Genomic DNA, 57,671 nt, shown 5'->3' with positions numbered 1-57,671 from the left:
GAAGAGCGCTTAAAAATGTTCCATCCAGTTCACACATATATAAGTAAATTCGTAACAAACTTTGAAGCCCGTGAACTCCATAAAGACATTTTCGTTAACGGTGAAAGAACATATGAACTACCAAGTATATTAGATATTCAACAATATAATGAACAGAGTCTCGCTCTATTTTGGGAAGAATACATGCGAACTTTAAATCCCGAAGAGTATCCTGTCGATTTAAGCCAAGAATGTTGGGATCATAAAATGAATTACATTCAAACTGTTCGAGAACAAGTTGAAAAAAACATACAAAAGTAAACAGAGAAGTTTCTCCTTCTCTGTTTTTTCAATACTATATGGATATTTGTAAAAAATATATTAAAATAATACGACGAATGTTTTTTATTTGTAAATTTTAATATCATATTATTCAAAAGTAAAATAATATTTGATATTATTTTATTAAATCAATTTCAACAAAATAACCAATAAAAAAGAGGACGCAGGTTGCGTCCTCTTTTTTATAAATCTTTCACTCGTAATACACGCATTGCATTTAACACTGCAAGTAGTGTCACACCAACATCTGAGAAAACAGCTTCCCACATTGTTGCAATACCAAAGGCACCAAGTAATAGAACGATCCCTTTTACACCTAAAGCAAAGATGATATTTTGCCACACTATACTTCTTGTGCGTTTTGCAATTTTTACAGCTGTCGCAATTTTTGAAGGCTCATCAGTCATAATAACGATGTCTGCCGCTTCAATTGCTGCATCTGATCCTAAACCACCCATCGCAATACCAACGTCTGCACGGGCTAATACTGGTGTATCGTTAATACCGTCACCAACGAAGGCAATTTTTTCTTTTCCATGCTTCGCTGCATCAATTTTTTCAATCTCTTCTACTTTTTGTTGCGGTAGTAATTCCGCATGAACTTCATCTAAGCCTAATTCTTTACCGACAGCTTCACCAACTGTTTTTGCATCACCAGTTAACATTACTGTCTTTTTAATACCTAGTTCTTTTAACTTTTGAATCGCTTGTTTCGAATCCTCTTTTACCTCATCAGAAATAACAATATAACCTGCATATTTTCCATCTATAGCAACGTGAACTAATGTACCTACTGTTTCTGGTTGTTTAAATTCAATATTTTCTTTTCTCATTAATTTTGCATTACCTGCAAAAATTTCTTTTCCTTGTACTTTTACGACTGTACCGTGACCAGAAATTTCGTTATAATCATCGATTATTTTTTCATCAATTGATTTTCCATATGCCTTTCGAATAGATTGGGCAATTGGATGGTTAGAATACACTTCAGCAAATGCCGCATACTCTAATAACTCTTCGCTTGTAGTACCTTCGCTCGGTTCCATTTTTGTAACTTTGAAAACACCTTTTGTTAATGTTCCTGTTTTGTCAAAAACAATATATTTTACATCATTTAAAGCTTCTAAATAGTTACTACCTTTTACTAACACACCACTTTTAGATGCACCACCGATACCTCCAAAGAATCCAAGAGGAATGGATACAACTAACGCACATGGACAAGAGATTACTAAGAACACTAAAGCTCTATAAATCCACTCAGAGAATGTAGCCCCTTCTAAAATAAGCGGTGGAATAAACGCCATGATCGCCGCTGTAATAACTACAACTGGAGTGTAGTAACGCGCAAACTTCGTAATAAAGTTTTCTGTTGGTGCTTTTTTACTGCTTGCATTTTGAACTAAATCTAAAATTTTCGATACAGTTGATTCACCAAACTCTTTTGTAACTTCAATTGTTAATACACCGTTTTGGTTCACAAAGCCACTTAATACATCATTTCCAACTTCAACTTCACGTGGTACAGATTCACCAGTTAATGCTGAAGTATCTACCATTGATGTTCCTTCAATTACTTTTCCGTCTAATGGTACTTTCTCACCTGGCTTAACGATAATATAATCGCCAATTTGTACATCTTCTGGTGATACTTGTTTCGTTTCATTTCCAACCTTTACATTCGCATAATCAGGACGAATATCCATTAATGAAGTAATTGATTTTCGAGAGCGGTTTACCGCAATGCTTTGGAATAGTTCTCCTACTTGATAAAATAGCATTACTGCTACAGCTTCTGAATATTGCTGAATTGCAAAAGCTCCTACAGTTGCAATTGCCATTAAGAAGTTTTCATCAAATACTTGGCCACGAGTTATGTTTTTTACCGCTCTCCAAACGATATCTCCACCTATTAATAAATAAGCAAGGACGAATAACGGAATTGTTACCATTTGTGGTAAGCCCGCTAATGCAGCAATTGCCGTCAAAATTCCGCCAACCACTAATCTCCCTACCATCTTTTTCACATTTGCTTCACCATGATCGTGACTATGTCCGTGGTCATGACCGTTCTTCTCTTCACGAACAACTTTCACATCTGGCTCTAACTTTTGAACGACATTTGTTATATTTGCTACAGTCGCTTCTAGTTCTCTTTTATTCGCAACTTCTACTCGTAGTTTCTTCGATACGAAATCAACAGTTGCTTCTGAGACAGCTGGCATTTCCTTAACTTTATTTTCAATTTTCATTGCACAGTTCGCGCAATCTAAACCTTCTAATATAAATACTTCTTTAGCAATTTTATTTTTTTGTTCTTCTTGCACTTTAATATGCGGTTCTAATTTTGTAACGAGTTGTTTTGCTTCCGTAACAACTTCGTTTTCTTTATTTTGTGCTGTTTCTAAGATCATTGTCTTTGTTGCGAAGTTTACAGAGCAAGAATTTACTCCTTCTATATTCCCAACACCTTTTTCAATTTTCATTGCACAGTTCGCACAATCTAAACCTTCTAACATCAATTTCTTTTTCACTAATGCTTCAGCCATCGTTCTCCCTCCTCGCGTTCTTTTTATTCTTCTTCGTTTACGTGCTCAAACGCTTGCTCGAAGATATGAATTACGTGCTGATCAGCTAACGAATAATAAACAACCTTTCCTTCTTTACGATTCTTTACAAGTTTCGCTTGCTTTAACACACGAAGCTGATGCGAAATAGATGATTGTGTCATTCCTAATAAATAAGCTAAATCACAAACGCACATCTCAGCTTCAAATAGCGCATGTAATATTCTCGTACGTGTACGGTCACCTAATACTTTAAATAGTTCTGCTACTTTACTTAAACTTTCATCAGTTGGAATTGTTTGTTTTACTTGCTCAACAACTTCTTCATGAATTATCGTTTGAGAACATGTCTCTTGTGGTGTTTCTACTTTATTTCCAGCCATTATAGCTCACCTCTTTAATTGAACATATGAACAATCATTCATATATTTTATACTCTTATTATATGAGCACCTGCTCATATGTGTCAATGAAATCTGAATTTTTTTATGAACATTTTAATAAGGCATATACATATTTTCCGCATCCTCTATATTCTCATACAAAAAAGGATGCACAAGTCGCACACCCCTTTTTTTCATATTCCGACATAAAAATTCAACAAAGTAATATATGTTCCCTTTATTTCAACAAAAGAAAAAGCCTTGCGCGCTCCCTAGACGCACAAGGCTTACTGTGTTATATCCCTTTAATTAGCTTGATCTAAATTATCCTGCGAACTGCTATCGTCTTTTAAATGACTATGTTTTTTCGAATAAACAAAGTATACAACTACTCCAATTGCTAACCAAATACCAAAGTATATCCATGTTGTTAACGGTAAATTTACCATTAAGAATAGACAACATGCAATTGAAATAATCGGTAAGATCGGTACAAGTGGTACCATAAATCCACGTTGTAATTTCGGATGCGTTTTACGAAGAATGATAACAGTTACACCAACCATGGCGAATGTTAATAACGCTCCAATATTCGCTAAATTCGACAATTCTTTTAAATCGATAAATCCAGCAATTAAAGCACTACCAATTCCTGTTAACCAAACTGAAAATGTTGGCGCTTCAGTCTTCTTGTTAATTTTCGCAAAAGATTTTGGTAATAAACCATCACGGCTCATTGCGAAGAATACACGTGTTGTCGCATAAATGTAAGCGAAAATTACAGCCATAATACCAATTACAGCTCCAATTGCAATTACACCAGCCACTTTATCTTGTCCTACAACTTCTAACACATACGCCATAGCTTCAGGTACATCTAATTCCTTATAAGAAACCATACCTGTCATAACGAGACAAACTACAACATAAATAATTGTACAAATAACTAACGAAGCAATAATACCAATTGGTAGATCACGTTGCGGATTTTTTACTTCTTCAGCAGAAGTTGCTAATGCATCAAATCCTAAGAAAGCAAAGAATACTGCTGCTCCCCCTGCGAACACTCCACTTAAACCGTAAGGTGCAAATGGTATCCAGTTTTCTGGTTTCACGTAGAATACACCAACTGCAATGAATAAAACAACAATACCAATTTTAATTAATACCATTATGTTATTCACACGCTTACTTTCTTTCGTACCTCGTGATAATAACCAAGTTATCACTAACGTAACAATAACTGCTGGTAAGTTTACCATACCACCTTGCGCTGGAATCGTTAGCAACGCTTTCGGAATTTCAAGTCCCAGCCCACTCACTAAATTATTGAAATAACCCGTCCATCCGCCAGCTACTGCGGCAGTCGTTACGACATATACGGATAACAATGTCCATCCCATTAAATGAGCAACAAACTCACCAATTGTTGCATACGAATATGTGTACACACTACCTGAAACAGGAAGTGTAGATGCAACTTCTGCATAACATAATGCTGCAAATCCACAAACAATTGCTGCAATCATAAATGAAAAAATAACTGCTGGACCAGCATCTCTTGCTGCTACTAATCCAGTTAATACTAGAACTCCTGTACCAATTATCGCACCAATCCCTAGCATTGTTAGGTCAAATGCCCCTAGCGTTTTCGTCAAAGTTTTACTTTTACTTTCCCCTAACAATTGCGTAACGGATTTCTTTTTAAATAGGTTGGCCACGATGTATGCCCCCTTTTGCCAAGAAGAGCTAAGAGATCTTCACTCTTAGCTCTTATCATGTTGTTTTATATATTGTTCGATTTTGTTTTGTATAATGCTTCTATTAGCAAGATACTGTCTTTGCTTCTAATAATTCTTTAGCACCTTTGTACTCTACACCGTGAGCTTCTGCAACTGCTTCGAATGTTACATAGCCATCTAATGTGTTAATACCTTTTAGTAATGCAGAGTTACCTAGGCAAGCTTCTTTGTAGCCTTTGTTAGCAATTTGTACTGCATATGGTACTGTTACGTTTGTTAATGCAAGAGTTGATGTACGTGGAACCGCACCTGGCATGTTTGCAACTGCATAATGAACAACGCCGTGTTTTTCGTAAGTTGGGTTATCATGAGTTGTAATACGGTCAGTTGTTTCGAAAATACCACCTTGGTCAATCGCGATATCTACAACAACAGAACCTGGTTCCATTGATTTAATCATTTCTTCTGTTACAAGTTTTGGAGCTTTTGCACCTGGGATTAATACTGCACCGATTACAAGATCAGACTCTTTAACAGCTTCTGCAATATTGTAAGGATTAGACATTAAAGTTTTTACTTGGTTTCCGAAAATGTCATCTAATTGACGAAGACGTTCTGCGCTTAAGTCGATGATTGTTACATCCGCACCTAGTCCAACTGCAATTTTAGCAGCATTTGTACCAGCTTGTCCACCACCGATGATTGTTACTTTACCACGTTTAACCCCTGGAACACCTGCAAGTAAGATACCTTTACCGCCTTTGTTTTTCTCAAGGAATTGTGCACCAATTTGTGCAGCCATACGACCAGCTACTTCACTCATAGGTGCAAGTAATGGTAATGAACGGTTTTCTAATTGTACTGTTTCATATGCGATAGAAACAACTTTTTTCTCGATTAAAGCTTTTGTTAATTCTGGCTCTGGAGCTAAGTGTAAGTATGTGAACAAGATTAAGCCTTCACTGAAGTGTTTGTATTCGCTTTCAATTGGTTCCTTAACTTTCATAACCATTTCCATGTTCCAAGCTTCTTCAGCTGTATCAACAATTTTTGCTCCCGCTTCAACATACTGAGCGTCTGTGAAACCAGATCCTAAACCTGCACCCTTTTGAATGAATACTTCGTGATTGTTACGAATTAAATGTACAACACCTGCTGGTGTCATTGCCACACGGTTTTCGTTGTTTTTAATTTCTGCTGGTACCCCAATACGCATAATGAAATGCCCCCTTATAATTAACAGAAAAAAGAGATTCTTTTTTCTTTTTGTAATAATTAATAACTTATGTCCTTATTCTAGCATAACTTAAAAGTTATGAAAACGCTAACATACCATTTTCCTAAAGTTTTTATATTTAGAATAGTGTAAATATATAAAACATTGATTCTATTAGGGGTTTTGTGTCATTCCATTATCTTTCACTCTATTTTTATTATACTATTTCAAAATAAACAGCAATCATTTATTATTTGACAATAATTTAACAATGTAAGAAACCTAAGCGATAACGTATACATATACAGTTATTACTTTACTCAATACTTTAGAGATATATTCTTTTCACAAAAAAACAGCTGCTAGCATTTAGCTAGCAGCTGGGTAACTTATAAATAACTTAGAAAATAAATCATCTGTCGTTTCAGTAATTTTATCAAACAGATCACTTTCTTCCGCTTCTTGCTCTTTTAACATCTTAATTGTTTCACGTGCATCTTCAGGATAATCGGTTATGATACCATCTACGTTTAACTTATAATATGCCTTTAAATTTTCCATATCATTTACTGTCCATACGTAAATTGGTTTGTTTAACTTCCTTGCTTCTTTTACTAATTTCTTATTTAACATATATTCTTCTGCTACGTAAAAGTCAGCCTTCACATTCTTTAAGTTAGCTCTACTTGCATACAATATATACCCTACTTTTATATCTGGATTTGCACGTTTAAACTCTTTAATAAGTGGATAGTGTAACGTTTGAATTACACATTGCTTCTCAAATTCATTATCTTTAATCGTTTTTAAGACTTTGTTTACAAAATCTTTTTCGCCCCCATGAAGCTTCACTTCTATATTAAGTTTGATTTTGCCATTTGCTAGCTTAATGATTTCATCAAGTGTACTTATTTGTCCTGAAAGTCCATCTTGACTAAGGGTAAGCTGCCTTAACTCAGCCATCGTTAAATCTGACACATGCACATTGGCATTGGCAAGACGCTTCAGCTTCAAATCATGTATAACCGCTAGTTCACCGTCTTTCGTTTGTAATACATCTATTTCAGCGTAGTCTGCTTTTGCATCAATAGCACCTTGCACAGCTTCTTTCGTATTTTCTACGCCTTTTGATATATACCCGCGGTGCGCCATAATAATTGGTTCTTTATACGAATTTGAAATAAACGTTACAATGAAGGCAACAACCATTCCAGCAGTAATAATCCCCACAATATATACGCCAATAAATTTCCAACGATGTTTTTGGAAGAAACATTTATCTGCTTTCGTTTTCGAATAATCTAATCCTTCTTCTAATAAAACATCTTCAACCGGTACCTTTTGTAAGTATAATCGCGTAATCGCCATAATATAAAATGGCGTCACGATAAAACTAAATAAATACAATGTACTCGTTAAAAATACAGAAATCGTTGATTCTGCTAATAATGCAAATGTTCCTTTCGGATTTGTAAATTCATAAACACCCCATAGGCACAATAAATATATTCCCAAAAATACGACATATACAATTCCAATTGAAATAAAAAATCCTACTAAAAAGAGCAGTACTTTAAAAAAGCTTTCCTTTACTAAAGTTGCACTTTTACGTGCTGCCACGCGAAATGATTTTTGCTCTAAAACAACAATAGGTAGAACGAAAATCCATCGAAGATTTATATACGCGACTACAGCAAAGAACGTGTAATAACCAACTTGTCCCATCGTTGTCTTAAACAGTTCTCCTGTAATGAAGTTAGGAATTTGAATTTGCGGGATTAATGCCGTTTCATATCCCATATTTAAAAGAGGCAACAATACGACAGCATATAAAATAAATCCTGGTAAGCAATATGTGAAAAGAGTAGGTAAATACGTTACCGTTTTATATAAAATCGGACGTAATTTCACCTTCTGTCTTTTATGAGCGAAATACGAAATAATAATAAGCACCGCAAATTCTGTAAAGATAAGAAACAGTGCTAACAATGACAAAATTACGATTGCTAAGATGCCATAAGGCGTCTTTAAAAACGCTAATAATTCATCATTTGTCGCATTTGCATAACCACCAAAATACAATAATTTATTAAAAATGATTCCAAATAGTGGAACAAACACAATCGCTGCTAATAATTTATAAGCAAGTTGAAAAGTTAATACATTCCAAAAAGCAAATTTAACTGTTTGAAAGGAATGTCTCATTACTCCTGGTATAGATAGTTTTTTACGGTGTTGCATATACTCCTCCAAATTCTAAAACGGTATTTGAGATGGATTCCATATTTCCAGTTCTAATCCATCTTTTTAATAATAATATATTCCGCTTAACATGAACACTCTTATACATATAATGAAAAAAGTGATGGCTACTTCCCATCACTTTTTCATTTATTCTATTTTTTCTCTAGCCCTTGTCCAAATGCTTTCAAGAAGCTAAAACCGAATGTAATAGCTCTATTGATATCTGGATCTTTTAATACTTTAAAGAAATCCATCACTTTTGTTTTTTTACCACAATTTAATTCATCTGTTGCAAATTGCAATCCTGTAACTAAACTTGACGTAATTTGCTTCGTTATTTCTGGGTCAACTGAAGATAACGCTTCTCCTGCCCCCATCATATTATTTAACGCATTTTTAACGGGTTCACGATTTAATTGCTCCACAGCGATTTTTGAAACATCTTCCTTCGCAGCAAGTAAACTAATTGCCGCATCTAATATACCAGCCTTCTGCAACTGTGCTAAAAGCTGCATCGTTTCTTCTACTGCTTCACGATTATTAGATAGCTCATTTAGAAGTTCATCTGCTACTTGCTGTTTCTGTTCTTCCTCTGTTACAACTTTCTTTTTAATTACAGTAATTTCTTTCGCCACTATCTCCGCCCCCTAGTCCACAAGTGATACGTATTGTTTTCTTTGCCATTTTTGCTCGATTTCAACACCGTTTTGCGGATTACGCTTTTTATCTCTCGGGTTTGAAGATGGTAACGGACGATTCCCTTTTTCACGTAGTACACGCATCTTTACCATCGTTTGTTTGTACGCTGGTGTACATGTATAAAGATCTGTCGCCGTTCCAGTTAAAATATTGATTGCCTCTTCATTTACCGTTGCATGCATCGGTAAATATAGCTCTTTCCCCGTTACACGATCTGTAACAAGTGCCTGTACTTTAATTTTCCCAAATGGTGATGCTAATTCTACAAGACCACCATCTTTCACATTGCGCTCTAGGGCAAGTTCAGGCGAGATTTCAACGAACACTTCAGATACTTTAGATAAAATACCAGCCGATTTATTCGTCATATTCCCTTCATGGAAATGTTCTAACATACGACCATTATTTAAAAGTAAATCATACTCATCTGGTGCTACAACTGGTGGTACCCATTCATCTAATGATAGACGAGCTAGTTTATCCGGGAAGTTAAATCCGTCCACATATAATAGCGGTGTATCACTGCCATCATGGCTACCCCAACATAAACTATTCCATCCTTCTAAACGATCGTATGTTGCCTGAGAATATAAAGGTGCAAGCGATGCGATTTCATCCATGATTTCACTTGGACTTTCATAATTCCAGTCCCCGCCAAGTGCACGAGCTACTTTTTGTAAAATCCACCAGTCTGGCTTTGAATCACCAAGCGGCTTCAATACTTCATATAATCTTTGAATACGGCGCTCTGTATTCGTAAATGTTCCCTCTTTTTCTAAGCTTGGTGCTGCCGGTAAAATAACATCAGCAAAACGAGCTGTTTTCGATAAGAACATATCTTGAACAACAAGGAAATCTAAATTCGCTAAAATATGTTGTACATGGTTGGCATTCGAATCTACTAAAGCCATTTCTTCACCCATAACATACATACCACGCAGTTTCCCTTCATCTGCCGCCAGTAACATTGCAATATTATTTAAGCCTGGTGCTTTCGGAATTGTAGTACCGTATGCTTTTTCAAATTTCGCACGGAGCGCATCATCTGAAACTGCTTGGTAACCTGGAAGCCAGTTTGGTAATGTTGCCATATCACAAGCGCCTTGTACGTTATTATGTCCGCGTAATGGATATGCTCCTGCACCAGGACGACGATAGTTACCCGTAACAAGCAATAGATTTGAAATTGCTGCTGAAGTTGTACTTCCTCCAGTATTTTGAGTTACACCCATTCCCCAAAGTACACAAGTACCATCTGCTTCATATACCATACGAGCCATTTCTTTCAGATTTTCTTTCGAAATCCCCGTAATTTCTTCTGTATAATCAAGCGTATACTTTTCTACCATTTTGCTATATTCATCAAAATTCTTCACATTTTCAGCTATGAACTTTTTATCGTGCCAATCTTGATCAATAATATATTTCGTAATACCAGCGAGCCATACGTAATCAGTTCCTTGGCGCGGATGAATGAATAAATCCGCACGCTCTGCCATTTCATGTTTACGAAGGTCTGCCACAATTAATTTTTGGTCATGTAATTTATGAGCACGTTTTACACGCGTTGCAAGTACAGGATGTCCTTCTGTTGGATTTGCTCCAACGATAATGACAAGGCCTGCTTCCGCAATATCTTTCACTGTTCCAGCGTCCCCGCCCATACCGACAGTTTTAAATAAACCGTCTGTTGCTGGAGATTGACAATAACGGGAACAGTTGTCTACATTATTCGTTCCATATATTTGACGGGCTAGTTTTTGCATAAGATAATTTTCTTCATTCGTTACTTTCGAAGAAGAAATAAACCCAAATGCATCACTTCCATATTCTGATTTAATATGCTGCATATTGGATGCAACAACTTCCAGAGCCTCTTCCCATGAAGCTTCAACAAACATATCTCCTTGGCGAATTAATGGCTTTGTAATACGATCTTCACTGTTTACAAAATCCCATCCAAATTTGCCTTTTACACATGTGGAAATACCGTTAACCGGCGCATCTGAAACAGGCTGCACTTTCAAAATGTGGCGGTCTTTCGTCCATACTTCAAATGAACAACCTACACCACAAAATGTACAAACTGTTTTTGTTTTATTCACTTTCGTCTTACGCATCGCAGCCTCTACTTCTGAAACTGCTAAAATACTACTATATCCCGGCTCTACATCCTTTACAAAATCAATCATCGGATCTAACACATCCGGTTTCAATCCTGTCATGAATCCAGCTTCACCCAGCATTGTTTTTTCCATTAACGCATTACATGGACATACTGTTACACACTGCCCACAACTTACACAAGATGAGTCATTTATACTTACACCATTGTCCCATATAACACGTGGACGGTCTAAGCTCCAATCAATTGATATAGTTTCATTCACTTGTAAGTTTTGACATACTTCTACACACTGCCCACAAGCAATACATTGATTTGGATCATATCGATAAAATGGATGTGACATATCCACTTCACACGCACTTACTTTTGGCTCATACGGATATTTCTGTTCCTCAATTCCCATCATATGTACTGTATTATGGACTTTACAGTTACCATTATTGTTATCACAAACGGTACAATACAATAGATGATTCTCTAATATTCGATCCATTGCCTCAGTCTGTGCCTCTTTTGCACGCTGGGACTGTCTTTCGATATGCATACCGTTCTCTAATTTCGTTGAACAAGCACGCAATAACTTTCCATTTACTTCTACAATACACGTATCACAAGTTTGAATTGGATCTACTTCTGGTACATGACAAATTTGAGGATGTTCCAAATTACTCTCGTTAAATAATTGTAGTATCGTCTTTTCACCTGATGCAGAAAATTCTTTACCATCGACGGTTACACGGACTGTCTGTTCTGCCATAGTTTCCCCTCTCCTTACAACCAACTGTACAACACAATTATGAATCCGTTTTCAAAATCGCATTACTGTACATATTTTTGAAACGCTCTACCCAAATACTTTCTTATGAAGTCGATTCTAGATGTTATAAGGTATAACTACGAAAGCTTGAAAATATCACTATTCTACAGTTCTATTATATCGTACATATACAATAATAACCAAAATAATCTGTGATCTTCTTGTTAATAGGTGTTTTTATTTTTTCCATTGTTTTATGATAAATGTGGGAGAGAAATACATATAAAAGGGGAATTAAATATGGGGCCTACGCAAGAGACTTATACAATTGTACGTTATCAATCTGGTACATTTTCAAAACAACTTGATGAGATTGTCACAGAATCTCCTATTACTATTAAATTGAATGGTGAAGAATATGTAACAGTCGTATGCACACCAAATTATATTGAAGATATGGTAATTGGTTTTTTAATTTCTGAGGGGATTATTTCTTCCTATAAAGATGTTGAAGAACTATGGGTTCAAAAAGATAACGGAATTGTCCATGTAAAATCATCAAAAGTGAATCCGCTCTATCAAACTTTATATAATAAACGATACATCACTTCTTGCTGCGGAAAAGGTAGACAAGGTTTTATTTTCGTAAACGACGCAGCAAAAGCAAAAGACTTACATGATATACATGTAAAAATTACTCCTGAAGAATGCTTTCATTTAATGAATACCTTGCAACAATCTTCTACTACATTTCGCCAAACTGGCGGTGTTCACAATACCGCGCTATGTGATCGAAACAATATCCTCCTATCAAGAATGGATATTGGAAGACATAATGCATTAGATAAAATATATGGTCATTGTTTGCGTAACGATATATCCATTAAAGGAAAAATCATCGCATTTAGCGGACGTATTTCATCCGAAATTTTACTCAAAGTTTCAAAAATCGGATGTGAAATTGTTCTATCTAAATCCGCTCCAACAAAACTGGCATTGCAACTTGCCCATGATTTAGGCATTACAGTCGTAGGGTTTATTAGAAATGAATCTTGTAATATTTACACACATCCAAAACGAATTGATGGCTATCAATCCAATGTTTAAAAAATAAATCCTCAATCGAGGATTTATTTTAGTTATAAAAATGTAACATATTAAACACTTGAATAGTTAACAAAGTTAATATATAATTTCATTACATAATTAAAACAAAACATTGTAGCATATATCTTTTCATTCTTTTACAAATTAAAAGAGAATACTAACAAAACATATACTCAATCTTATAAAAGTAATGGATTTATTTGAAATCCACCAGGGAGGTTACAACTATGGAAATTCGCTTATTAACAACAGAGGACGCAGAAATATATTTAAAAGTTTGTATGGAAGGTTTAACGAAAAATCCGGAAGCTTTTAGCTCTTCTTATGAAGATGTTTTGAAACATGAGGATCCTGTAGCTGCTATGGCTAAACGATTAAGCAATCCGGATAAGTATACTCTAGGTGTCTTCAAAGATAATGATTTAATTGGTATCGCTACTTTAGAAACAAAACCATTTATTAAACAAGAACATAAAGCAAAAATTGGCTCCGTTTTTGTTTCTCCAAAAGCACGTGGTCTCGGAGCAGGACGAGCTCTCATTAAAGCCATTATTGAAAACGCCGATAAATTACATGTAGAACAACTTATGCTCGATGTTGTAGTTGGTAACGCTGGTGCCAAAAAATTATATGAATCATTAGGTTTCCAAACTTACGGCGTACAAGAACGTTCATTAAAACATAACGGTCAATATTGGGACGAGGAACATATGGTTCTGTTCTTAAATGATTAATACTTCAATATAAAGTGAAACTTTACTCAGTGGGGGATTTTTCCATCCCCCACTGAGTATTAGCTGAACCAATCGGGCTTTTACGGGGTAGTTTTCCAAAAACATCTTTCTTAATAAGAAAGATGTTTTTTTGCATTACAACAATGTAATCTTCATGTCACCTTTATCGATCGTACCAATCCTTACCATTCATTATACTAAAAATATAAAGTGAAACTTTAATTAGTAAAGCACCAATCACAAAATGAACGTATAGCATTCAATTGATATGTAGAGGAGAATGTGACATGAAACAAAACAAACGAGCTGTTCTTTTAATATTTACTACAGCAATTGTAACTTCTGGTTTAGCAATTTTACCTTGGTTTATCATATAGGAATACTCCCCTAATAATGAAAAAAGCTGATTGCTTCTTAAGAAGCAATCAGCTTTTTTATTTTATAAAATCCCTAAAATTTTATTTACGCAACTTATAATAATAACCATAGATACGGCAACACACATGACAACCGTATTACGATCTTGCTTTTCTTTTTTTGAAATTTCTTCTTTTGGATTCATGTGTATGATCTCCTTTTAAAAAAAGTGTGAGATAGGAAATTTTTCTTATCCGATGCGAGGTGAATACGAAAACCCTCTCTATCTCACATACACAATAGAATGGAATTGTCATTTTATAAATAAAATGACATGACGTTATGTCGCAACATAGGGTATTTTGTGTCGCTACGTTTTCTATTATAAAAAATAGTTGTGCAAAACTAGTGCATTTTTTATGTCAATTACTCTGAGCGAAAAAATCAGCCCTCCATTCAATCACATAAAAAGAGTTTTTATCCTTTTCGGCAAGAAGACTCCATCTGATTTGTGTTACGGGTGAAACCCAACAATTCAGGTGGAGATGAATTGCCGTCAGTCAATAAGGCTGAACTTTTTTGTTTCTTTTTGTCTTACGATACAATCTACTCTTAGATAAGGAGGGTATAGATCGTAAAACAACGAAATTGAATAATGATAATCATTCGGTTACTTGAGCCAAAAGGAATTACGATGAAGACTATATTCACATTTTGTTCCGTTTCATTTCAAATATTATCTTAGGGAAGAAATAATTTTAATGAACTCTCTGAGAAAGGTGGTGAAAACAATGGTGAAAAAGAAAGCAGTGAAAGTATTACGCAAACAAAAGAAAAGAGAAAACATGCAACGATTCACGCAGAAACAAAATATCGGACGAGCTAGTCTGACTGCAAAAGAATTCCGCTTACTGCAACGCATGTCACATAGTTCAAAAGCATTGCGAAATGTTGGATTGTACACGATGAAACAAAGTTATTTGAACCATAATAAAATGGCTACTGTAAAAGAAGTAGATACCGCCATGCAAGCCGATATGAACTACTGGGGCGTGCAATCAAACTCTGTGCAGGCTATTCGTAGAGCCTTATATGCAGAAGTGAAGAGCTTTTTTAAGGCATTGGAAACGTGGAAGAAAAATCCTGAAGCATTCACAGGGCGTCCTAATTTTCCGAATTATTCTCATTCAACTGACAAACGAATCATTGAAATCTATCAAGTGCCAAAAGTGGATGATAACGGGTATTGGCTGATTCCGATGAGTGTTGCATTCAGAAAAAAATTCGGTTCCATTAAAATACGTATGCCGAAAAACTTAAGACATAAAAAAATCTCCTACATTGAGCTTGTACCGAAGCAAAAAGGTCGGTTCTTTGAGGTGCATTACACATATGAGATGCACGTTTCTCAAATGAAGAAAACATCCACGACTACGAATAACGCTTTGAGTTGCGATTTAGGTGTAGACAGATTAGTAAGTTGTGTAACCAATACAGGTGATACATTTTTAATTGATGGTAAAAAACTAAAAGCCACTAACCAATACTTCAATAAAATGATACGTAGTCTGCAACAGAAAAATGTTGAAAACGGAATTTCAAAACGAGTTGTAACGAACAAAATGGCTGCACTTTGGCATAAACGGGAAAGGCAAATAAATGGTTACATTTCACAAACTGTAGGCTTGTTGTTTAAAAAAGTGAAAGAATGTAGTGTAGATACGGTTGTAGTAGGTTATAACGCTGGTTGGAAACAAAAATCAGATATGGGAAAAAAGAATAATCAACAATTTGTTCAAATCCCGTTTCATAAACTGATTGCGGCAATTGAGAATAAATGTATAAAAGAAGGCATCCGGTTTTTCAAACAAGAAGAAAGCTATACTTCAAAAGCTAGTTTTCTTGATAAAGATCCGGTTCCAGTTTGGACTAAGGATGATAGGACACACTATCACTTTAGTGGCAAACGAATGACTCGTGGTCTGTACCAAAGTAAAGCAGGAACATGTATCCACGCTGATATTAATGGTGCGCTGAATACATTGCATAAATCAAAAGTGGTAGAATTGAAAGAGAATCTTAAAGTGAAAACGCCGATTCTATTAGAAGTGCAAAAACGTAAGGCTGTTGCTTCGCGCATAGCTTAGTGGGTGCGTCAACCATCCATATGTACTCGACTTGTCGGGGCTTGTAGCACACGCCAGATTCATCTGAGTGGTGGCTTCTTCCACAAGGGAGAATTGCTCTTTTTCGAAAGGGTGGTGCAAGTGGGAAAACAATCATTCGTTGCCAGTACCAACCAAAAACATACTTGGGGTGTTACCATAAGGTGGCATGAATGCTAGAGCGTCAAACTGTCTAGCGATGGACGAAAAGACCTAGCGTTCAAACTCAAGCCCCCACTGAAACGATTCATTTCAGTGGGGGTAGTTGACTATTTTCATGTAAACTATACAAGTAGAATGAACAGTTTGGGGTGCACAAGATTATGGTAAAAATTTTATTAGTAGACGATGAAGAACGTATGTTACGATTATTAGATCTGTTCTTAAGCCCTCGCGGCTATTTTTGTATGAAAGCTACCTCTGGCCTTGAAGCACTAAAATTAATCGAACAAAAAGAATTCGATATTATTTTATTAGATGTTATGATGCCAAGTATGGATGGATGGGATACTTGCTATCAAATTCGTCAAATTTCCAACGTTCCTATCATTATGTTAACAGCTCGCAACCAAAACTACGATATGGTGAAAGGCCTCACGATGGGCGCAGATGATTATATTACAAAACCATTTGATGAGCATGTATTAGTCGCACGAATCGAGGCTATATTACGCCGTACAAAGAAAGATGGCTTTGTTAGTTTCAATGGTATTGAGTGGGATAAAACGAAACATACTGTCACAGTTTATGATGAAAAAATCTCATTAACTCCTATCGAATTTTCGTTACTCGGATTATTTTTGCAAAATACAAACCGTGCTTATAGCCGAGATGATTTAATCGAAAAAATTTGGGGCTATGAAACAGATATCGAATATAGAACAATTGATTCACACATTCGTAATATCCGTGATAAACTACGCAAAAAAGGATTTCCAATTGAAGATTACCTAGAAACGGTCTATAAAGTCGGATATAAATGGAAAAGTGAATAATTACTTCGGTCAGTGGGAAATCGTATACTACTGACTCTTTATTATGAATAAGGTATGGTGAAAAAATGAGTAAACTTTCCCTTAAAATTGGGACATACTTTTTAATATTAGCTTTATGTATTGAAACAATTGCTTTCGTATCTTTTTATAAAAGCCTTTCAAAAATGCGTATTGTAGAGGAAACAGATGCTCTTTTAGAGAAAGGTAATCGCTATAGTAAAAAAATTAAAAGCCGCGAGAGACGGGATGAATATTATAAAGAAATGAAACACGCTGAACATAATAAAAATCCTAAACGTCCTGTGTATCCTGAGTTCGATATTACGAATGAGGCTGCACACTTAGTTGAATCGGAATCAATTTCTAACTCCGATATAGCTATCATTATTACTGACCATAACGGCAAAATTATTTCCACCTCAGAACCCGTAACAAAAGATATGCAAAAACAACTTACTTGTAAAACAGAAACTGTCCCAGACGGCGGATTGGTCGTTGAAAGAAACTGGAAAAAATCAAAGTTCATCACAACAGTAAGCCCACTTAACACAACAAAGTTTCAAGGAAAGCTATATATGCTATTAAAAACATCTTTCCTAGAAAATATGTTACTTAAACTCATGAACCAATTTCTTATCATTAGCGTTTTAACAATTATTTTAACAACAATTTCTGTCTTTGTTTTTTCACGCGTTATTACAGAACCACTTGTAAAAATGAAGAGAGCGACAGAAAAAATGTCAAAATTAAATAAACCAATTCAATTAGGTATTAAACGGAATGATGAACTCGGAAGTTTAGCAAAAACAATTGAAGATTTATCGAGTGAACTTACGTATATGAAAAAAGAGCGCAATGAATTTCTCGCTAGTGTCGCTCATGAACTATTAACTCCATTGACCTATATGAAGGGTTATGCAAAGGTAGCAAAGAGAGACTCTTTAACAAAAGAGGAGCGAGAAGAATACTTACAAATCATTGAGGATGAAACGGATAGTGTAACCGATCTCGTCCAAGATTTATTTATGCTTGTACAATTAGAACAACACCAATTTGTTATAAAAAAACAAAAAGTGCTTCTTCAGCCATTTTTAGAACGAATGGTTGAAAAAACAAAAACAACATTAACGAATAAGCAAATGCAACTTCATGTATATTGCAAAGATGATTTAGAAGTTTGTATAGACGAAAGACGTATGGAACAAGTTATGTTAAATTTATTACACAACGCTTATCAACATTCGCCAGAAAACACATCTATTACGATACGTGTACTCATGGAAACAGATTCTTTTACAATAAGTGTACAAGATGAAGGTGAAGGTATTCCTGAAGAAGATATCCCGCATATTTTTGACCGCTTTTATCGTGTCGATAAATCTAGAACACGAGCTACAGGCGGAAAAGGTATCGGGCTAGCTGTTGCAAAGGAAATTGTAGAATTGCATAACGGTTCTATTCTAGTAACAAGCCAATTAGGAGCGGGAACAAACTTTATAATCGAGCTACCTTTTGAATAATATGCGTGTGAAAACACCAGTAGTAGTAAACACTACTGGTGTTATTTTGTTCATAAAAACAGCTCATATAAGCTAAGCTTTTGAAATTATTCTTATTTCAATATAAAATAAAGGTACATTTGCAAAGATTTGGAGGGTGATATAATTGGATATCCATGTATTAACAAAAGACGAAGCAGAAATTTACTTAGAACTTCGCGTAGAAGGATTAAAGCAAAACCCTGAAGCATTCAGCTCTTCTTATGAAGATATTATTAATAAAGAGTGTGCGATTGAATATAAAGCACAAAAATTAGCACAAGATGAAAACTATACGCTAGGTGCATTTAAAGATGGAAAATTAATCGGGGTTGCAACACTGGAAACGAAACCATATGTAAAACAAGAACATAAAGCTAAAATCGGTTCTGTATATGTATCTCCAAAAGCACGTGGACTTGGAGCAGGAAAAGCACTTATTAAAGAATGTCTTGAGCTTGCTAAATCTTTAGAAGTAGAACAAGTTATGCTTGATGTTGTTGTTGGCAACGATGGAGCGAAAAAACTTTATGAATCATTAGGTTTTAAAACATTCGGTGTACAAGAACGTTCATTAAAATATAACGGACAATATTGGGACGAAGAGCATATGGTCTTATTCTTAGATGAAAATAAATAATAAAAAACATCCTCATGTTTGGAGGATGTTTTTTACTTTCTGGTAAACCATGCCGTGTGTAATAATTGAATCGCTTTCGCAATTTCTTCCTCTGATAATATCGCAAACCCAAGTAAAACTACACTCTCAGGCGCCGTACCGTCTTTATAGTACGTAGACACAGGATATATTTTGATACTATGTTTCGCAGCTTCTTGAATTAATTCTTCTTCCCGCATTCCGTTATGCACTTTTAATAAAATGTGTAATCCCGAATCTTCTCCTATCACTTCAACACGATTAGAGAAATACTTCTCTATTTCAAAAACAAGTCGATCTCTCTTCTTTCGGTAGACGACACGCATTTTATGAATATGTTTTTCCCAATAGCCTTCATTTAAAAATCTTCTAATCACTTCTTGGTCCATTCTTGAAACACTTTGTGTATAAAATAAATATTGCTGTTGATACTTTTTAATTAATTTCTTCGGCAACACCATATAGCTCATCCGTAGCGATGGCAATAATGCTTTAGATAGCGTCCCCATATAAATAACTTTCCCCTCTGTATCTAACCCTTGTAGCGCCGGTATAGGCTTTCCAGAATAGCGAAATTCACTATCATAATCATCTTCAATCATATACCTGCCCTCTTCTTTCTTTGCCCATTGTAAGAGCTGCATCCTTCTCGTAATAGGCATAATCATTCCATATGGAAACTGATGGGAAGGTGTAACAAATACAACATTCGCATTGCTATTTTCTAAATCTGCAATACAAATTCCATCTCTATCTAAAGATAACATTTGGACTCTTGCTTCTCCCTGTTCAAAAACAACCATCTTCCTATGATACCCTGGGTTTTCAACTGCATAATTGCTTCCCTTTAACAATTGAAACAATAGTTTCACTAATATTTGTGTTCCCGCTCCTAATACAATTTGACTAGCTGAACAACGCACACCTCTAGATTCATACAAATAATTCGTAATCTCTTCTCTTAAGCTCGCTTCCCCTTGAGGGTGTCCTAGAAAGAGAAGTTCGTTATTATGCGGCTGCCATACTTCATTTACAATTTTCCGATACATATTGAATGGAAAAGCATTTGTATCAATTCCTGTTTGTGTAAAGTCAAATTTATAACTCTTCTCCTGAAACGGTACTTCTTCTATTCTCTCTCCGCAATCCTCTACATGAACCATTTGCTCAATCTTGCATACAAAATAACCTTTTCTCGATATCGACTCAATATAACCTTCTGCAAGTAATTGTTCGTACGCTGCCTCTACTGTATTTTTACTTACTTGTAAATGTATCGCTAACTTTCGCTTAGCTGGTAATTTCGTAAAAGGTACAATCGATCCATCTTTAATTTCTTTTTTTATATACTCATACAATTGCACATATAATGCCTTTTTACTATTCACATTTAAATTAGGCGTTAATTCTAACATAATATCTGACCCCTTAATAAAACTAAAATCTGATACTTTTTACAGTACCAGAAGTTATATATAATTCCTTTTATCATGTCACACATAAAAAATCAAATACCGGAGAGGAGAAACATGATAATGAACAATGGTAGACGTATCGGACTTATTATGATTATTACAGGGGCTACATTATGGGGATTATCTGGTCCAATGATTCAGTGGCTATTTCAGCATACTAATGTATCCTCAATTGATTTTTTAACAATTCGCTTGTTGCTTGCAGGAATATTTATTTTGTCTTTCTTACTTACAAAGAAACAAAACATATTTCAAATTTGGAAACACCCTAGATATTCTATACAACTTATTATTTTCTCTATTCTCGGCATGCTCGGTGCACAATACGCCTTTATCAAAACGGTTCATATTAGTAACGCGGTCACAGCAACGCTATTTCAATTTCTAGGTCCTGTTCTTATTACCATGTATGTTGCATTTGAACAAAGAAAATTCCCTGCTTCTATGCAACTATTCGCAATTATAACTGCGCTAACAGGGACATACTTCATTATTACAAATGGCTCAATTGAAAATGTTGTTTTATCTAAAGAAGCTATTATTTTTGGACTATTAACAGCAATCGGATTTGCATTTTATACCCTCCATCCAGCTTCGCTTATTAAAGCATGCGGAACAACCATAGTAATTGGCTGGGGGATGTTAATCGGCGGCATCGCCCTGCTTATTTGTAATAGTTCGTTTGGATGGACTCAGCTTTCACAAACCTTTACACCAAAAACTTTTTCTATGCTTATTCTTATCATTATAAGCGGTACTCTTTCTTTCCTTCTTTATATCGGTAGTCTGAAATATTTAGCCGCAACAGAAACAAGCATTTTATCTAGCATTGAACCCCTTGTAGCTGCCATCGTTTCAATCACTTGGCTAAATGAATCTTTTGGAACATATCAATTATTAGGCGGCGTATGTATCGTTCTGTCCGTTATTTTTTTGACGATGCCTCAAAAAGAAACCGAACCAACCTATACAACGGAACAAATATAAGGTGAAACTTTAATCAGTGTGGGTTTGTTCATCCCCCCCACAGATTATTAACCTACACCAATCGGGCTTTTACGGGATAAAAAATGTCAAAAGAGGTCGTACAAAACTTACGACTTCTTTTTATAATTTAAAGGAATTGTCCCGCCTTCTAGCAAATACAATTACACTAACAATAAAAACTAGGAGTGTGGCACCATGAAAAAAATCGGAACTATGCTACTTCTCTCCTTCCTCATCACTGGATGCACACAAGCACAACCTGATTCAAAAGTACCTAAAACAGAAGCTGTCACAACATCATCCACTCAAGTGAACGCACCTTCCTTCTTTCACCTTAGTGTTTTAAAAGATGTAAATTGGGAAGAAGCACCCTCATTCATAGACGGAAAAATACCTTTAAAAGGCATCGAAAAAAAAATCGCAATGGCTGATAGTCCTATTATCGCAAATGAACAAAATGAAATAATGTGGTACTTTCTAGATTCTGAAATACCAACTGGAAAATTGTCTATTATTGCGCTAAAACAAGGATCTGTAACTCCAACACCAGTACTCTTTCAAAAAGAAACTTCCAAACAAACTTGGACTACTTCAAATACAATCGATTCTACTACAAGCGAACTCCCTCTCGCTATGTCACTACCTTCATCTGGATTATGGTTATTAAATATATATGTGAATGAAAAATATTATGATCAGTTTGTAATCACCGCTGAGTAAAGTGACAAAAATAAACCACTTTCTTACAACAATGTAATTTCTACGTCATGTACTTCGATAGTTGAATTATCTCTCTTCTCTTATACTTAAAGTAAGAAATGAAACGAGGAGAGATGAGAGATGAAAAAAATGATAGAAGTGATCGTAGCAGTAACTGAGGTTTTAGTAAATGGTAAACAAGTTGCAATGGAATTAAATAAATAGTGAAGAAACATAAATAATTCTACACTTCTTCATTATTTTGATTTCTTATCTCAAAAAAGCAGTGCCTTTTTAGGCACTGCTTTTAGCTATTAATAACTTGTTATTTTCGTAATTTGCGCCACGCCTGAATCAATAGCTGCTTTCGCTACTGCTTCTGCAACACTTGGAACAACTCTTTTATCTAATGGATTCGGGATTACATAATTCGCATTACGTTCTTCGTCCGTAATGATGTTAGCGATCCCATATGCTGCCGCTAATTTCATCTCTTCTGTAATATCAGTCGCGCGCACATCTAACGCACCGCGGAATATTCCGGGAAACGCCAATACATTATTTACTTGATTCGCATAATCCGAGCGCCCAGTTCCTACTACAGCTGCCCCAGCCTCTAATGCATCCTCAGGGAAGATTTCTGGAATTGGATTCGCCATTGCAAACACAATTGCTTTCTCATTCATCGTCTGTACAAGTTCTTTCGTTAATACGTTAGGAGCAGATACGCCAATAAAAATATCAGCTTGGTGAATCGCTTCTTTTAACGTTCCACGCACATGTTCACGATTTGTCTTTTTTGAAACTTCAATTTGCGCTTCGTTCATCCATGTTTCACCTTCACAAACAATACCTTCTAAGCTAACTAATGTAATGTACTTTGCACCAGCCTTTAATAATAATTTTCCAATTGCAATTCCTGCCGAACCCGCACCGTTAATAACGATTTTTACATTATCCATTTGTTTGCTAACAACTTTTAATGCATTAATAACAGCTGCTAAAACGACAATAGCTGTTCCATGTTGATCATCATGGAATATAGGAATATTCGTTTCTTCTTTTAATCGTTTTTCAATTTCAAAACAACGTGGTGCTGCAATATCTTCTAAATTAATCCCTGCAAATGTAGGCTCTAAATTTTTTACAAGGGTAACGATTTCATCTACATCCGTTGTGCCTAAACATAATGGGAAAGCATCTACATTCGCAAACTTCTTAAACAAAATACTTTTTCCTTCCATAACAGGCATAGCCGCTTTTGGTCCAATGTTTCCTAAACCAAGTACCGCTGTTCCATCTGAGACAACCGCCACCATATTACCACGTGCTGTATAGTCATACACCGTTTCTTCATCTGCCGCAATTGCTTTACAAGACTCAGCTACACCTGGTGTATACGTCAGGCTTAAATCATCCGCTGAATTTACCTCCACTTTACTTGTAATTTCAATTTTCCCTACTAACTCTTTATGCAATAACAATGATCTTTCATTAATTTGATTTGCTAACATACTTATAATCTCCCCTTAATTTGACAAGCTAGCTATATGAATATAGCTAGCTTGTTTAATCATGAAAACATCTTTAATAATATTGTCGCTGTTACAACCATTGCTGCCCCGCCTAAACGAGTAGAAATTTGCGCGAACGGCATTAATTCCATACGATTTGAAGCCGATAAAATAGCGACATCTCCAGTTCCACCTAAACCGCTATGACATCCAGTTACAATCGCTGATTCAACTGGATACATTTTCATCACTTTCCCTACAAGAAAACCTGATGCTACCATTGTAAGAACAACCGATGCACACACAACAACATATCCTACTGAAAGAACTGCTGCTACGTCTTTTAACGGAATATATAGCAATCCTAATCCAACCATTAAAGGCCAAGTTAAATTTTTTGAAATAAATTTATATAAATGGAATGCTCCTTGCTCCATTTTCGCTGGCATTAATTTAAAGTATTTCACAAGTGCTGCTGAGAAAATCATAATGATTGCCCCAGGAATACCGATGAACTTAGAAGCAAATCCTCCGAAGATGAAGAACGTGCACGCAATTAATAAACCTGCTCCCATTAATGAGAAGTCAATTGGCTTCTCTGTATTTTGTTCTTTTAATAATTCTGCTTGATTGTCCGTTTTCACTAATACACCGTTACCACTAAGCTCCGGTTTCTTCTCACCTAAACGCTTCATATACCCTGCACTTACAATTGCGAACATATTTCCAATAATAGCTGCTGGAATAAGCTGTGATACAAACGTTGCTGATGATTCATTTAAAATATCACTATAAGCTAGCGACAATGGTAAAATTCCTTCCCCGATACCACCACTCACAATTGGTACGATGATAAAGAAGAATGTCTGCTTCATTTCAAATCCAAATAGTGAACCGACCAATAATCCTACTGCTACAGAAGCTAACGTCCCTACTACTAAAGGAATAAACATACGAACGAAACCTTGTACTAACACTTTACGGTTCATTCCTAAAATACTTCCGACTACTAAACAAGAAATATATAGATATAAAAAGTTCGATTTTTTCATTAACATTGTCGCAGCTTCCATTGAAGCTGGATTCATCCAGTTAAAAAATACAAGTAATGATGGAATAAATAACGAAAGTATTGCTGGACCGCCGATATTTTTTAAAATTGGAATTCTCATCCCAATATCGCCTAAGAAAATCCCCATGATCATAATAACTGCAAATCCACCAATCATATCTGCTGGCAATTTATTATATACAGATGCCCCATAAATAATAGCAGCCAATACTACATATAACGGTAAAGGTATAACACCGATTTTTACATTCATAATTTTAGAAGCGAAAGATTCTCTTTGTACTTCATTTCCTTCAGAAAATGATACCGCTTCCACATTCTTTTGAATTCCCATATGGCACCCCCTCGTTTTCTTAATAACAATATTAAAACGCTTTCAATAGTAAAAATAGTTTTTGTAAGTTTTGTAATTGATTTTGTAATTAAAAAAAGTATAAGCGACTTATACTAAGTCGCTTATACGTAAAACTCTATTTTCTTTTGATCAACACATCTTAATTTACTTACAGGTCTTCCCACATGTTGGTACATCATTTCGTTTTCTAACACCCCAATGTCAGTCAAAAACATTACATATTTTCGAATAGAAACTCTTGAAATTCCAACTAATTGTGCCATTTCATCTGTTGTAAACACTCTTCCATTCAGCGACTCGATCTTCTGCCAAATTAATTGCAACGTTTGCTTCGTTAACCCTTTCGGAAGCTCTTTAGTGACAGTAGGCTCTCTTTTTTCTTTTTGTAAAATTAACGAATCTAATTCCGATTGACTAATTTTTTGTTGTTCTTTCATGAAAGTAAATTTTTCTCGATATATAGTTAATGCCTCTTTAAATCGTTCAAATGTAAATGGTTTAATTAAATAATCTACAACTCCATATTGTAATGCTTTTTTAATACTCCCCATATCATGTACAGCTGAAATCATCATTATATCGATTTCTTTTTCTTGGTTCCGGATATACATTAAAAGCTCAAACCCAGTCTCTTCAGGCATAAAAATATCAAGTAATACTAAATCCACTCGTGATGTCTCTAATACTTCTATCGCCGACTTTACTGAGTTAACTGCTTGAACAAGTTCAAACCCTCCTACTTGCTCTAAATAGTGCGTATTTAACATTGCTACCATCGGGTCATCTTCTACAATTAAAACTTTAATCATATTTGCCTCTCATCCCTACCTTTAGGTATTTCAATTGTTATCGTTGTTCCCTTTCCTACTAATGAATGCATATGAATTTCCCCATTTATTCGCTGTATACTTTCTTTTACAAGATACAAACCATAACCCCGGTTATCTCCCTTTGTGGAATAACCTTTCGTAAATAATTCCTCTATTTCTTTTTCTTGTATACCTTTTCCCGTATCTTGTACTGTAATAGTTAATATATCCCCATGTTGTATCTCAATTTCAACTTGCTTCTTTTCACAATTCGTCACTGCTTCTAATGCATTATCAATTAAATTTCCGACAATCGTAATAAGTTCATGAGTAATACTTTCATCATCTATTTCCGGCATATAAGAATCTTCACTTATAATTAATTTTATATTTTTCTCTCTAGCATAGCTGAGCTTACCTAGTAAAAAACCAGCAAATACTGGACTTTTTATTCTTTTCATAACTCCACCAAATTCATATTGATGCTCTGATACCATACCGCTTATATACTTCTGTAATTCTTCATACTGTTTCATATGTGTAAGCCCTAATACGACATGCATCTTATTCATAAACTCATGAGATTGTGCCCGTAATGCTTCTGCATATAGTCTAATACCAGTTAGTTCCTCTGCTAGTTTTCTAATCTCTGTTTTATCACGAAATGTTGCAATTGCACCCACTATTTCTCCTTTTACATATAAAGGAACTCGATTCGTCACAATCGTAATTCCATAAATATTTTGTTCTTCGTTTAATTGTACTTCTCCCGTTTGCAATACTTCTTTTATACGTGAATTTGGCATATACAACTCAACATCTTTACCGATAAAATTTTCTTCAAGTCCACTTTTTTTAAATAGACGTTTTGCTTCATTATTAATTAACGTTACTCTAGCCTCTTTATCTACAGCAATGATCCCCTCCTTTACAGATTGTAGCATCGTATTTCTTTCTTCAAGAATTTTTGCTATCCTGTGCGGCTCAAGACCGAATAAACTTTTCTTGATATGTCTAGCTAGCAATATTGCTCCTATAATTCCGACTAATACTCCAACTCCGACACCAATATAAATGATATGTCTACTTTCCTTAACTCTCTCTTTTACATTATCTGCTGAAATACCAACGGCCACTGCTCCAAGTTGTTCACCTGTTTCAGAAAATATTGGTACAAACACTCGCATGGAAATACCTAAAGTTCCTTCTGCTAACGATACATGTTCTTTTCCTTTCAATGCAGGCCCTTCGTCCCCACCAATGAAATGACGACCTATTTTTTGAGGATCTGGATGAGATTTTCTTATTCCATCCATGTCCATAACTACAATAAATTGAACACCTGTGTTTTTTAATATCCTATTTGTATACGTTTGGATTGCAGGAGTATCCGCTTTCCCAACCAAGCCATTGATTACAATTGAATCATTCGCCACAATGTGTGCAATTGTTTTTGCTTTCTCTGCTTGGCTATCCTCCGTCGCCCGTTCTACATTATGACTAATTAATATATCTGTCACAAGTAAAGAAAAAATTACAACTGTACAAACTAACAATGTAATCGTTTTCCACAAATTCCATAGTCTTTTTCTTTTTTTCATCCCGTTAATGACTCCCCTAATTGCTGAATAGAAAAATAAGTAAGGTGATATTATTTTCACCTTACTTATCTGCTGTTATTATACTTTAAATTTACTAGTCATCGCTTGTAGTTCTTCGGCCATCCCAGCTAAGTTTTGCGAAGCTGAACTAATTTCCTCCATTGAATTAACCTGTTCTTCTGTTGAAGCCGCAACACTTTGCATACTAGCTGTATTTTCTTCTGCAGCCGCTGCAATTTCATCAATAGCATTTGTCACTTCATTTGCATCTCCAGCAATTCTCTTCGTTGTTTCTACCATTTGATTAACTTGAGAAACAATATGTGTAGTAGAACTTAAAATTTCCGTAAAACTTACTTTCGTTTTTGTTACAACATCAAGGCCTTGTTGAACTTCTCCATTCACATTATCCATTGCCTTAACAGTATGTTCAATATCCGCCTTAATTTCTGCAATTAAATTTGCAATCTCTCCAGATGACTCTCCTGATTGCTCTGCTAATTTTCTAACCTCATCTGCTACAATAGCAAATCCTCGACCCTGTTCACCTGCTCTTGCTGCTTCAATAGCCGCATTTAAAGCTAATAAGTTCGTTTGAGTAGCTATGTTTTGAATTGCTTCAGAAATAGCTCCTACTTGCTTTGATTTCTCATCAAGAAGTTTAATAATAGCATCTGACTCGGATACCGACCTAGAAATAGACTGCATTTGTTTTGCAGTTTGTTCAACTAAATCTTCTCCCTCTTCAGCTCTTTCTCTCGCATGTAATGAGGAAATAGAAATTGACTCTGCGCTTCCGGTTACATCTTGAATTGCTGTATTTACTTGTTGTAATGTAGCCGCACCTTCTTCAACACCTTGACTTTGTGATTCAGCCCCACCTGATACTTGTTCCATTGCAATTGTAATTTGATCTGTCGCATCATTTGCTTGCTGTACGCTCGCTGTTAACTCCTCAGCCGATGCCGCGACATGTTCTGCTGAAAAGCTAATTTGGGTAATAACATCTTGTAAAGACGTAGACATTTCATTAAATGAAGTCCCTAATTTCCCTATGTCATCCTTAGAATGGATTGTAATTTTCTCTGTTAAATCTCCCTTACTAATTTTATATGCTGATTCAGCTATTTTTCGTAATGGCCCTGTAATAGACCTTGTAATGAAATAAATTAATACACTACCAAATGCAATAGCGATAGCAATAACAATTAAAGTCTTATAAAACACTGGACTGGCAGCTTGGGTAATTTCTTCATCGAACATAACTCCAACTACTTTCCAGCCGGTTTTTTCATTTGTTGCAAAGATTAAATTCTTTTTATCATCTTGTTCTGTATAAGACACATTTCCTTGTTTATCTTCATAAATTGGTTTAACCCAAGGATCAGTAACTTTCGCACCTGGTTTTCTAGATGGATGACTAACAATTTGCTTATTTTGATCTAAAATAACTGCATAACCTTTTTCACCAATGTTAATCATTTTGGAAATTTTTAAGATGTTATCTAAATTTAAGTTAATTCCTATAACACCTTTACCATCTTTTACTTCTTTCGCAATGGTCACTACCATATTTTTTGTAGATGCTGATTGATATGGTGCAGTAACAATTACTTTCCCTTTATTTTCATGTGCTTCTTTATACCAAGATCTATCTGTTGGATTATACCCATCAGCCATTTGGATAAATGGTTCTCTTATAAACTTTCCCGTCTGCGTTCCAATATAAATACCTTCTACTTCTGGATGAAGCTTTATATATTGTGCTAACTTCGTTCTCACTATCTCTTCTTGTCCATTTGGATATGTATCCTCTGTTAAGATGTCTGCAAAATACGTCGCATCAACAAATTTCTCTTCTATATTTTGAGAAATAACAGTATTTAAAACTGAAATATTCTCCTTTGCTTTATCTGTCATTTGATGTTCAAAATTTGTTTTGGCAGTTTGATATGAAACACCACCGATAATAATTCCTGGTATAGTTAAAATAATAAAAAATGAAATGATTAATTTTTTCTTGATACTCATACATTTAACCCAGTTAAATATTTTTTGCATAATAAGCCTCCTTTATGTAATGTGGATACTTGTGTCATTTTATACAATTAACATACATAAAACAATATATAATGATAACATGTAAATTTTTCGTCAATTATGCATTTTTCCATATTCACTCCTTAATAAGGATTTTAATCATAAAATAAGAGAACTTTAGCATTATATATACTAAAGTTCTCTTATTTCTCAACAGCTTCTACTCTAAAAAATTTCTCTTATAATCTTCAATCTCTATCCTTCGCCTTATAGTCATCTTACTAAAACTCTTCATCCTAATTTATTTGGAGCTCTTTACATAACTAATTGCCTGACTCCCCATTTGCACCCATGCCTGTTCAAAGCTTTCTCTCGGTACTTTTACATCTAAGCTATCCTCAAGTGGATCTCGAATATATATAGATTCCTGATCATACCCAATAAGTACAATACAATGTTCATTATACGTAATAGAAACATCTCCACTATTTGTTTCCCATGTAGTAAATTCATCTTCATCTAATGGTGCAAATGTTGCATTCGTAATCATGACTACCGGTTTCCCTGCTTTTACACTCTTATAAATCTCTTCTATATTCTTCCCAGTTAAGTCTACAGCTTTATTAGGTAAATATTTTTCTGCTAACTGAAAAAGTGGCCCATGATATACACCATATCCTGATTCAGAGAATGTATAAATATTACCTACAAATCCTTCATTTGGATTCCCGCGCACACCATCGTCTATAAAATCAACTTTTTTTATTTCATTTGCTAATGTCATCTTATCCACTGAAACACCAGCGTATTGTAACATCATTGCTAAACTTGTCACTTCACAGCCTCTATCCAATTCTGGTAACTGCTGAATTAATGGAACATTTGATAAGATGACTTTTTCATCGTTATTACTAAACTCCGTTTCTTTTCCTCTTTGTATATTTGAGAATGTAAACTTCTCTACATACTTTGGAATTCCATTTGTATATACACTCCATATTGCTGCACCTAGTAAAGCTGTACATATATACCACTTCAATTTTCTTATCACTTTCACGCCCTTATTAATTCGTTAAATAAGAATAAAATGCGTCAGCATCCGTTCTAATCATCGGTACAAAATTTAGTTCTTTTCCTTTTTCAGGCTGATCTTTTTTTATCTTTTCCGCTAACTCTTGAATATTCATATTCATTTTATCCATATTAAGCTCATCTGCCATTTGTAGCACCTTTTGTTCATTAATTTCTTTTAATATTTGATATATATCTTTACCGTACAAATCAATATGATATTTTTTTGCTTCTTCCTGTACTTTTTGTTCGTACACTTCTTGTGCTAACTCTTCAATTTCTTTTCCTTTTTGAGAAATGTCTAACTTTCCTGCTTCTTCTCTTACTTTCGTTCCGTAGATTTCTTCCGCGATGTCTTCAATTTCTTTTCCATCTGTAGAAATGCCTAATTTATCTGCTTCATCTTTAATTTTAATCGTATTAATTTGAGTAATTAAATCTACAATTGATGTATTCTCTATAGATATACCTAGCTTTAACGCTTCTTGCTTTACTTTTGTTTCATAGATTTCTTCTGACAGCATCCCAACATCTTTTCCTTCAATCGAAATACCTAACTGCTCTGCTTCCCTTCCTACTTCTGTTTCATGAATTTCTTTTTCTAATGTAATTTGTTCTTTTCCTTCCGTTTCAATACCTAGTTCCTCTGCTTTTTCTTCTGTATGCACTGCATGTATCTTACCATTGTTCAATTGTTCTTTACTGCGCTGCGTGTAATCTGTCTTTCCTTTTTGTGTTTCAGAAGGAGAGGCACCCCCTAATATGCTTAAACTCATTACTCCAATAGTGAATACCGTCATCATTTTCTTTTTCAAAATTAATTCCTCCCTCTTACACTTTCTTTTTCAGCATTCCCATAATTTTTTTAATACTATACATACATCTCATCGCTGCTTGAGATAACATTATGATTGATAAAATCCACTCACATACACCTAGTCTCTTCTTCATGTAACGAACGTTCTTTATGCCATACATAATATAAATAGTTTCTTAACTTTCCCTTAAAAAAAGACGACCTTGTAAAAACAAGATCGTCTTCTTACTTATATTTTTTGATTTTTAGGAAAAATCACTTCAAAACAAGTGCCATTTCCCCATCTGCTCTCTACTGATATTTTTCCATAATGCTTTTCTACAATCCAATTTGCGATTGAAAGACCTAATCCAGCTCCTTCTGACGTACTTCTTGCTTTATCCCCTTGATAAAAACGATCAAATAATTTCGGAATATCTTCTTCTTTCACTCCTATCCCGTCATCCTTCACCTGTATACGAATTGAACTACTCGTTTGCGTACAATCTATTTGAATATGCCCACCTTCGTTTGTATACTTCATCGCATTATCTAACAGTATGACCATCATTTGATGAATCCGCTCTCTATCCCCCATAAAAGATACACCACGTTCTACTTTTAGTATCATTTCTTTTTCCTGATAAGAAGCAATCTCTTTATATGGAGCTACTATTTCTTCTAACAATTTATCAAGTTCAAATGTTTTCTTATCCATCTCAATTTGATTAGAATCAGAACGTGCTAGCAATAATAAATTACTAACGAGTTTCGATAACCGCCTACATTCTTTTGAAATTGTAGAAATATCCATCGCTTTTTCTTCTATCGTAGCGGATGGTGATTGGAATAACACATCCGTTTTTGATTGAATAACTGCAAGTGGTGTCCTTAGTTCATGTGATGCATCAGAAACGAATTGCTGCTGTTTCTCCCATGAATTTTGAATAGGTACAAGTGCTCTGCCAGCTAGGAAAAAGCCGATACCTATCGCACAGAGGCTTCCTATGCTACAACCTATAACGAGGATTAAAAATAAAGTATTTAACATTCTTTCTTCCGCTGTTATATCTCGCACGATTTGAACTATTTCTCCATCTTTTTGAAGCGAAAATGCTCTAAAATATCGTCCTTGTACTTCAATATCTTGTAACTCCCCTAATTTTTTTGGAGAAAACTTTTCCAAATTCTCTTCAAAAATAGAACGGAATTTACGGTTATCGCCCTCTATTTTCACTATTTTCCCATTCCAAGTTATTCTAGTTACTCGCGGATCTCCAATCTGGATATTCTCTATGCGTTTTCTTGGTGGTATTTTAACATCTAATTTTTCTCTATACTGAGCCATCATTTTTATAGATTGATCCACTTCATTATAAATACGCTTATATGTGTATGAATAAATAATACTGCCTAATATACCTATTAATAGGATAAATACTAATGAATTCACTATAGTCAAACGAATGCGTGTCTTTTGAAACATACTTCCTTTTTTCATTGTTCTTTTAATATATATCCAATACCTCGAACGGTTTGAATATCTTTCTGATAACCGAATGGCTCTAATTTTTTACGTAAATGATGCACATACACTTCTACAATTGCTACTGTCGTATCTGAATCAAATCCCCAAACACGATCAAAAATTTGTTCACGCATTAAAATCTTCCCGCTATTTTGAATGAGATACTCTAGTAGCTCATATTGTTTCAATGTCAACTTAATACCTTGTCCATCTACTTGAACGTCTTTATCTTTTCCGAACAATTCAATCCCTTTATAGCGAATCGTTTGCTGCGTTGTTAAACTACCACTTCTGCGTAGTAAAGCGCGAATTCTCGCTTTTAATTCAGGGGCCTGAAATGGCTTAACGATATAGTCATCTCCACCAAAGTCCAATCCCTTCACCCGATCTTCTAAAGAATCTCTCGCTGTCAAAAACAGGACTGGTGTTTCAATCTTTTCATCACGTATTTTTTGAATCACTTCAAATCCGTCCATCCCTGGCATCATCACATCCAACAAAATTGCATCATATATATTTTGAAGCGCTAAAAACAATCCATCTTCTCCATTTATTGCCGTATCTACTTCAAATTCATCACGCAAAATTTGTACGATAGACTCTAATAACGAAGTATTATCTTCTACTACAAGTAAGCGCATGCTCTCACCTTCCATCAAATAGTTCAATTCTATTTATTATTACATTTCTTCTCTTCATAACAAAAGAATGTAGTTATATTACGTAATTTCATTTTCAACTATTTCCTTCTAAAATTTTGAAATTTTATTATAAAAACTTTGTCTTAAATTTACCTTAATAAAAAATTGAAAGAAATAAGATTCCTCTTATCTCTTTCAATTTTTTATTACATATACCTTTTTACTTGGCAACTCCAAACAATTTAGCTGACCACCATACACAGCCCCGCCATCAATTCCAATAATACGATTACTACCAAAATACACTCCGCAATCCTCACTACTATGAAGCGTTTTTGTTTCCGTATGCCCAAATACAACAACCTTTTCACCGCTATATCCATTATGAAATTCATTACGGATCCACATTAACGTATATGGTTCAGATTCAGAAACTCGTTTCATCGGCTCAACCCCAGCATGTACAAATATATACTCTTCTGTTTCAATGTAATGATCTAATTCTTGAATAAACTTTATATGTTCCTCTAATACAGAAGATTGTAAAATCGGTTTTTGGAAGTCTTTCTCATTAACCACAATATCTTCTTCTAGAAATCCATAACTATATAATGTCTTATCTCCACCATTTCTTTTTACCCAATGGTTCCATGAACGTTCCTCATTTGTCGTTAACGCCTTAATCATCATATCTTCATGATTTCCTTTTAAAATGAGAGCTCCCTCTTCTTTCAATTCTTTTACCTTTTCAATTACAGCACGCGCATTTGGACCACGATCTACATAATCTCCCAGTAAGATTAATTGATCCTGTTTCGCATCATATTGAGCTTCTTTCAACAACTGTTCGAACTTTTCTATTTCTCCATGAATATCACTAATAACAAGAATTCTTTTCATATTATCCCCCCTCTTTCTAATTATAGTTCAAAACAACGGAAAATTCCGAATCTTAACCTTGAATTAAATTTATCTCGCATTAACGGGCAGTAAGACCCCCACCTCAAAATTCAGCAGAAGCAAAGAAGTTAGGTGGGGGTAGGGCTGCCCGTAAAAGCCCGATTGGTGAGGGCTAATAATCATTGGGGGATGAAGAAAAGCCCCATTGATTAAAGTTTCACTTTATTACAAACTAAACTATTATCCTTACAACAATGTAAGTCTCTTGTCATCCAATTCGATAGTTGTAATTACTGTATCTCCTTATACTGAGAGTAAGAAATGAAACAAAAAACAAGGAGAGATGAGAGATGAAAAAAGTAATGGAAGTTGTAGTAGCGATAGTAGAGGTTTTCGTAAATGGTAAACAAGTCGCAATGGAGTTGAATAAATAATGAAAAGGACAACATTCACTCTAGACCCTTTACTCATATAAAAGAGATAAGACTTCATCATTTCTTTGATCCCTTATCTCCCTATAAAGAAAGCCGTATCCCTTTTAAGGATACGGCTTTCTCTTATTTTTGACTCGTACGAGCTGAAATGCTAATTGCTCTATCTGTTGCTTTGGCAGCTTCATCTAACGCCTCTTTACTATTCTTTCCGTCATACATTGCTTCCAATGCTTTTACAACTGCATCTCGTGATTCTGGGAATACACTAATTAAAGCACCTTGTGTTGCTGGAGATTGCTTGGTCGCTTGCAGTTGATCTACCGTTACTTTCAACTGTGGATATTTTTCATATTGCTCTTTTACTAACGGCTCATTATATGCATCTGGATTAATTGAGAAATAGCCTGTTGCCGTATGCCATTTCGCTTGTACGTCTGGCTTCGTTAAATATTTCATAAAGTCCCAAGCACCTTGTTGCGTTTCTTCTGAAACCATATTCGTCATCCATAATGATGCGCCTCCAATGACAACACCATTTTGTTTCGAATCCTCTGGATATGGAATATATGAAACACCTACATTAAACTTAGATGCATCAATTAAATCACGAACACCTGCTGAAGAATCTAAATACATAGCAACTTGTCCAGACTGGAACGCAGCACGAATATCATCCCAACTTGCTCCATACTTTCCAAGTGCGCCAGCTTTATTTAAATCATCTAACATTCCAAATACTTTCTGTCCTTCTTTACCGTTAAATACCGCCTTCTTTGCAGCATCTTTACGGCCGTTTTCGTTATTTACATATAAAGCACCTTGTGTCGCTAACAACTCTTCAAAGAACCAACCATAGTTAAGCATGGAGAATCCATATTGTTTTACATTTCCGCCTTCTTTAATCGTTAACTTTTTCGCTGCTTCTTGTAATTCCGCATATGTTTTTGGAGCTTTCTCTGGATCTAAGCCCGCCTTTGCGAAAGCATCTTTATTATAAATTAATACTGGTGTAGATGAATTAAATGGCATAGAATACATTTTTCCATCAACTGAATAATAATTTGTAATTGCTTTTTCTAATTTTGACGTATCGTACTTATCTTTTTTTATCCAGCTATCAATTGGTGTGATTTTTTTGCTATCAATCATATATTTCGTTGTAATTTCACTCGATTGAACAAGAGCTGGCGCTTCTTTCGTTGCAGACATCGTTCTAAATTTCGTTAAAGACTCTTCATATGTCCCTTGGAACTCTGCCTTTATCTCGTATTTATTTTGCGACTTATTATAGTCTGCAACAAGACCCTCTAGTACTCCTTGTGTTTTTCCACCCATCGCATGCCAGAAGCGAATTACTGTTTTATCACCATTTTTTTCAACTGGTGCTACTTTTGCCTGTGCTTCAGGTTTTCCCTCTGTTTTACTATTTGAACAAGCGACACTAGATAATGCCATTGTTGCTACCATTAATAGAGCAGCACCTTTTTTTACTAGATTCATTTAAATCTCACCTTCTCTTAATTATTTAATTGCACCTTTTGTTAATCCTTGTTGTAATTGCTTTTGCCCTAAAAATAGTAAAATCAATGTTGGAATAACGATAACCGTAACACCGGCCATTACGCTTCCCCAATCAGTTGCAACTTCTTGAGACTGAAGCTGCTTCACACCGATTTGCACTGTTCTTACTTTTTCATCAGTGGTCACTAAAAGTGGCCATAAATACATATTCCATGTTGTTAAAAAGCTATATACTCCAAGCGTAATAAAACTCGTTTTACAATACGGAATTACAACGCTGAATAAAAACCTTACATTTCCAATCCCTTCAATAAACGCAGCTTCTTTTAGTTCATTCGGAAGTGTCATAAAATGTTGACGTAACAAGAAAATACCGAAAGCTGTTGCAAAAAACGGCACTGTCATCCCGGCGAAACTATTGATCCAGCCAAAGTTTTGAATCGTTAAAAAGTTAGGCACCATCGTTGCTTCCCACGGAATCAGCATCGTTGAAATAAACAGGAAGAAAATTAAGTTTCTCCCTTTAAACTGAAGAAAAACAAAAGCATAAGCTGCTAAACTTGATACGATAAGTTGTCCAATCATAACGACTGTCGATACAATTAAACTGTTATATAAGTATGTAAAAAGTGGTACTTTTTGAAAAATATTAATGAAATTATCAAAAGTAAACTGGGTCGGAAATAACCTTCTCATTTGAATATCGTCTGGTGTCATAAAACTTATTAAAAATGCATACAGTACAGGAAAAAATACCATTACTGCACTAATAATGAGCAGCATGTATAATAGGAAATTTTGTTTCCACTGTTTAACAATCATTTATAATGCACCTTTCTCTCAGCAAACTTAAATTGAAGTAATGTAGCAACGAAAATGAAAACAAATAATACCATCGCTTGTGCACTTGCTGTTCCAAATTGATGATTCACAAACGCCTCTTTGTAAATCGAGTACACAATCAAATTCGTTGCATCATTCGGTCCACCGTGCGTTAAAATATCAATTTGTCCAAAACTTTGGAACGCACTAATTAACGTTACGGTTACAATAAAGAATAAAGTTGGCGATAGCATCGGTAATGTAACACGGCGAAGCTTATATAAATAACTAGCACCATCTATAGATGCACTCTCATATAAAGACGTATCGATATTTTGTAAACCACCTAATATAACTAAAAATGCAAACCCTGTATTCACCCAAACTGTTGTAACTGATACAGAGAATAGTGCCCAGTCCGGACTCGTTAACCATGCGATTGCAGGAAGATTCATAGCGGCTAATATATTATTAAATAATCCTACACTTGGATGAAATAAAAATAGCCAAATCACTGCACTAGCAGCTACTGATATTCCCATCGTCGAAGAAAACAGAACTCGGAATAACCCAATACCTCTTACCTTTCCATTTGCAATCAATGCAAGAAACAAAGCAAATATAATACTCGTAGGCACTGTATATAAAACAAATAGTAAAGTTGATTTTATACTTTTGTAGAAGGCTGGATCAGAGAATAAATATTGATAATTTTCTAAGCCAACGAAAAGATTAGCTTCTCCATGTATATCGGTTAAATAAAAACTATAGTAAATCGTCCTAAACAATGGATAGAACAGAAAAATCGAAAATAGCAAAATAGATGGCGCCAAAAACAATAATCCTATTCTTAAATCTTTCGTTCTCTCCCATAATTTTTTCTTTTTTGACACCTTTGTTTGAACTGGTAACTTACTTACTTCGATCATTATTTCGCCACCACTTTCAACTCTTCTTCAGCTACCACTTTTAAGCGTTCATTCGTGTTTTCGTTAAAGAAGCATAACTTTTCTTGCGAGAATAATAATTTTACTTTGTCACCTTTGTTCAAGAGTAACTGTCCGATGACTTTCGCACTCCAAATTGTTCCATTTACCGCAAAGTTTAATATAGATTCATTCCCTAATACTTCTACAGATTGCAGCGTCACTTCTTGTCCTTCCTCAGACAGTGCAATATGCTCAGGACGCATGCCTATACGAATTATTCCTTCTGGTAATTGCTTTAACTGTCCAATAGATAATGGAATTTGCAATTTCCCTATATGTAATACACCTTTTTCTTTATCCACTTCTCCATCATTTATATTCATAGAAGGAGAACCTATAAAGCTTGCAACAAATTCGTTTGCTGGTTCGTTATATATGTCAAGTGGTGTTCCAACTTGCTGTATACTTCCTTTATTTAAAACCATAATACGATCTCCCATAGTCATCGCTTCTATTTGATCGTGGGTAACGTAAATCATCGTAATTCCTAATCGCTGCTGAATTTCTCTAATTTCAATTCTCATTTGCGCACGTAATTTCGCATCTAAATTCGAAAGTGGTTCATCCATTAAACAGATTGGTGCTTGACTCACGATCGCCCTAGCAAGCGCAACACGCTGTCTTTGTCCGCCTGATAATTGGCCTGGTTTCATTTTCACATACTCTTTCAGTCCTACTATTTCAATAGCTTCCATTAATCGCTTTTGTCGCTCTTCTTTTTGTACTTTTCTTACCTTAAGTCCAAATAAAATATTTTCTTCTACAGATAAGTGTGGATATAATGCATAATTTTGAAATACCATTGATAGATTACGGTCTTTCGGCTCTAGATCATTTGCAACACGTTCATTAATAATTAAATCTCCCGAAGAAATCTCTTCTAAGCCAGCGATCATTCGTAATAATGTGCTTTTCCCGCATCCCGAAGGTCCAACTAAAACAAAAAATTCGCCCTTCTTAATATGAACCGATACGCCTTTAACCGCTGTCTCTTCTGCATTTTTATATACCTTTGAAACATTTTTCAATTCAATCACAAGGTTGCACTCCTTTTTTCTTCATGTATCCATACTTCATAATGACTTGTTGAAATCGCACTTGCTCCTGCACGAATTGCAATTTCCGCATCTTCTCGCGTTTGAATCAGCCCGCCTGCAATAATAGGAAACTCTATTTCCTCTGCTAGCTGTTTAATTATAGAAGGCATAATCCCCGGCATAATCTCTACTGCATTTGGTTTAGTCGTTTTACAATTTTCAATTGATTTAGTAAGGGATAAAGTATCTACAATAAAAATACGTTGAATTGTTTTCAATCCAATTTTATTAGCATTTCGAATTGTCGAACCCTTTGTTGAAATAATACCTTGTGCCCCGATAACATCTTCAATATACAAAAGTGCTTCCTCTGTATTCGTATTTAAGCCTTGTATAAAATCACAATGAAGAAATACATCATGTCCATGTTTCTGCAATTCATATACACGCTCTGGTAATTCCAGCATTGAACCAGTCATAAGAAAAACTGTTTTCGGCAATTTTTTGTATGCTTTGTATCCTTTCCAATCCTTTATCATCGCAATATAAGATTCTTTAAACATTCATTCCACCTAACTGTTCTATTTTTATCCAAACTAAAAACACCTACTTACATAGAACGCCTTTCTCCTTATTTGAACTCTAGAGAATAGAGCACACCTAAGAAAGTGGCACATTATATGTAAGTGGGTGTTCTCAAATGTTCTCTACCCTAGTTATTTTGTTACCTTTACTATATTACGCATTTATTAAGTCAGTTTTGATAGATTGTTAATTAGGTGTTAACCGAATGTTAATATTCACTATATCACTATTTACATTAATCTAGATATTAAAATATAAACAAATAGAACGAAACAATACTTAAAATTCAATCAATATGTAAATTCATTCCATAGTTAATTAGTTTTAGTTTTCTCGCAACTGCTTGTGAAGCATAATTATCCCAAGAAGTACTATAAAGTGGAATGCGTTTTTCTTCTTGTAATGATATCGCCCAGGCTGTAACAACATCAGTACCATATCCGTTCCCTTGAAACTCCGCTAAAGTTTCCACACTTGCCTCAGCAGCTACGGGCGTACTTCTGGCACTGCAACAAACAGAAACTACCTTTTCATTTTTTACAATTGCAAAATAAGGTTTCCTCCATTCCATCTGTTCTATTAGATTAGGAAAATTTTCTCGCAAAAGCTCTCTATTCTTCTCAGTTATTTGTATTGTTCTAGTCGGCTTATGTAAATTACTATGAAACATGAAAGCAGGACCCATCCAAATATTTTTCACTGTTCTTTCTTCATTTAATACATTAATAATCTTTGCTATCTCTATATGCTTTGAAGGTTCTTGAATTAACTTCTCAATCTTACTTACCGTTTCATCATCCACATTACAATGATATCTCGTTATACTCCCTTCACGAGTTCTGCCAAGAAAAAAACGTGGTGCTTTCGGATTTCCTTGTTCATTTACATATTTCATTTTTCCGACTTGATTATGAACAAACAAAACCTCTACCTGAATTACTATTAAATCAAGTTCTGAGAGCCTCATTTTTATCCTCCTTATTTACTCCATATACCATCCATTCATAATCTATTTTTCATGTTCAAAACAAAAATCCCATTCAAATACACATTACTGAATCCATCATACTAACTGATTTCTTCATTCTGTCTATCTAAATGGGATTATTTTTCGTTTTTTACTCTACTGGTTGTTGTGGCTGTACTACTTCATTTGCTCCAGCTACCCTCAACATATTTACAATATCTTTAAAACCTCTTTTTTCAGCGTATTGCAGTGGCGTCAGATGTTCCTTGTTAGCCATATTTACATCTGCACCGTGATCAATAAGCAATTGAATTACTTTCTTATGGTTTTCACTACCATTTCCTAATACAATTGCTTCTAATAGCGCTGTTCCACCACGTTCATTTTTATAATTCACATCAATATCTGTATGCTCTAATAATTCTTTAACAACCTCTACATGGCCACGCTCAGATGCAGAAATAAGTGCTGTTCCACCTGACTTAGTCGTTTCTTTCGTATTAACTCCTGCATTAATTAATACTTTTACAATATCCGTATATCCTTCTCTACTTGCATAAAGAAGTGGATTACTTTTTTTCTCATCTTTAATTTCAATATTAGCACCTGCACCAATTAATGCTTTAACTGTCTCTACATGATTTTGGTACGTCGCTGCAAGGACAGGCGTTTCTCCGTTGTCACCTTCTACGTTTATATTCGCTCCATCCTGAATCAACTTCATAGCTGTCTCTGTGTCTCCAAGAGTAGCTGAAAGTAACAACTGTTTGTCCATTAAATTTATACTTTTCTCTTCTTTAGATTCTTCCTGTTCTTTATGCTTCTCTTTTTTCTTTTCATTTTTCACATGAACCGGTTTCGATTCTGGTTCTTCTTGCTTATCGCAAGCCACTACCGTCATTAAAAGTCCTAATAAAATACATAATAAAATTTTTTGTTTTCTCACAACTACAGCTCCTATGAAAGATAATGTTTTCTTAACCATTCCTCCATCACATACAATAACTCTTCTTGAGTACATTTATCCATAAGCCCTTTAGATTCCTTCTTTAATCAGATTATCTTAAGCTTATACTATGTTTCTCAACCTATTGAAATGATACGCCTGATGGCCCCATCATTAACATTATGAAGCAATTAGTTTAGCACGTTTTTACCGCATTTGTATACATTTCTAAAAAGTACATAAAGTGAAACTTTAATTAGTGGGGGTTTTGTTCATCCACCACTAATTATTAGCCCACACCAATCGGGCTTTTACGGGCAGTTGATCTCCACCTAAATTCTTTGCTTTCACTAAATTTTGAGGTGGGGATCTTACTGCCCGTTAATGCGGGATAAATGATTGCTTTAGGTTACTATATTCCATTGTAACCGTTCTTCTAAAAATTTTACACCTTTTCTATATTTGCACCTGAGTAATAATAGAAAAAGACAACTATATAGTTGTCTTTTTCTATTATTAATGATGTCCACCATGATTTCCTGCTTTCGGTTTCCCCATCATCTCTTTATTCATTTCCCATTTATGCTCTGCTAGCTCTTTATACGAAAGAACTTTCCCCTTATAGTTAGATACAAAGCTCTCTGCATCTTTTTTATTTTTAAATGAAATGACATTATAAGCCATCGGTGTCGTTATTGTTTTATCATATACGTAAGTAGCGTCTTCTAACGAAATCCAATCTTTCGAATCATAATCTCGAACAAATTTCTCTTTCGTCTTTTCATCTGAGTTGATCTCCATCCATTTATACATACAACCGATATCATCAAACTTTAACGCTTTTCCATTTTCTAAAATAATTTCTGTTGCAAATTGATTATCTGTTACCCCAATTTGACAAATATCACATTTATCATGTTTCTCATCAATGGCAACAGCTGCTGTTTCCTTTTTCCCACACCCGACTACTGTAAATATGAAACATAAACATATAGCAAGTACAACATATTTTACTTTCATCAATATTCCTCCCTAGAAACCGTATACTTCACGAAAAGAATACCAAAAGGTTGTGTGAGATTTGTGAAAAAACAATGTGCTTTTTGTAATATAGGAAACAAAAAAAGATGTGTAGTTATTTCTACACATCTCTCATCACTCGCAGCCTGTAATTAACAAATCATCTTCTAACTTAACTAATAATGTATCCGCACTAATTTCCTGTCCAACTTCTACATTTACCAATCTTATATTTCCACTAATCCCGACTGCAATTTTTTTTAGCTCACCGTCATTTTTTCGGATCATCAGTAATTTTTCCCATTCATATACGTAAGAAGATTCATTAATAAAAATCTCCTCTACTTTTCCTTCATAAGAGCTATAAATCTCTTCAATTCTCGTTTTCATATAACATCTACTCCCTATTTCACACTTCACTATTTTCATCTTATTCTACCATTCTTACGAGGAGCAGCTTACTTTTTAAAAATTCAAATTAACTACCGTGAACAAAATGAACAAAATAAAAATTATGCTTCTAATGATGTTATTTTTCAAATTATTTACCATTTGAATAGATGCTTTTATTATAAATAAAAAACCTTTTTCTGAATTTTTATTCTATTTTGAAAGCGCAATCATTCTTTTGAGGGGGAAATTACATGTTAGCACTACTTGGATTTGCGATGGTATTTGTCTTTATGTTTTTAATTATGACGAAACGTATGTCAGCGCTAGTAGCATTAATATTAATTCCGAGTGTTTTTGCATTAATTGGCGGATTCTATGCCAATATGGGGCCTATGATGTTAGAGGGAATTCAAAAATTAGCACCTACTGGTATTATGCTTATGTTCGCTATTTTATATTTTGGGATTATGATTGATAGCGGTTTATTCGATCCTGTCATTAGTAAGATTTTAAAATTTGTAAAAGGAGATCCTTTAAAAATCGTTGTCGGAACGGCTATATTGACTATTATCGTTTCTCTAGATGGTGACGGTACAACAACATACATGATTACAGTTTCCGCAATGTATCCACTATATAAGCGCCTTGGAATGAACCCCCTCATATTAGCTGGAGTTGTTATGTTAGGGGCGGGGGTAACAAATCTTACACCTTGGGGTGGACCCACAGCTCGTGTTATGAGCGCACTTGGGCTTGATGCTTCCGAATTATTTACACCTCTTATTCCAGGAATGATTACTGGTGCAATTTGGGTTGTTTTCGTTGCCTACTATCTTGGAAAAAAAGAAAGAAAACGTTTAGGAATTATGGATGTACAGTATTTAAAACAAATGCAAACAATGGATGAGCAAGCTGCAACTGTCGAAGCCGCAGTACATAAACGTCCTAAACTTCTATGGATTAACTTTTTATTAACCGCTACATTACTTGTCTGTCTCATACTAGAAGTTATGCCGTTACCTGTTTTATTTACAGTCGCTTTTGCTATTGCTGTTATGATTAACTATCCAAACTTAGAACAACAGAAAGAACGTATTGCTTCTCATGCAGGGAATGTATTAGCAGTTGTTTCTCTCGTATTTGCTGCCGGTATTTTCACTGGTATTTTATCCGGAACAAAAATGGTAGATGCGATGGCTAACAGTGTAGTAACTCTTATACCAGATGTACTTGGACCACAATTGCCAATTATTACAGCTCTTCTTAGTATGCCATTCACATTTTTCATGTCTAATGATGCATTTTACTTCGGGGTATTACCTATTTTGACGAAAGCTGCTGCTACTTACGGAATTAGTGCAGCTGAAATGGGACGCGCTTCCTTACTTGGGCAACCCGTTCACTTATTAAGTCCTCTTGTCGCTTCCACTTATTTATTGGTCGGAATGGCCAAAGTTGATTTCGGTGAACATCAACGCTTCACTTTATTGTGGGCCGTTGGAACGACAATGGTTATGTTAATTACCGGAATTGTAATTGGGATTATTCCAATATAAGATGCAAAAAAACAGTAGAAGAAATAAAATCCTCTACTGTTTTTTATTATGAAGAAGCAAGAAAATAACGTCTCTCCGGTCTCCCAACACTTCCATATATTAGCTCTGCGTGGACTTTCTTCCCAGATATCAAATACTCTAAATAGCGCCTTGCCGTTGATCGGCTTACTCCAACCATTGAGCTTAACATTTCTGCTGTAATCCCTTCTTCATTAACTGTTAACATATGCTTTTTTACTTTCGCTAAAGTATAAGGATCTATCCCTTTCGGGGCATATTCTATTTGATCTCCCTTCACACCTCTTTGAGACCATAAATATTCAATTTGTTCCGTAGATAATTGATTGTTCTTCTTTAACTGTATAATCTTTTTTTGATAGCCTTCTAGACTTGCTTTAAATCGATCAAACATTAGTGGCTTTACGATATAATCTGTTACTCCGCCCCGCAGGGCGTGCCTCACTACATCTGTTTCCGATGCCGCTGTAATCATAATGATATCTGTATCGTGCAAATGATTCCTAATATATGTGACAAGTTCCGTTCCCTGCATATCAGGTAAGTACACATCTAATAACACGAGCTGTGGCTTCACAAGCTCTAGCCATTCTTTCGCTTGTTCTCCAGTCGTTGCCGTTCCAATTACTTTAAATCCCTCAATTTTTTCAGTAAAACGACGATGAATGTCAGCAATCCGAATATCATCTTCTACAATTAATACTTCAATCTCCTCACCCATTACTATTCGCCTCTCTCTTTCGGTAGTGCAATAATAAATAACGCACCACCTAAATCCCCTTTTTCAATTGCAATACTTCCATTTAAATCTTCTACTAACTCTTTCACTTTTGCTAATCCATATCCTCGCTCTCCTCCTTCTTTCGTCGAAAAGCCTTTATAGAATATGCTAGTAATTATTTCATCATGAATCCCTTGCCCTGAATCTTCCACTTCAATTAATATTTCTTCTCCAATATCAGTTACAAACATCCTTACTTTCCTATCATTCTCTTCATTTTTTTCAATTGCTTCAAATGCATTCGTAATTAAATTCCCTAAAATAGAAACGACATAATTACTCTCAATATGTGGACTTAATTTGTCTAAACCACTTTCTCTATCTAGCATAAAATCAATCTTCAACTCTCGTGCTCTATTATAAAATCCAATTAAAATTCCACCTAGCCATGGATTTTGAATCCGCTTCATAATAAATTGAACAAAATCTTGATATACCGCTGTTTCCTTATGAATAAGCTCTAAAGCATCTTCATATGATTCTAATTGGATAAGACCCGAAAGCGTATACAATAAATTATTATATTCATGCGTTTGCGCCCGCAATGCCTCTGTATATTGCTTCGTCTGGGACAATTCTGCTGTTAACTGATCCATTTCAGATTTCAAACGTAAGCTCGATACAACGCCAGTTACTTTATTCTTTACTTTAATAGGTAGACGGTTCGCAATAACAGCCTGTCCTTTTATATTTAATTGGCGGTCAAACTGTTCTTCACCAGTTTGAAGTACATCTAGTATCGTTGAATTAGGAATTACATTTAAAATAAATTCCCCAATAATATTTTGTTGTTTATTTAGCGAAAGAATATCATAAGCTGCTTGATTGACTAAACTAATCATGCCATTTTTATCGATTACAATAATCCCTTCACGTACAGATTGAATCACTGTACTATGCTCTTCATATAAAGATGAAATTTCTTCTGGCTCCATCCCGAACATCATTCTTTTTATACTTCCCGCTAAATATATAGAGCCGATTACCCCAATTAAAAGACCTATTACTGTAATCCAAAATACACGCTTTCCATACACTTCTACTGCTCCATGAATATCAGCCATTGAAAACCCAACAGACACCACACCGATAATTTCATTTTCCTGGTTACGGATTGGGACTTTCCCACGCAATGAAGGGCCTAACGATCCATTAGCTTTCGAAACATAAGATTTCCCTTCTAATAAAACGCCTTTATTATCTCCGCCAACCATTTTTTCTCCTATTTTATCTCGCTCAGGATGCGCATAACGAATCCCCTCTTTGTTTCCAACTACAATAAAGTCAGCTTCTGTATCAATTCGAATTTTTTCTGCGATTGGCTGAATAATAGAAGCTGGATTTTCTTTTTGAAAAGCTTCCTGAATTTCTGGTATCGCAGCAACTGTTTTCGCAACATGCAAGGCCCTTTTACCAATTTGCTCTTCTACTGTTTCAGATAATATGTAAAAAAATAAATAACTTGTTAGCAAAAGTACAACAAGAATAAGTGTACTAATAGTTAATGTAATTCTCGGTTGTAGTTTTAATTTTTTCAATGTCAAAACCATTCCCCTAACATAATTAAAGATAGAATTTAAAGAAAATACAGTTTTTTATTATCATAACACGCTTACTATATATTTCTTTCTTTTTTATCTTCATAAAAAAAGAAACGAAGCATAAGCACTACTTCGTTTCTTAACAGTTTATTATTATATTTTAAACTTACCAATCATCTCTTGTAATTCTTCTGCCATTTGTGATAAATGAACTGCTGCTGCATTTATTTCATCTACTGAAGCTAATTGTTCCTCAGAGGAACCAGCAATATTTTGAACGCTTGCCGCATTTTCTTCAATCGTAGCTGCAATTTCATTAATAGATGCACTTACTTGCTTTGCATCTACCGTCATTTGTTTTGCTACATCTACCATGCTATCAATTTGTACAACTGTATCATTTGTAGACTTCAATATTTCGGCAAAGCTTTGCTTCGTTTCATTTGCAACTACAAGTCCTGATTGTACTTCTGTTCCAACTTGATTCATAGAGCTTACTGTTTCTTTTATATCAAATTGAATCTCTTTCACTAGTTTTCCAATTTCCGTAGAAGACTTTCCTGATTGTTCTGCTAGCTTTCGCACTTCATCTGCTACAATTGCAAATCCTCTTCCTTGCTCTCCAGCTCTCGCAGCCTCAATTGCCGCATTTAACGCTAATAAATTTGTCTGTTCTGCAATATGTTGAATCACTTCAAGAATTGCTCCAATTTGTTTCGACTTATCGTCTAACAAACCAATGATTTTGTCTGACTGTGAAACAGAATCATGAATTAATTGCATTTGATTCACAGTTTTTTCAACTAACGTCCCACCATTTTCAGCTTTTTTCTTCGTATACATAGAGGCTGTAGATACTAATGAAGAACTATCTGCAACACGCTGAATTCCTTCTGTAACTTCTTCTAACAATGTTGCTCCTTCTTCAACTTCTTTCGTTTGTATTTCTGCACCACTCGATACTTGCTCTATCGCCTGTGTAATTTGTTCCGTTGCTTCGCTTGTCTGCTTCATACTAGCTGTTAATTCTTCTGAAGATGCTGCTACATGACTTGCTGAAATGTTTATATTGGAAATGACACTATGTAACGATGTAGCCATCTCGTTAAAGCTTTCTCCTAGCTGTCCAATTTCATCTTTAGAATGAACTGTAATTGATTCTGTTAAATCGCCTTCACTAATCTTCTTCGATGATATAACAAGTTGTTTTAACGGTTTAATAATAGACGCAATAATGAAGTAAATTACAATCCCACCGATTAGTAGCGAAATTCCAAGAACAGTTATTGTTTTATAGAAAATAGGTTCAGCCGCTTCGATAATTTCTTTGGAAGGCATAATTCCTGCTATTTTCCATCCAGTTTTCTTATTCGTTTTAAAAGTGATATTACGATCTTCACCATCTAACGAATAATGAACATCCCCAGCTTCCTGTTTATACAATTCTTTACTAAGTTTCTCTTCTAATTTCTCTCCTGGCTTCAGTGTCGGGTGCGCTACTACATTTTTATCTTGATCAAATATTGCTACATACCCTTCCTTACCGATATTAACCATCTTGGAAGTAGTAACAATATCATTAATGATTAAGTCAATCCCAAGAACGCCACTTTTATCCTCATTTTGTTTTGCTAGTGTAATAACAATATTACCTGTCGTTTTTGACTTATATGGAGCAGTTACAATTACTTCTCCGCTTTTCTTCACTGCCTCTTTATACCAATCTCTTTCTGTAGGATTATATCCATCTGGCATCTGAATAGCTGGTGATTGAATAAACTGTCCATTACTAGATCCTGTATAGATTGCTTCCATTTCTGGATGCAGTTTATTGTATTCTTCTAGTTTATTTTGTATGTTTTGAATTTGATCTGCTTGGTAACTTGATTGTGTGAATAATTTTGTAAAATAAGTTGCATCTATTTTTTTACTATCCAATTCTTTATTAATTACATTATCCAAAATTTTTATATTATCTTTCGCCGAGTTCAAAATCGTTTCATTAAAATTCGTCTTCGCCTGTTGATAAGACGTCCAACCAATTACAATACTTGGAAGAATTAAAATAATAATAAATGATACAAGTAACTTTGTTTTTAAACTACTACTCCTTAATTTCCCTTGAAACATACTTCTACCCCTCCATACCGTTTTAAATGTAATTAATTAACATTTAATCTTTCTATAAAAATAATACAATTTAAATGTATCGATGAGACTCTCTATCTTTTTCTACATCATAAAGAATTGATACATACCTTTTTCATTCTATATAAATTAAATAATTAAAACAATATATAAAAATGTATATTATTCGAAATATTATAATTCACTGAAGAACCTCTAGTATCTCACTTACTAGAGGTTCCTCCCGCTTTACTATTCTTTATCTTTTTCTACTTCTTTTTTCGCATCTTCTACTACAGATACAACAGATTTATCGTTTGATAATTGTTGTACTGCTCCTTTTCCAGCAAATCCTTCTAATAACTCTTTTAAATCAATGCCAGAAGAAGCTTTTAATGTTTCTTGCATCGTTGCCATTAAATCAGTCGCATAACCTGCAACTTTTCCGGCGCCGCTATTTTTACCACCGCCACCTGTATCGACAACTGTAATTTTATCAATGTTGCTAAGTGGGCTTGCAACTTCCTTCGCATAACTTGGAAGCATGTTAAGAACCATATCCATAATCGCAGCTTGGCCATATAACTCAAATGCCTCTGCAATTTTTTGTTTCGCTTCCGCTTCTGCTAAACCTTTTAATCTGATAACATCTGCTTCCGCTGTACCTTGTGCTTTTTGTACTTCTGCTTTTGCTTGACCTTGCGCTTTTTCGATTTCCGCCTTCGCTAAACCTTCTACACGAACTTCTTCTGCACGTGCTCTTGCTTCCGCTTCAATTTTATATTGATCTGCATCTGCTTTTTTCATTTGTTTTACTTTTTCCGCTTCTGCTGATTGTTCAACAGCATAGCGATCTGCATCTGCCTTTTTCTTTACTTCTGCATCATATTGCTTTTCACGACGCGCAATCTCTTTTTCTTCTAATTCAATTTGCTTTTCACGTTCAATGATTTTAACGCGCATTTGCTCTTCTGTAACACCTTGTTGCGCTTTTGCTTGTTGTAATTCATAGGAAAGATCTGCATCTGCGCGAGCTTGTTCTTGATCTCTCTTATAAGATTGTACTTTTAACTCTTTATGTTTTTCAGCTTCAGCGATTTGTGCATCACGTTGATACTCAGCTTCTTTTGCTTCTTTCTCAGCACGAGCTTTTTCAATTCGTGCCTCTTTTTCACGCTCTGCATTTGCAACTGTTGCATCACGCTTAACCATCGCAATTTGTGGCTGACCAAGTGCATCTAAGTAACCGTTCTTATCCATGATTTCTTTAATTGTAAAGGAAACGATGCGAAGTCCCATCTTCTTTAAATCTGTAGAAGCTACTTCATGTACCTTTTGAGCGAATTGCTCTCTATTACTATAGGCATCTTCTACTGTCATAGAAGATAAAATAGCACGTAGATGACCTTCTAAAACTTCTTTTGCTTCTATTTTCAACTCTTCTGTTTCTTTTCCTAAATATTGTTCAGCTGCTGTAGAAACTTCTTCAATGGTAGATCCTACTTTAATAATAGAAACACCATTTACTGTAATCGGTACACCTTGTTTCGTATACGTATCACGTGTTCCCACTTCTAATTTGTAGTTTAATAGACTTAAAGGCTCTGCTCTTTGCATAATCGGAACTACGAAAGTACCGCCACCACGAATAATCTTAATCTTCTTTCCATCATCAGTGGTAACTACATTTTTCCCGCCACCAAGCCAGTTTCCAGTAACAATTAATGCTTCATCTGGTCCAACTGTTCGATACTTTGTAATGAATACTAAAATGAGTAGAATTAAAATTGCGAGTAATACTCCACCGATAATTAATGGAATCGTCATGTAAATTCCCCCTTATAATTTTGGTTTCTTTAAAGAATAAGCGATGTTCTGTACAAGTAAAACACCATCTTGGACTCCCTCGATAATAACCTCTGTTCCTTGCGAAATATCTTTCTTTCCAACTGTTTTAGCTAGGATTGCATTGTTTCCAAATTGGGAGGAAATTAATACTTCACCAAACCCTTCTGTAGGAATAGTCGTAATGACCTCTCCTTTGCAACCGATGAATTCATCCATACGTTGCACCGTGTTTTGTTCTGCTTCTGCAATCGGTTTTAAAATTAGTATTTTCATGATGAATACACCGATAAAAGATATAGCAAATGCAGCCCCAAAAATAAGAATACTATTAAAGGAAAATAAATATTCTCCTATATAACTAAGTCCACATAACATGGCGAAAAAACTAAGTAATAAAGTAACAACGGATACAGATCCGCCTCCAAAACTAAATATGGATTCAAATATATCTCCAAAAAAGATATAAATTACAGTGAGTATAGTAGCAATAATAAATCCATATAAATAAATTGTTTCAAGTGGATAACCAAACAAAGCCATTTCTTATCCCCCTCTCTTAAACAATCCCTTTTTTGTTATGTGTATGCCCCACCTCTTTCAAAGATTATCGTTCTAAATTTTCAGTTATTTACCCTTTAAAGAAAAGCCTGTAAGACAGGCCTCTAAAAAAGAACAGGAGAAACCTATTGTGACAGGCTCCTCCTAGAAAATAACCGATATATTATATATCTATATAATATACTATTTTCCACAAAAAGTAAAGTTAAACATACATTGGAAAAGTACTTATTTTACTGACAATTCGTATGTTCCATCACCATTATTATATTTATATACATACAAGTAATACTTACCTGGTTTTGCATTAAATTTTGCTTCTATATGATTCCCATTAGCTTGACCGTAAGCCGCATAATTTTGCATATCTGATTCATGGTGAAGTACCCATGTCATCCCAATTCCATACTCATTTAAAACAGAAATGTCGATATCTTTCGCTGATGCTACATTAAATGTATAAACATCAGTGTGGTCCCCGCCAATAAGATTACCTTTTATCGTACTATTTAGCCCGATACGATTTGCTTCCTCTGGACGATTATTTGGTTCTGATTCTGTTAAACTTCCATCTTTAATCGTAACAGTTGTTTCGCTTCTGCTCTCTTTTCCTTTATCATCTTTTACTCTTAACGATACTTTATAAGAACCTTCTCTTTCATATACATGTACTGGATTCACTTCTGCACTTGTGCTTCCATCTCCAAATTCCCATAAATAAGAAACAATTTTTCCATCTTCATCGTTTGAGCCATCACTTTTAAATTGAATTCCCTCTTTTACAACTCCATTATAAGGCCCGTTTACATTAACCGTCGGAGCTTTATTTTCTCCATCATCTTTTGCGATTCCATGGAAGACTACATCATATTCAAATTCATTTGAGCTATTCACACGATAATTGACGAAGTATGCTGTAACAGTTTTGTAGCCACTCCATTCTTTTTGCGCCAATTGTTCTAAAGATTCATTTACTCTTTTACTCATTGCTTTCCAATCTTCTGATTCACCTTTTGTGACACTACCTGTATACGTACCTTCTAATGTAAATGTATTAAAGAATTGAGAATTATGTTTTGTCATTTTTGTATCTTTCATAGGCAACGTATCACTAATTTCTTTCTTCACCGCTGTTAACGACTTCGTTGCATGTTCAGCTAAATAATCATCAGCTACTTCTGGTACAGTGTATGTATCTTGATTATTAATTAACTGCTGCATATACTCTTGATACTCTTTATTTAACTTAGGATCTTTACTTAGATTTTCACGATATGCATCATAATTTTTCACGTCATTCGCACGAATTAAATCTTGAATTTTATCAAATGTTTCAAACTGATGCGTATATAAGTAAGACTGCAATGCGAACGAGTAATTATAGAAATCCCAAGAACCGTATTTAGCAAATAGTGTGCGCTCTGCAGTATAACGGCTTGCAGGATCAGATGATAATCCGCTAATTATACTCTTTCTTGGTACAACGTTATTCGTACGAGTAGAGCCTGCGAAAAACTCTGCATTTCCTTCTTGGAACCAAGTTAACCTTTCATTTTGATACATATCTCCTCTTCCAAATAAACCAGGAACTTCATATCTCCCTTGCAGATAATGAGTAAATTCATGACGGAATAACTCTTCTAAACTATAAATACTTTGCTCTGGTGTACGCTCATATGTAAAGAATGTTCCTGTTTCTTCGATATAAATTCCACCGTTGTTTGTTTCATACCCATACAATTGTCTATTTAACTGATATTCATCTGGACTATTATAAATTACGATTGTTAACACATCATCCGCATTTCCTGGCTCTAATGCTTTGTCATTTCCAATTACACGGTGATACTGTGCCTTTACTTCCTTCGCAGCCCAATATAATCTCTTAATTTTTTCTTCTGATACTTTATCTCCTGTTTTGAACACAATTGATCCATCATCGAATGTATACGTTTTTGGTAAGTACTGCTCTTTTCCTTCTTTACGTATTTTCTCTAAATCTACTGTATTCCCGCTATAATCTTTACCATTATAATTTGTTGTAATTTGTTCTATCGCAACAAAATATGGTTCACTTAAGTGTGGGTACATATGCATTGCTTGTGTAACAACCTCTAATCCTTTATTCGGATTGCTATGAAATTTCCCTAAACGGCTTGCAAAATAAATACCATTATTAACGAGCCATTTATTTTCTGACGTTACTTCATTTAAAAGAGCAATACGATTTATTTCATTAATAAACCCATCTACTTTTCCATACCACATCGTTTCATTCGCTTCTTTACGGGCCTCAACTAAATACGACTGTATATCATAGTCAATCCCTTGCATAATATCGTATATTGCTTGTCCCTTCATTCGATCATTTACATAAGTAGTAAAATTATCATTGTATTGCTTTAAAATATTTGATGCGTATTGAACTGTTTCAACATCACTTGATGCATTACTAATTAATTTTCCGTATGCAGATACGACTGTATCTTGTTCATCTGTACCAAGCTTAAAGTTTGGATTTTTTGCGATTGCTTTTAAAGCAGGTAAACATTTATCCTGGAAGCTTCTTTCATTTAATTCACTTAATTCGTTATTATAAAATGCCAGATAAAAAGCGGAACGCAACACTTCAGTAAACGTTTGAATTCCTTTTGAATCATCTTTCGTAAATGTACTACCTCTATGAGCTAATTCATCTATAATGACTTGCATTTTTCCTTTATCTTTATAAAAGGCCTTTGTGTCTTCATTAAACTGGAATAAATCTGTAATTTGGTGCCACTTAATACTGCCTAATGTTTCAACTAATTCTTGATTATTCATTTTGTTTAAATCAGCCATTGAATAGCTTTCTTTAACTTGCTTTACTGCCGTTTTCTTCGTAATAGATGCTGGTCGCTGTGAAAAATCGCCTACTTTTAAACGTTCTTGAAATGATAAGGTTTCATCAACTTTTGAAACATGCCCAACTTCATCTACTGGCTTTTCAATTCCAACCGGTTTCGTTTTTAGCACATTATACGGTACTTTTTCTTCCGCTACTGCATGAGTTTGAAGTGCCCCTAACGATAAAGCCATTGTACTAATGCTAAGCATCACTTTATTGATCTTTGATTTCTTGTTCATATCCTTGCCCCCTATTTTAATATTCCATTCAAGAATTTAACATAAAATCTGGATGTAACAATATAAAATGCAATATTTCATATTATTTCTTCCTATAATTTGTACATATCGTGAACACCCTTTCCTTTATCTAACCTCCGCTGATTATGAACTTATAACAATCAAAATTCCCTTTTACAAATATTAAAAAGAGAATTTTTTGACATTTCACCCTTTAATTGTTATGGTTAATATAATTGTTAACTTTATTAAATAAAGGTGGGATTCTATGATAAAAAAAGAGAACAGTGTATTTTATATCTCCATCTTGCTTACAACCTTATTTATTATATGGGGTGTCATACCAGCAAGCTGGATACAAGGCCATGATTTACAAAGTATCACATCTTCTTTAAACTCATTTATCCTCAATAAATTTGGATGGTTTTACTCTCTACTTATGACCACAATGCTTGTTTTAGCTACTTATTTAGCCTTTTCAAAATACGGTTCTATTCGTCTTGGTAAAGATGGAGAAAGACCAAAATACAGCTATTCATCTTGGTTATCCATGTTGTTTGGAGCAGGAATGGGGATTGGACTCCTCTTCTATGGAATCGCTGAACCGATTTCACATTTTACAGATCCATTAACAGGAAAAGCAGGTACAGAGGAAAGCGCCAAACTCGCTATGCAATATTCATTTTTCCACTGGGGACTCTTTCCGTGGTCACTATACGCGATGGTTGCTTTAACAATTGCATATTTCACATTCCGCAAACAAAAAGGTAGCACAATTGGGGCTACAGTTACTCCATTATTTAATCGATCGAAAAATTCTCCTATCGGAAAAACAGTCGATATTTTGGCTGTTTTAGCCACAGTATTTGGCATTGTGCCATCTGTTGGGATTGGTGCTCAACAAATTGCCGGAGGATTAAGCTATTTATTCCCTTCTATTCATAACACTTTACTTACTCAGCTCGTACTTATAGCTATCTTCGCTGTTTTATATTTAACAAGTGCGCAAACTGGCTTAGATCGTGGGATTAAATATTTGAGTAACTTGAATTTCTCTCTCGCAGGTATTTTACTCGTCTCCTTTTTAATTTTAGGACCAACTGTATTTATTATGAAATATTTCACATCTACACTCGGTTCTTATATCGGCGCTTTACCTAGTATGGGATTAAATTTAGGAGCATTTAGTGAAAAATCTTCTTCTTGGATTGAAAACTGGACTATTTTCTATTGGGGATGGTGGATCTCTTGGTCTCCATTCGTCGGTACATTCATTGCTCGTATTTCTAAAGGGCGCACAATAAAAGAATTTATTATTGGAGTTGTATTAGTCCCAACTCTTATCTGTACATTTTGGTTTGCAGTATTTGGCGGTACCGCTATCCATATGGAAATGTTCCAATCGCTTGGGATAGCTGATGAAATCGCAAAAAATGGTACAGAGATTGGATTATTTGCTGTTATTTCGCACCTACCATTCTCTACATTTTTAACGGTTATCGGGTTAATTTTAGTAGCCACATTTTTCGTTACTTCTGCCGACTCGGCAACATTTGTTGTTTCAATGCAAACGAGTAACGGAAGCTTATCACCGAAAAATAGTTTAAAACTTATATGGGGATTAACAATCGCGATCATTGCAGCACTTTTATTACAAGCTGGAGGATTAAATGCACTACAAATTGCAGCTATAATCGCAGCACTACCATTTTCTATCGTAGTCGTTCTTATGGTTGCTTCGCTATTTAAAGAGCTGCGAAAGGAAGATGTTAATTCGCAAACGAAAGAAGTTCCGCAAAAAATAAAAAAGATTATGTAACAATTGGCACCTCAAATTACTTCTGAATCCGTGATGACTGAGAGAAAAAAGAAAATTAACAAACCCCATTCGTATGAAATATAATTTTCATACGAATGGGGTTTTACTCTATCTATTACACAAAAGACAAACATTAATTATATACAATAATAAGATTAAACGTTATTTATTTCTTAAATAACCTCTTTCTAAATACGAACATACTTAGTGCGGAAAGAACAAGTGTTATTCCAGAAAGTAAAGTCGATGTGCTAGCTTCACCGCCTGTTGATGGTAAAGATTTCTTTCCTTCCTCCGTCTTATTAACATGTTGTGTATTTAAAGTATCTGCTGTTCTGCCTTCGTTTTCAACAACCTGATTATTTCCTTTTGGCTCTTTTACTTCCTCTTTCGCTTCTTCAACTTCTTTTGTTGGTTCTTTCACTTCTTCTTTTGACTCTTCCACTTCCTTTGTTGGTTCTTTCACTTCTTCTTTTGACTCTTC

Annotated in this window: 46 protein-coding genes (1 of these 46 running past the window's edge); 11 read left to right on the top strand and 35 right to left on the bottom strand. The window is 34.9% G+C overall.

The genetic code is table 11. The features are described from left to right. On the top strand, nucleotides 1-300 hold the 3' portion of the coding sequence (locus DOS87_RS03145) for a nicotinate phosphoribosyltransferase (RefSeq protein ID WP_000150190.1). It extends 1,164 nt beyond the left edge of the window; 300 of the gene's 1,464 nt are visible here — the last part of the coding sequence; its start codon lies beyond the left edge, outside the window; its stop codon occupies nucleotides 298-300. Between the two features lie 203 nt (nucleotides 301-503). On the opposite strand, the gene DOS87_RS03140 is transcribed toward DOS87_RS03145, so the two are convergent. The 7 genes from DOS87_RS03140 to fdhF all read right to left on the bottom strand — a co-directional run bounded on the left by DOS87_RS03140 (nucleotide 504) and on the right by fdhF (nucleotide 12,057). Continuing rightward, nucleotides 504-2,870: a heavy metal translocating P-type ATPase gene (locus DOS87_RS03140; RefSeq protein ID WP_000796565.1), complete on the bottom strand. Its 2,367-nt coding sequence runs from the start codon at nucleotides 2,868-2,870 to the stop codon at nucleotides 504-506. A 23-nt stretch (nucleotides 2,871-2,893) separates the two neighbouring features. After that, a complete protein-coding gene (locus DOS87_RS03135) occupies nucleotides 2,894-3,271 on the bottom strand; it encodes an ArsR/SmtB family transcription factor (RefSeq protein WP_000918378.1) in 378 nt (125 codons plus the stop codon). Between the two features lie 305 nt (nucleotides 3,272-3,576). Continuing rightward, complete coding sequence (locus DOS87_RS03130) at nucleotides 3,577-4,992, bottom strand: amino acid permease (RefSeq protein WP_001284899.1); 1,416 nt, start codon at nucleotides 4,990-4,992, stop codon at nucleotides 3,577-3,579. 103 nt (nucleotides 4,993-5,095) lie between these two features. Further along, nucleotides 5,096-6,229 (bottom strand): alanine dehydrogenase, encoded by a 1,134-nt coding sequence (gene ald, locus DOS87_RS03125; RefSeq protein ID WP_001219743.1) that lies wholly within the window; start codon nucleotides 6,227-6,229, stop codon nucleotides 5,096-5,098. 369 nt (nucleotides 6,230-6,598) lie between these two features. Continuing rightward, entirely contained in the window at nucleotides 6,599-8,470 is a 1,872-nt protein-coding gene (locus tag DOS87_RS03120; protein WP_001164710.1) for a glycerophosphodiester phosphodiesterase, read from the bottom strand. A 155-nt stretch (nucleotides 8,471-8,625) separates the two neighbouring features. After that, nucleotides 8,626-9,108 carry a helical membrane plugin domain-containing protein gene (locus DOS87_RS03115; protein ID WP_001040538.1) on the bottom strand — a complete coding sequence of 161 codons (483 nt, stop codon included), beginning with the start codon at nucleotides 9,106-9,108 and terminating at the stop codon, nucleotides 8,626-8,628. 12 nt (nucleotides 9,109-9,120) lie between these two features. Beyond that, a complete protein-coding gene (gene fdhF, locus DOS87_RS03110) occupies nucleotides 9,121-12,057 on the bottom strand; it encodes a formate dehydrogenase subunit alpha (protein WP_000840671.1) in 2,937 nt (978 codons plus the stop codon). Between the two features lie 300 nt (nucleotides 12,058-12,357). On the opposite strand from fdhF, the gene fdhD reads away from it, so the two are divergent. Next, nucleotides 12,358-13,164, top strand: coding sequence for a formate dehydrogenase accessory sulfurtransferase FdhD (gene fdhD / locus DOS87_RS03105; RefSeq protein ID WP_000529230.1), 807 nt, complete (start codon nucleotides 12,358-12,360; stop codon nucleotides 13,162-13,164). A 227-nt stretch (nucleotides 13,165-13,391) separates the two neighbouring features. After that, complete coding sequence (locus DOS87_RS03100; RefSeq protein WP_000405874.1) at nucleotides 13,392-13,898, top strand: GNAT family N-acetyltransferase; 507 nt, start codon at nucleotides 13,392-13,394, stop codon at nucleotides 13,896-13,898. Between the two features lie 439 nt (nucleotides 13,899-14,337). On the opposite strand, the gene DOS87_RS29985 is transcribed toward DOS87_RS03100, so the two are convergent. Further along, complete coding sequence (locus DOS87_RS29985; protein WP_001068392.1) at nucleotides 14,338-14,460, bottom strand: hypothetical protein; 123 nt, start codon at nucleotides 14,458-14,460, stop codon at nucleotides 14,338-14,340. A 586-nt stretch (nucleotides 14,461-15,046) separates the two neighbouring features. On the opposite strand from DOS87_RS29985, the gene DOS87_RS03095 reads away from it, so the two are divergent. The 4 genes from DOS87_RS03095 (at nucleotide 15,047) to DOS87_RS03080 (ending at nucleotide 19,593) form a co-directional block, all read left to right on the top strand. Next, entirely contained in the window at nucleotides 15,047-16,402 is a 1,356-nt protein-coding gene (locus DOS87_RS03095; protein ID WP_044783795.1) for an RNA-guided endonuclease TnpB family protein, read from the top strand. 341 nt (nucleotides 16,403-16,743) lie between these two features. Beyond that, complete coding sequence (locus DOS87_RS03090; RefSeq protein ID WP_000238957.1) at nucleotides 16,744-17,415, top strand: response regulator transcription factor; 672 nt, start codon at nucleotides 16,744-16,746, stop codon at nucleotides 17,413-17,415. Nucleotides 17,416-17,480: 65 nt separating this feature from the next. After that, nucleotides 17,481-18,935 (top strand): HAMP domain-containing sensor histidine kinase, encoded by a 1,455-nt coding sequence (locus DOS87_RS03085; protein ID WP_000041024.1) that lies wholly within the window; start codon nucleotides 17,481-17,483, stop codon nucleotides 18,933-18,935. Between the two features lie 145 nt (nucleotides 18,936-19,080). Beyond that, nucleotides 19,081-19,593: a GNAT family N-acetyltransferase gene (locus DOS87_RS03080; protein ID WP_000351212.1), complete on the top strand. Its 513-nt coding sequence runs from the start codon at nucleotides 19,081-19,083 to the stop codon at nucleotides 19,591-19,593. A 32-nt stretch (nucleotides 19,594-19,625) separates the two neighbouring features. Here the strand turns inward: DOS87_RS03080 and DOS87_RS03075 are convergent, their stop codons facing one another. After that, nucleotides 19,626-21,026, bottom strand: coding sequence for a MocR-like pyridoxine biosynthesis transcription factor PdxR (locus DOS87_RS03075; protein ID WP_000891922.1), 1,401 nt, complete (start codon nucleotides 21,024-21,026; stop codon nucleotides 19,626-19,628). Nucleotides 21,027-21,146: 120 nt separating this feature from the next. On the opposite strand from DOS87_RS03075, the gene DOS87_RS03070 reads away from it, so the two are divergent. Next, on the top strand, nucleotides 21,147-22,073 hold the full coding sequence (locus DOS87_RS03070) for a DMT family transporter (protein ID WP_001059062.1): 927 nt from the start codon (nucleotides 21,147-21,149) through the stop codon (nucleotides 22,071-22,073). A gap of 195 nt (nucleotides 22,074-22,268) precedes the next feature. Then, nucleotides 22,269-22,793: a DUF4871 domain-containing protein gene (locus tag DOS87_RS03065; protein ID WP_000719685.1), complete on the top strand. Its 525-nt coding sequence runs from the start codon at nucleotides 22,269-22,271 to the stop codon at nucleotides 22,791-22,793. A gap of 293 nt (nucleotides 22,794-23,086) precedes the next feature. Here DOS87_RS03065 and DOS87_RS03060 read toward each other — a convergent pair whose 3' ends face one another. From DOS87_RS03060 to DOS87_RS02970, 19 genes are all read right to left on the bottom strand, one after another. Further along, nucleotides 23,087-24,286 carry an NAD(P)-dependent malic enzyme gene (locus DOS87_RS03060; RefSeq protein WP_000880775.1) on the bottom strand — a complete coding sequence of 400 codons (1,200 nt, stop codon included), beginning with the start codon at nucleotides 24,284-24,286 and terminating at the stop codon, nucleotides 23,087-23,089. 59 nt (nucleotides 24,287-24,345) lie between these two features. Continuing rightward, a complete protein-coding gene (locus DOS87_RS03055) occupies nucleotides 24,346-25,692 on the bottom strand; it encodes a 2-hydroxycarboxylate transporter family protein (RefSeq protein ID WP_000512725.1) in 1,347 nt (448 codons plus the stop codon). Between the two features lie 122 nt (nucleotides 25,693-25,814). Then, on the bottom strand, nucleotides 25,815-26,522 hold the full coding sequence (locus tag DOS87_RS03050; protein WP_000598691.1) for a response regulator: 708 nt from the start codon (nucleotides 26,520-26,522) through the stop codon (nucleotides 25,815-25,817). Next, the gene (locus tag DOS87_RS03045; protein WP_208730202.1) at nucleotides 26,519-28,123 is read right to left on the bottom strand and encodes a sensor histidine kinase; all 1,605 of its coding nucleotides are present in this window, start codon (nucleotides 28,121-28,123) and stop codon (nucleotides 26,519-26,521) included. Before DOS87_RS03045 ends, DOS87_RS03050 begins: the two co-directional genes overlap by 4 nt. Before the next feature lie 78 nt (nucleotides 28,124-28,201). Beyond that, on the bottom strand, nucleotides 28,202-30,043 hold the full coding sequence (locus DOS87_RS03040) for a methyl-accepting chemotaxis protein (protein WP_151616925.1): 1,842 nt from the start codon (nucleotides 30,041-30,043) through the stop codon (nucleotides 28,202-28,204). Nucleotides 30,044-30,464: 421 nt separating this feature from the next. Next, complete coding sequence (locus DOS87_RS03035; protein WP_098578096.1) at nucleotides 30,465-31,220, bottom strand: C39 family peptidase; 756 nt, start codon at nucleotides 31,218-31,220, stop codon at nucleotides 30,465-30,467. Nucleotides 31,221-31,227: 7 nt separating this feature from the next. Then, the gene (locus DOS87_RS03030) at nucleotides 31,228-32,049 is read right to left on the bottom strand and encodes a hypothetical protein (RefSeq protein WP_000728579.1); all 822 of its coding nucleotides are present in this window, start codon (nucleotides 32,047-32,049) and stop codon (nucleotides 31,228-31,230) included. A gap of 231 nt (nucleotides 32,050-32,280) precedes the next feature. Then, nucleotides 32,281-33,531: a sensor histidine kinase gene (locus DOS87_RS03025; protein WP_000715828.1), complete on the bottom strand. Its 1,251-nt coding sequence runs from the start codon at nucleotides 33,529-33,531 to the stop codon at nucleotides 32,281-32,283. Then, entirely contained in the window at nucleotides 33,528-34,199 is a 672-nt protein-coding gene (locus tag DOS87_RS03020; RefSeq protein WP_002162940.1) for a response regulator transcription factor, read from the bottom strand. The genes DOS87_RS03025 and DOS87_RS03020 overlap by 4 nt, the downstream gene beginning before the upstream one ends. Before the next feature lie 195 nt (nucleotides 34,200-34,394). Continuing rightward, the gene (locus DOS87_RS03015; RefSeq protein WP_000821983.1) at nucleotides 34,395-35,099 is read right to left on the bottom strand and encodes a metallophosphoesterase family protein; all 705 of its coding nucleotides are present in this window, start codon (nucleotides 35,097-35,099) and stop codon (nucleotides 34,395-34,397) included. 557 nt (nucleotides 35,100-35,656) lie between these two features. Beyond that, a complete protein-coding gene (locus DOS87_RS03010) occupies nucleotides 35,657-37,033 on the bottom strand; it encodes an ABC transporter substrate-binding protein (RefSeq protein ID WP_001055010.1) in 1,377 nt (458 codons plus the stop codon). Between the two features lie 21 nt (nucleotides 37,034-37,054). Then, nucleotides 37,055-37,876, bottom strand: coding sequence for a carbohydrate ABC transporter permease (locus tag DOS87_RS03005; protein ID WP_000635948.1), 822 nt, complete (start codon nucleotides 37,874-37,876; stop codon nucleotides 37,055-37,057). Next, on the bottom strand, nucleotides 37,873-38,805 hold the full coding sequence (locus tag DOS87_RS03000) for a carbohydrate ABC transporter permease (protein WP_097981464.1): 933 nt from the start codon (nucleotides 38,803-38,805) through the stop codon (nucleotides 37,873-37,875). Before DOS87_RS03000 ends, DOS87_RS03005 begins: the two co-directional genes overlap by 4 nt. Then, complete coding sequence (locus DOS87_RS02995) at nucleotides 38,805-39,902, bottom strand: ABC transporter ATP-binding protein (protein WP_098578097.1); 1,098 nt, start codon at nucleotides 39,900-39,902, stop codon at nucleotides 38,805-38,807. The genes DOS87_RS03000 and DOS87_RS02995 overlap by 1 nt, the downstream gene beginning before the upstream one ends. Continuing rightward, nucleotides 39,899-40,465 carry a glycerol-3-phosphate responsive antiterminator gene (locus DOS87_RS02990; RefSeq protein ID WP_000472047.1) on the bottom strand — a complete coding sequence of 189 codons (567 nt, stop codon included), beginning with the start codon at nucleotides 40,463-40,465 and terminating at the stop codon, nucleotides 39,899-39,901. The genes DOS87_RS02995 and DOS87_RS02990 overlap by 4 nt, the downstream gene beginning before the upstream one ends. Nucleotides 40,466-40,773: 308 nt before the next feature. Further along, entirely contained in the window at nucleotides 40,774-41,454 is a 681-nt protein-coding gene (locus DOS87_RS02985) for a GNAT family N-acetyltransferase (protein ID WP_001239734.1), read from the bottom strand. Nucleotides 41,455-41,605: 151 nt separating this feature from the next. Beyond that, on the bottom strand, nucleotides 41,606-42,475 hold the full coding sequence (locus tag DOS87_RS02980) for an ankyrin repeat domain-containing protein (protein ID WP_000287334.1): 870 nt from the start codon (nucleotides 42,473-42,475) through the stop codon (nucleotides 41,606-41,608). A gap of 441 nt (nucleotides 42,476-42,916) precedes the next feature. Continuing rightward, nucleotides 42,917-43,420: a nitrous oxide reductase accessory protein NosL gene (locus DOS87_RS02975; protein WP_000865661.1), complete on the bottom strand. Its 504-nt coding sequence runs from the start codon at nucleotides 43,418-43,420 to the stop codon at nucleotides 42,917-42,919. Between the two features lie 135 nt (nucleotides 43,421-43,555). Beyond that, nucleotides 43,556-43,810: a hypothetical protein gene (locus tag DOS87_RS02970; RefSeq protein WP_000857376.1), complete on the bottom strand. Its 255-nt coding sequence runs from the start codon at nucleotides 43,808-43,810 to the stop codon at nucleotides 43,556-43,558. Between the two features lie 254 nt (nucleotides 43,811-44,064). Between DOS87_RS02970 and DOS87_RS02965 the strand changes: the two genes are divergently transcribed. Next, nucleotides 44,065-45,369: a CitMHS family transporter gene (locus DOS87_RS02965; RefSeq protein WP_000880470.1), complete on the top strand. Its 1,305-nt coding sequence runs from the start codon at nucleotides 44,065-44,067 to the stop codon at nucleotides 45,367-45,369. Between the two features lie 46 nt (nucleotides 45,370-45,415). On the opposite strand, the gene DOS87_RS02960 is transcribed toward DOS87_RS02965, so the two are convergent. From DOS87_RS02960 to colA, 6 genes are all read right to left on the bottom strand, one after another. Next, the gene (locus DOS87_RS02960; RefSeq protein ID WP_098578098.1) at nucleotides 45,416-46,108 is read right to left on the bottom strand and encodes a response regulator; all 693 of its coding nucleotides are present in this window, start codon (nucleotides 46,106-46,108) and stop codon (nucleotides 45,416-45,418) included. Nucleotides 46,109-46,110: 2 nt separating this feature from the next. Further along, the gene (locus DOS87_RS02955; RefSeq protein ID WP_003255872.1) at nucleotides 46,111-47,718 is read right to left on the bottom strand and encodes an ATP-binding protein; all 1,608 of its coding nucleotides are present in this window, start codon (nucleotides 47,716-47,718) and stop codon (nucleotides 46,111-46,113) included. A 144-nt stretch (nucleotides 47,719-47,862) separates the two neighbouring features. Continuing rightward, nucleotides 47,863-49,839 carry a methyl-accepting chemotaxis protein gene (locus tag DOS87_RS02950; RefSeq protein WP_000486200.1) on the bottom strand — a complete coding sequence of 659 codons (1,977 nt, stop codon included), beginning with the start codon at nucleotides 49,837-49,839 and terminating at the stop codon, nucleotides 47,863-47,865. A 249-nt stretch (nucleotides 49,840-50,088) separates the two neighbouring features. Beyond that, nucleotides 50,089-51,663, bottom strand: a complete 1,575-nt coding sequence (locus DOS87_RS02945; protein WP_000154997.1) for a flotillin lipid rafts scaffold protein FloT — start codon at nucleotides 51,661-51,663, stop codon at nucleotides 50,089-50,091. 12 nt (nucleotides 51,664-51,675) lie between these two features. Further along, nucleotides 51,676-52,224 (bottom strand): NfeD family protein, encoded by a 549-nt coding sequence (locus DOS87_RS02940; RefSeq protein WP_001173143.1) that lies wholly within the window; start codon nucleotides 52,222-52,224, stop codon nucleotides 51,676-51,678. 246 nt (nucleotides 52,225-52,470) lie between these two features. Beyond that, nucleotides 52,471-55,368 carry a collagenase ColA gene (gene colA / locus DOS87_RS02935; RefSeq protein ID WP_098578100.1) on the bottom strand — a complete coding sequence of 966 codons (2,898 nt, stop codon included), beginning with the start codon at nucleotides 55,366-55,368 and terminating at the stop codon, nucleotides 52,471-52,473. Between the two features lie 268 nt (nucleotides 55,369-55,636). Here colA and opuD point away from each other — a divergent pair, with 268 nt between their 5' ends. Beyond that, on the top strand, nucleotides 55,637-57,187 hold the full coding sequence (opuD, locus tag DOS87_RS02930; protein ID WP_000591601.1) for a glycine betaine transporter OpuD: 1,551 nt from the start codon (nucleotides 55,637-55,639) through the stop codon (nucleotides 57,185-57,187). A 166-nt stretch (nucleotides 57,188-57,353) separates the two neighbouring features. Here opuD and DOS87_RS29980 read toward each other — a convergent pair. Continuing rightward, on the bottom strand, nucleotides 57,354-57,671 hold a 318-nt coding region (locus DOS87_RS29980), incomplete at its 5' end, for an LPXTG cell wall anchor domain-containing protein (protein ID WP_261795609.1).

The organism is Bacillus sp. CR71, from assembly GCF_003429245.1.
Taxonomy (GTDB): Bacteria; Bacillota; Bacilli; order Bacillales; family Bacillaceae_G; genus Bacillus_A; species Bacillus_A thuringiensis_S.
The sequence above is the reverse complement of the archived record's forward strand: the minus strand, read 5'-3'. Positions and strand labels throughout refer to the sequence as shown.

Coding starts and splice junctions, on each gene's coding strand:
- DOS87_RS03140 (WP_000796565.1), bottom strand. CDS start 2,870: ATGGCTGAAGCATTAGTGAAAAAGAAATTGATGTTAGAAGGTTTAGAT.
- DOS87_RS03135 (WP_000918378.1), bottom strand. CDS start 3,271: ATGGCTGGAAATAAAGTAGAAACACCACAAGAGACATGTTCTCAAACG.
- ald (WP_001219743.1), bottom strand. CDS start 6,229: ATGCGTATTGGGGTACCAGCAGAAATTAAAAACAACGAAAACCGTGTG.
- DOS87_RS03120 (WP_001164710.1), bottom strand. CDS start 8,470: ATGCAACACCGTAAAAAACTATCTATACCAGGAGTAATGAGACATTCC.
- fdhF (WP_000840671.1), bottom strand. CDS start 12,057: ATGGCAGAACAGACAGTCCGTGTAACCGTCGATGGTAAAGAATTTTCT.
- fdhD (WP_000529230.1), top strand. CDS start 12,358: ATGGGGCCTACGCAAGAGACTTATACAATTGTACGTTATCAATCTGGT.
- DOS87_RS03100 (WP_000405874.1), top strand. CDS start 13,392: ATGGAAATTCGCTTATTAACAACAGAGGACGCAGAAATATATTTAAAA.
- DOS87_RS29985 (WP_001068392.1), bottom strand. CDS start 14,460: ATGAATCCAAAAGAAGAAATTTCAAAAAAAGAAAAGCAAGATCGTAAT.
- DOS87_RS03095 (WP_044783795.1), top strand. CDS start 15,047: ATGGTGAAAAAGAAAGCAGTGAAAGTATTACGCAAACAAAAGAAAAGA.
- DOS87_RS03090 (WP_000238957.1), top strand. CDS start 16,744: ATGGTAAAAATTTTATTAGTAGACGATGAAGAACGTATGTTACGATTA.
- DOS87_RS03085 (WP_000041024.1), top strand. CDS start 17,481: ATGAGTAAACTTTCCCTTAAAATTGGGACATACTTTTTAATATTAGCT.
- DOS87_RS03075 (WP_000891922.1), bottom strand. CDS start 21,026: ATGTTAGAATTAACGCCTAATTTAAATGTGAATAGTAAAAAGGCATTA.
- DOS87_RS03070 (WP_001059062.1), top strand. CDS start 21,147: ATGAACAATGGTAGACGTATCGGACTTATTATGATTATTACAGGGGCT.
- DOS87_RS03065 (WP_000719685.1), top strand. CDS start 22,269: ATGAAAAAAATCGGAACTATGCTACTTCTCTCCTTCCTCATCACTGGA.
- DOS87_RS03060 (WP_000880775.1), bottom strand. CDS start 24,286: ATGTTAGCAAATCAAATTAATGAAAGATCATTGTTATTGCATAAAGAG.
- DOS87_RS03055 (WP_000512725.1), bottom strand. CDS start 25,692: ATGGGAATTCAAAAGAATGTGGAAGCGGTATCATTTTCTGAAGGAAAT.
- DOS87_RS03050 (WP_000598691.1), bottom strand. CDS start 26,522: ATGATTAAAGTTTTAATTGTAGAAGATGACCCGATGGTAGCAATGTTA.
- DOS87_RS03045 (WP_208730202.1), bottom strand. CDS start 28,123: ATGAAAAAAAGAAAAAGACTATGGAATTTGTGGAAAACGATTACATTG.
- DOS87_RS03040 (WP_151616925.1), bottom strand. CDS start 30,043: ATGACAGATAAAGCAAAGGAGAATATTTCAGTTTTAAATACTGTTATT.
- DOS87_RS03025 (WP_000715828.1), bottom strand. CDS start 33,531: ATGAAAAAAGGAAGTATGTTTCAAAAGACACGCATTCGTTTGACTATA.
- DOS87_RS03020 (WP_002162940.1), bottom strand. CDS start 34,199: ATGCGCTTACTTGTAGTAGAAGATAATACTTCGTTATTAGAGTCTATC.
- DOS87_RS03015 (WP_000821983.1), bottom strand. CDS start 35,099: ATGAAAAGAATTCTTGTTATTAGTGATATTCATGGAGAAATAGAAAAG.
- DOS87_RS03010 (WP_001055010.1), bottom strand. CDS start 37,033: ATGAATCTAGTAAAAAAAGGTGCTGCTCTATTAATGGTAGCAACAATG.
- DOS87_RS03005 (WP_000635948.1), bottom strand. CDS start 37,876: ATGATTGTTAAACAGTGGAAACAAAATTTCCTATTATACATGCTGCTC.
- DOS87_RS03000 (WP_097981464.1), bottom strand. CDS start 38,805: ATGATCGAAGTAAGTAAGTTACCAGTTCAAACAAAGGTGTCAAAAAAG.
- DOS87_RS02990 (WP_000472047.1), bottom strand. CDS start 40,465: ATGTTTAAAGAATCTTATATTGCGATGATAAAGGATTGGAAAGGATAC.
- DOS87_RS02985 (WP_001239734.1), bottom strand. CDS start 41,454: ATGAGGCTCTCAGAACTTGATTTAATAGTAATTCAGGTAGAGGTTTTG.
- DOS87_RS02980 (WP_000287334.1), bottom strand. CDS start 42,475: ATGTACTCAAGAAGAGTTATTGTATGTGATGGAGGAATGGTTAAGAAA.
- DOS87_RS02975 (WP_000865661.1), bottom strand. CDS start 43,420: ATGAAAGTAAAATATGTTGTACTTGCTATATGTTTATGTTTCATATTT.
- DOS87_RS02970 (WP_000857376.1), bottom strand. CDS start 43,810: ATGAAAACGAGAATTGAAGAGATTTATAGCTCTTATGAAGGAAAAGTA.
- DOS87_RS02965 (WP_000880470.1), top strand. CDS start 44,065: ATGTTAGCACTACTTGGATTTGCGATGGTATTTGTCTTTATGTTTTTA.
- DOS87_RS02960 (WP_098578098.1), bottom strand. CDS start 46,108: ATGGGTGAGGAGATTGAAGTATTAATTGTAGAAGATGATATTCGGATT.
- DOS87_RS02955 (WP_003255872.1), bottom strand. CDS start 47,718: ATGGTTTTGACATTGAAAAAATTAAAACTACAACCGAGAATTACATTA.
- DOS87_RS02950 (WP_000486200.1), bottom strand. CDS start 49,839: ATGTTTCAAGGGAAATTAAGGAGTAGTAGTTTAAAAACAAAGTTACTT.
- DOS87_RS02945 (WP_000154997.1), bottom strand. CDS start 51,663: ATGACGATTCCATTAATTATCGGTGGAGTATTACTCGCAATTTTAATT.
- DOS87_RS02940 (WP_001173143.1), bottom strand. CDS start 52,224: ATGGCTTTGTTTGGTTATCCACTTGAAACAATTTATTTATATGGATTT.
- colA (WP_098578100.1), bottom strand. CDS start 55,368: ATGAACAAGAAATCAAAGATCAATAAAGTGATGCTTAGCATTAGTACA.
- opuD (WP_000591601.1), top strand. CDS start 55,637: ATGATAAAAAAAGAGAACAGTGTATTTTATATCTCCATCTTGCTTACA.